We start from the raw sequence: 56,332 nt of genomic DNA on the forward strand, positions 1-56,332 counted from the left end.
CCGCTTCGCGCAGCAGCCCGGCGAGCTTGTCCAGGTCGGCGCGGTATTCGTCCGAATACTTCACGGTCTTGAACTTGCCGTCCGGGCCGGTGCGAATCACCGTGAAGAACCACTGGGCCTCGGATTTCCGGGCAGCCGGGAGTGCATTCATCCAGGTTTCCAGCGCATCCTTGGTGGCGTTCTCCGGATAGAAATTGGCGCCCGCCGGCTTCCGGGGCGGGATCTTGATGCCGGCGTACTCGGCGGGCATGAAGGACTGGTTGTCGTCGAGGCCGGACCACGGTCCCTTGTTCAGCCAGAAGGCGTTCCGGCGTGCGCGGCCCAGTTCCGTGTTGTCCTTCTGCAGGGCGGCCCACAGGGCTTCGTTGCCGGACCAGCGCTGGCGCAATTGCAGGGTGTCGATGATCTTGGCGGCCTCGATCAGCTTGACGATGGCGGCGCGGTCGCCTGTCGACAGCTTCGAGGTATCGGCACGCAGCTCGACGGGCGCAAAACGCTTGGCCATGGCCTGGAGCTGGGCGACATCGGCCGGTGCGGCCTGGGCGGCGCCGACAGCCGCGAACAGCATGAGAGGAGCGAGGATGTTCTTCATGGGTCTCTTTATTTTAGGAATGACAACGCAATATTGTAATCCTGGGCAGACCCGGTCCTGTTGTGTTTTACCTATGCATCCACTCAAGCAGGCTTCACCCCTCTCCTGCTTGTCGAACGTCTAGACTTGTTTAATCGCAGCATTCTTCGGCCAGGCTCTGTGCGTCATCGCACCGACTTGGGGCAGCGGCTTATGACAATCTGACATCCTTTACAGGAGGATGTCATGAACAATAAAACGACAGCGGCAAGCGGCCGCGAGGAGGCAGCATGAGCAAGTCATCCCGCTATGAATGGCGTGACCAGCAGGCTTCGCTGCAGGAGCGCATGAAGGGCTTCATGGAAAACCCGGGCACCGAACAGCTGGAAGCAGTCGTGGCCGAGATGCGTGCGTACGCAGCCGCAGCAAAGAATGGCTCGATCGATATTCCGGAACGGTTTATCGCGTTTACCTGACCAGACAGCTGACCAAGCAGGCCAGCCGAAATGCCGCCCCGCGCAAGCCGGGCGGCATTTTTTCTTGCCGAGGACAGAATCAGCCGGCCACTGCCGGCGCCGGCCGGCCCGCAGACTGGTTCTCGAAATCGAACAGCCGGGTCAGGCAAAACACCTTGCGCGGCGCGCGGTGGCGTTCGTGGATCTCGCGGGTCATCACCTCGACCCGCCGTGGCTGCAGCGGCACCTGGCGCGGATCGATGAACTCGGCCGTGCCTTCACTGAAGCGCGCCGCCAGTTGCTGGGAAATGGTGCCGTGCACGACCGAGGGCTCGCCATGCACCGTAGTGCGGAGCTCGAAGGCGCGGGATTCGGGGAGGACAAACACTGTCCCCACATATTCATTGCCGTGTTCGTACATAGCAGTCTCCGGTGGCATTACACGACTGGCGACAAGTGGGCTTGCCGCCGCACGCGAACATCATAGCCTGTCAATACGGCGCCAGGCGCTTGTCACGATCGATATCCCGAACGGTAATAAAACTACGGGAACACGGTTGACTTCGCTATACGGCAGGAGTAGCGTCACCCCGGTGTATGGACGAGCTACCCGCACGAGGTAGCGGAAGTACATAACAAGCCGGATCACCGGCACATAGAACAAACACCGGAGACAAGCATGAAACTGCATCAACGCATGTTGGCCGCCTGCATTGCGGGCGCCCTGCTCGGCGCGCCGGCCTGGGCCGCCATCAACCCTACCAGGCTCGGCGCCGCCTACGACGCCACCAAGGCCAACGTCAGCTTCAAGGTCTATTCCAGCAAGGCCACCCGTATCGAGCTCTACCTGTACAGCACCGCCACCGGCACCGCCGAAAAGGCGCGCTACGTGCTGGCCAACACGAGCGGCACCTGGAGCGTGACCATCCCGACGGCCACGCTCGCCAGCCAGGGCCTGGGCGGCACCCTGTACTACGGCTACCGCGCCTGGGGCCCGAACTGGCCCTACAGCGCCAGCTGGACCAAGGGCTCGGGCACCGGCTTCATCAGCGACGTCGACGCCGCCGGCAACCGCTTCAACCCCAACAAGCTGCTGTCCGATCCCTATGCGCTCGAACTGAGCCACGATCCGACCACCGCCACGATGACCAATGGCACCATCTACGCCAGTGGCGCCACTTACCGCAACATCGACAGCGGCGCGTCGGCCCCGAAAGGCATCGTGCTGGCCGGCGACACCCAGTCCTTCGGCACCAAGCCCACCCGCGCGCTGAAGGACGACGTCATCTACGAGGCCCATGTGCGCGGGCTGACGATGAACGACACCGGCATCGCCGCTGCCTACCGCGGCACCTACAAGGGCGCGGGCCTGAAGGCGGCTTGGCTGGCCAGCCTGGGCGTGACCGCCATCGAATTCCTGCCGGTGCAGGAAACCCAGAACGACACCAACGACAACGACCCCAACAGCAATAGCAGCGACAATTACTGGGGCTACATGACCCTGAACTATTTCGCCCCGGACCGCCGCTATGCCTACGACAAGACGCCAGGCGGCCCCACGCGCGAGTTCAAGGAAATGGTCAAGGCCTTCCACGACAACGGCATCAAGGTGCTGGTCGACGTGGTCTACAACCACACCGGCGAAGGCGGCGCCTGGAACCCGCTTGATAAGACCACCTACAACATCACCAGCTTCCGCGGCCTGGACAACCCGACCTATTACAGCCTGACCTCGGACCTGCAGAACTCCTGGGACAACACGGGCGTGGGCGGCAACTACAACACCCGCAACACGGTTGCCCAGAACCTGATCGTCGATTCGCTCGCCTATTGGCGCGACAAGCTGGGCGTGGACGGCTACCGCTTCGACCTCGCCTCGGTGCTGGGCAACACCTGCCAGCACGGCTGCTTCAACTTCGACAAGATGGATGCAGGCAATGCGCTGAACCGCATCGTGGCGGAACTGCCGCCCCGCCCTGCCCTCGGCGGCACAGGCGTCGACCTGATCGCGGAACCCTGGGCCATCGGCGGCAATTCCTACCAGGTCGGCGGCTTCCCGAGCGGCTGGGCCGAATGGAATGGCGGCTACCGCGACGTGGTGCGCCAGGCGCAGAACAAGCTGGGCAGCGTGGCGATCACCACCGGCCAGATGGCCAGCCGCTTCGCCGGCTCCAGCGACCTGTACGGCGACGACGGCCGCAAGCCCTGGCACTCGGTCAACTTCATCACCGCCCACGACGGCTTCACGCTCAAGGACCTGTACAGCTGCAACAGCAAGAACAACAACCAGGCATGGCCATGGGGGCCGAGCGACGGCGGCGAGGACAACAACAACAGCTGGGACCAGGGCGGCATCGCGGCGGACCAGCGCAAGGCGGCGCGCAACGGCATGGCGCTGATGATGGTATCAAGCGGCGTGCCGATGATCGTCGGCGGCGACGAAGCCCTGCGCACCATGAACTGCAACAACAATCCGTACAACCTGGATTCCTCGGCCAACTGGCTGGGCTGGACCCGCACGGTGGACCAGAACAATTTCCAGGCCTTCTCGAAAGCCATGATGGCCTTCCGCAAGGCGCATCCTGCCCTGCGTCCGGCGAACTTCTATTCCGGCGTCGACAACAACGGCAACGTGATGGAACAGCTGCGCTGGTTCAAGCCCGATGGCGGCGTGGCCGATGCGACCTACTTCAATAATTCCGCCAACCACGCGATTGCGTGGCGCATCGATGGCACGGAGCTGGGCGATACCGCGTCCGCGATCTATGTCGCGCACAACGCGTGGAGTGCGCAGGTGAACTTCACGCTGCCGTGGCCGGGGACGGGCAAGACCTGGTACCGGGTGACCGATACCTGTCCGTGGGCGGAAGGTGCGTCGCAGGTGCGCGCGCCGGGGGCGGAAGAGCTGGTGGGTGGGGAGAATACTGCCTACGGGCTGTGCGGGCGGGGGACGCTGGTGCTGATCGCGAAGTAAGCGCTTCACATCGCAAAAAAAACGGGACCCCAGTGAACTGACCCCCAAAAGTTGGACACAACTTTTGGGGGTTTTTCATGACGAAGTACGATGAGCAATTCAAGCTCGCAGTCGTTCAGGAGTATTTGTCAGGAGCTACAGGGCATAAGCGTGTAGCGCAGTTGCGTGGTGTTCCGCGTACGAGGTTGCTGACCTGGGCGGCGCTCTATCAAGCTCACGGCGCTGATGGACTGAAGAAGAAGTTTAGCCATTACACTGCGCAGTTCAAGCTCGCCGTCATCGAGCGCGTGCGTACCGATGCCCTTTCCTTTGGGCAGGCCGCTGCGTTATTCAACATTCGCGATGCAAGCTGCATTGGCCGGTGGGAGCGCTGCTATGATGAAGGCGGTCTAGAAGCCCTGGCTCCGCGTCAGCGTGGCCGTTCCAAGAAAATGCCAGAACTGCCTGATACAAAACCAGAATCGCTGCCCGATGCAGCTGGTCGCACCCATGAAGAGCTGGTCGCTGAGGTGAACCAGTTGCGCATGGAGGTGGCTTACCTAAAAAAATTGAGGGCCTTGGTTCAAGCGCAGCAACAGCAGCGAACGACAACGCGCAAAAAGCGAAAATAGTCACTGAACTGAGGCCATACTTCCCTCTTGCCGGCTTACTGAAACTGGCTGGTCTGGCTCGTAGCACCTTCTACTACCAACAGAAAACGGCTCAAGCAGGCGACAAACACGAGGCATTGAAGCGGGAGATTGGTACGCTCTTTGCTCGTCACAAAGGACGGTATGGCTACCGTCGCGTGACGGCTGCTATTCGCCAGCTTGGCACGAAGGTCAACCACAAGACGGTACAAAGCCTGATGGGAGAACTCGGCCTGAAGTCGTTCGTTCGTCCCAAGAAGTACCGCTCGTATAAAGGCGAAGTGGGCAACGCTGCACCACATGTTTTGCAGCGACGCTTTGACACGACGGGGCTCAATCAGAAATGGGTAACTGACGTTACCGAGTTCAACGTCGCTGGTGAAAAGCTGTACCTGTCGCCTGTCATGGATTTGTACAACGGCGAAATTATCGCCTTCGAGACCTCGAAACGGCCCGAGTATTCGCTAGTAGGCTTCATGCTCAAGAAGGCTCTGAGCAAGCTTAGACCGGGTGATCGACCCATCCTGCACTCAGATCAGGGATGGCAATATCGAATGTCCGCCTACCAGCGAGCTTTGAGGGAAAAGAGTGTCGTGCAGAGCATGTCACGCAAGGGAAACTGCCTGGACAACGCTGCGATGGAAAGCTTTTTTGCTGTGTTGAAATCGGAGTTCTTCTATCTGAACAAATTTAGCAGCGTCGACGAACTGCAAACCGGTCTCAAGAAGTACATCCATTACTATAATCACGACCGCATCAAGATGAAGCTAAAAGGGCTGAGTCCTGTTCAATACAGAACCCAGCCCTTGGCACTTCACTGAGACCAACCGTCCAACTTTACGGGGTCAGTTCACCAGGGTCCCGTTTCCATTACATCGCCATCAAGGCAATCACTTCTTCTTCACCGGCGGCAGATCCGTGCAGACGCCCTTATACGCCTCCGCCGCCATGCCGATCGATTCGCCCAGCGTCGGGTGCGGGTGGATCGTCTTGCCGATGTCCACGCCGTCCGCGCCCATCTCGATCGCCAGCGCCACTTCGCCGATCATGTCGCCGGCATTGGTGCCGACGATCGTGCCGCCGATGATGCGCTTGGTCTCCGCGTCGAACAGCAGCTTGGTAAAGCCTTCGTCGCGGCCGTTGGCGACCGCGCGGCCGCTGGCGTTCCACGGGAAGTGGCCCTTCTCGACCTGGATGCCCTTCTGCTTGGCTTCCTCTTCGGTCAGGCCCACCCATGCGACTTCAGGATCGGTGTAGGCCACCGACGGAATCACCTTGGCGTCGAAATAGGCCTTGGCGCCGTGCGCGGCTTCGGCCGCCACGTGGGCTTCGTGCACCGCCTTGTGCGCCAGCATCGGCTGGCCCACCAGGTCGCCGATGGCGAAGATGTGCGGCACGTTGGTGCGCATCTGGCCGTCCACGCCGATGAAGCCGCGGTCGGTGACGACGACACCCGCCTTTTCGGCGGCGATCTTCCTGCCGTTCGGGCTGCGGCCCACGGCCACCAGCACCAGGTCGTAGACCTGGGGTTCCGGCGCCTTGGCGCCGGCTTCGGCCGCTTCGAATGTGACCTTGATGCCTTCGGCGAGTGCTTCGACGCCGACGGTCTTGGTCTTCAACATGATGTTGTCGAAGCGATGGGCGTTGAACTTCTGCCAGACCTTGACGGCCTCGCGGTCGGCGCCCTGCATCAGGCCGTCCATCATCTCGACCACGTCGATGCGCGCACCCAGGGTCGAGTAGACGGTCGCCATTTCCAGGCCGATGATGCCGCCGCCGATGACCAGCATGCGCTTCGGCACCTGGCGCAGTTCCAGCGCGCCGGTCGAATCGACGATGCGCGGGTCTTCCGGGACGAAAGGCAGCTTCACCACGCTCGAGCCGGCAGCGATGATCGCTTTCGCGAACTTCACGACCTTCTTGCTGCCGTCCGCGCCAGTGACTTCGACGTGGTTCGGGCTCAGGAACTGGCCCACGCCCTGCACCACATTGACCTTGCGCGCCTTGGCCATGAAATTCAGGCCGCCGGTCATCTTCTTGATGACGCCATCCTTGTAGGCGCGCAGCTTGTCGATGTCGACATCCGGCTTGGCAAAGCTCACGCCGAGATCGGCCATGTGCGCCGTCTCGTCCATGATGTGCGCCACGTGCAGCAGCGCCTTGGACGGGATGCAGCCCACGTTCAGGCACACGCCGCCAAGCGTCGCGTACTTCTCGAGCAGCACCACGTTCATGCCGAGATCCGCCGCGCGGAAGGCAGCCGAATAGCCGCCGGGACCGGCGCCCAGCACCATCACTTCGCATTCGACGTCGACCTGGCCGCTGTAGCTGGCCGCGCCCGGCGCCGGTGCGGACGCCACGGTAGCCGCCGGCGCCGGATGGGCCGGTGCGTAGGAATCGGTCGGTGCGGTGGCCGCGGTCGGCGCCACGGCCTGCGCGCCGATCTGGGCGGCAGGCTTGTCGCCTGCCGCCGCAGGTGCCGCAGCCGGTGCCGCGGCAGATGCAGCACCCTCCTCGAGCGTCAGCAGCATCGTGCCTTCGTTGACCTTGTCGCCGACCTTGACGGTGATGTCCTTGATGACACCCGCATGCGTCGACGGGATCTCCATGCTGGCCTTGTCCGATTCGACGGTGAGCAGGGACTGGTCGACCTTGATGGTGTCGCCAGCCTTGACCAGCAGCTCGATCACTTCGACGTCCTTGAAGTCGCCGATATTCGGGACCTTTACTTCAACAGTGCTCATTCGGCGCTCCTTACAGAAGGGTCTTGCGCAGGTCGGCCAGCACCTCCGCCAGGTAGGCTGCGAAGCGCGCGGCGCCGGCGCCGTCGATCACGCGGTGGTCGTACGACAGCGACAGCGGCAGCATCAGGCGCGGCTGGAAGGCCGAGCCATCCCACACCGGCTTCATGGCCGATTTCGACAGGCCCAGGATCGCCAGCTCGGGTGCGTTGATGATCGGCGTGAAGGCCGTGCCACCGATGCCGCCCAGCGACGAGATGGTGAAGGTCGCGCCCTGCATCGCGGTCGGCGGCAGCTTGCCGTCGCGCGCCAGTGCGGACAGCTCGCCCATTTCGGTGGCGATCTGCGACACGGTCTTCTTGTCGGCTTCCTTCACGACAGGGACCACCAGGCCGTTCGGGGTGTCGGCGGCGAAGCCGATGTTGTAGTACTGCTTCAGGATCAGGTTGGCGCCGTCTTCGCTGAGCGAAGCGTTGAATTGCGGGAACTTCTTCAGCGCGGCGACGCTCGCCTTGATGACGAAGGCCAGCATGGTCAGCTTGACGGTCGACTTCTGCTTGGCCAGCATCGCGTTCGAATCGACGCGGAACTGTTCCAGGTCGGTGACGTCGGCTTCGTCGAACTGCGTCACGTGCGGGATCATGACCCAGTTGCGGTGCAGGTTCGGACCGGAGATCTTCTTGATGCGCGACAGCGGCAGCAGCTCGGTCGGACCGAACTTCGAGAAGTCGAGCGACGGCCATGGCAGCAGGTCCAGGCCCACGCCGGAGCCGCCCGCTTTCGCAGGAGCGGCCGCAGGCGCAGCCATCACGCCCTTGACGAAGTTCTGCACGTCCTGCTGGGTGATGCGGCTCTTCGGACCGGTGCCCGGCACGCGCGCCAGGTCCACGCCCAGTTCGCGGGCGAACTTGCGGATCGATGGCGAGGCGTGGGCTTTCGAACCGGTGACGCCTTGCGCTGCCGGTGCCGCCGCAGGAGCAGCAGCGGCGGGTGCAGGTGCAGGCGCGGCCGGAGCCGCAGCAGCCGGTGCCGGTGCAGCCGCAGGGGCCACAGCAGGTGCGCCACCAGTAGCAGCGCCGGCTGCCGCTTCCACCAGCAGCACCAGCGTGCCCTTGGCCACCTTGTCGCCGACCTTGACCTTCACTTCCTTGACGACGCCGGCGTGGCTGGACGGGATCTCCATGCTCGCCTTGTCCGATTCGACCGTCATCAGGGACTGGTCGACCTTGATGGTGTCGCCCGGCTTGACCATCATTTCGATGACTTCGACTTCCTTGAAGTCGCCGATGTCCGGCACGGTGACTTCGACGATGCCGCCCGAGGCTGCCGGGGCAGCGGCTGGCGCAGGTGCAGCTTCCGCAGCCGGCGCCGCGGCAGGCGCCGGGGCAGCGGCAGGCGCCGACGCAGGGGCAGCCGCGCCGCCCGCTTCTTCCAGCAGCAGCACCAGCGAACCTTCGGCAACCTTGTCGCCGACCTTGATCTTGATTTCTTTTACGACGCCGGCGTGGCTCGACGGGATTTCCATGCTCGCCTTGTCCGACTCGACCGTGACCAGCGACTGGTCGACCTTGATCGTGTCGCCCGGCTTGACCATCAGCTCGATGACTTCCACTTCCTTGAAGTCGCCGATATCCGGGACTTTGACTTCCACAATGCTCATAGTGTTAGCTCCGTTTTTATTTGAGTTAGCGCCAAGACCGGCGCCCTCGCCACAAGCGAGGGCGCCGGTATCGAGCATTTACTGGGTCACAGGATTCGGCTTGTTCTGGTCGATGCCGTACTTGGCGATCGCCTGCGACACGACCGAGCGTTCGATCTTGCCTTCGTCGGCCAGCGAGCGCAGCGCCGCCACGGTCACGTAGTAGCGGTTCACCTCGAAGAACTCGCGCAGCTTGACGCGCGAATCCGAGCGGCCGAAGCCGTCGGTGCCGAGCACCTTGTAGGTGCGGCCCTGCGGCATGAAGGCGCGGATCTGCTCGGCGAACATGCGCATGTAGTCGGTGGTCGCGATGATCGGGCCGGTCGTGTTCTGCAGCAGCGAAGTCACGTAAGGCACGCGCTGTTCGCTGTCCGGGTTGACCATGTTCCAGCGCTCGCAATCCTGGCCGTCACGCGCCAGCAGCGTGAGCGACGGCGCCGACCACACGTCCGCATCGACGCCCCAGTCGTTCTTGAGCAGTTCGGCGGCAAAGATCGACTCGCGCAGGATGGTGCCGCAGCCGACCAGCTGCACGCGCGGCGCAGCTTTCTCGGTGATGGCAGCGCCTTCCTGCAGCAGGTACATGCCCTTGAGGATGCCCGCTTCCTGGCCGGCTTTCAGGCCCGGATGCGCGTAGTTCTCGTTCATGATGGTGATGTAGTAGAACACGTCTTCCTGTTCCGTCACCATGCGGCGCAGGCCGTCCTGGATGATCACCGCCACTTCGTGCCCGAAGGTCGGGTCGTAGGGCAGGCAGTTCGGCACGGTCGCAGCGATGATGTGGCTGTGGCCATCTTCGTGCTGCAGGCCTTCGCCGTTCAGGGTCGTGCGGCCGGCGGTGCCGCCCATCAGGAAGCCGCGTGCGCGGATATCGCCCGCCAGCCACACCAGGTCGCCCACGCGCTGCATGCCGAACATCGAGTAGAAGGTGTAGAACGGGATCATCGTGCGGTTGTTCGACGAGTACGAGGTCGCCGCGGCGATCCACGAGCTCATGCCGCCCGCTTCGTTGATACCCTCTTGCAGGATCTGGCCGGCCTTGTCTTCGCGGTAGTACATGACCTGGTCGCGGTCGACCGGCTCGTAGAGCTGGCCCTGCTGGTTGAAGATGCCGATCTGGCGGAACAGGCCTTCCATGCCGAAGGTACGCGATTCGTCGACCAGGATCGGGACGATGCGCTGGCCGATGCTCGGGTCCTTCAGCAGGCTGGTGATCACGCGCACATAGGCCTGGGTCGAGGAGATCTCGCGGCCTTCCGGGGTCGGCTCGAGCACGGCCTTGAAGGTTTCCAGGGCCGGCACGACCAGCTGCTCGTCGGCCTTGGAGCGGCGCTGCGGCAGGTAGCCGCCCAGGGCCTTGCGGCGCTCGTGCAGGTACTGCATTTCAGGCGAGTCGTCGGACGGCTTGAAGAACGGGATCTCGGCCAGCTTGTCGTCCGGAATAGGGATATTGAAGCGGTCGCGCATCTCGCGGATCGCGGCGTCGTCCAGCTTCTTGGTCTGGTGCGCAGTGTTGCGCGCCTCGCCCGACTTGCCCATGCCGAAGCCCTTGACGGTCTTCACCAGCAGCACGGTCGGGGTGCCCTTGTTCTCCTGCGCGTTCTTGAACGCGGCGTAGATCTTGTGCGGGTCGTGGCCGCCGCGGGTCAGGCGCCAGATGTCGTCGTCGCTCATGTTGGCGACCATCTTGAGCAGCTCCGGGTGCTTGCCGAAGAAATGCTTGCGCACGTAGGCGCCGTCCTTGGCCTTGTAGTTCTGGTATTCGCCGTCGACCGATTCCATCATCACGCGCTGCAGGATGCCGTCCTTGTCCTTGGCCAGCAGCGGATCCCACTGCGAGCCCCAGATGACCTTGACGACGTTCCAGCCGGCGCCGCGGAAGTCCGCTTCGAGTTCCTGGATGATCTTGCCGTTGCCGCGCACCGGGCCGTCCAGGCGCTGCAGGTTGCAGTTCACGACCATCACCAGGTTGTCGAGGCGTTCGCGCGCGGCCATGCCGATCGCGCCCATCGATTCCGGCTCGTCCATCTCGCCGTCGCCGCAGAAGACCCAGACTTTACGGGCTTCGGTGTCGGCGATGCCGCGGGCGTGCAGGTATTTCAGGAAGCGCGCCTGGTAGATCGCCATCAAGGGGCCCAGGCCCATCGAGACGGTCGGGAACTGCCAGAAGTCCGGCATCAGTTTCGGGTGCGGATACGAAGACAGGCCCTTGCCGTCGACTTCGCGGCGGAAGTTCAGCAGCTGCTCTTCGGTGATGCGGCCTTCCAGGTAGGCGCGCGCATAGATGCCTGGCGAGCTGTGGCCCTGGATGTACAGCAGGTCGCCGCCATGCTCTTCGGTCGGGGCGTGCCAGAAGTGGTTGAAGCCGATGCCCAGCATGTTCGCGAGCGAGGCGAAGGACGAGATGTGGCCGCCCAGGTCGCCGTCGGCGCGGTTGGCCTTGACCACCATCGCCATCGCGTTCCAGCGCATCCACGAGCGCAGGCGCTCTTCGTATTCGAGGTTGCCCGGGCAGTTCACGTTCAGGTGCGCGGGGATGGTGTTGACGTAGGCGGTGTTGCTCGAAAACGGGATATGGGCGCCGCGGCGGCGCGCCAGGTCGACCATGCGCTCCATCAGGTAGTGGGCGCGGTCGGTGCCTTCGTGTTCGATCACCGCTTCCAGCGCGTCCAGCCATTCCTGGGTTTCGAGCGTGTCCGGGTCATTGGCGGCCTGCGCCGTCAACTGGTCGAGTTGAGCTGACATTAATGCGTCTCCTTAGAATTGCGCCCCACCCGATCAGTCGAAATGGCTGGCGGCGATTTGGTGAAATTTCACATGTCTGAAAATAAACCCTTCGATTCTACCAGCGGACCTGTTCTTTTTCAAATTGCGATATGTCATTCCACATAGTGAAAACCGATGCTGCGACCGCACATTCTCCCCTATGAGGGCGATTGCCAATCGTATAACGAAGCAGCGGGCCGGCGCATCGCAAGCCCCTCTTACCTTTGGCAGAAAGCGACCGCACCGGCTCCGCGGGCGCGAGGGACAATATGACAATGCTTGGCTGGGCGCGGCGCGCGATATGGGACCGTTCCGGCGCCCGATGCTGGTGCGGGCCTTATAATTTCGTTTTTGCCTAGCCACGAGCCCGAACATGCCTGCCCAACTGATCGACGGAGTCCTCCTTTCCCAACAACTGCGCGGCGAGATCGCCGAGCGCGCCGCCAAGCTCACCGCCAGCGGCAAGCAGCCCGGCCTGGCCGTGATCCTGGTCGGCGAAGACCCCGCCAGCCACGTCTACGTGCGCAACAAGGTGAAGGCTTGCGGCGACGTCGGTTTTCATTCGGTACTGGAGAAATACGAGGCCGACCTGACGGAAAGGGCCCTGCTCGAGCGCATCGCGGCGCTCAACGCCGACCCGTCCATCCACGGCATCCTGGTGCAGATGCCGCTGCCCAAGCACATCAACCCGAACAAGGTCATCGAAGCGATCGCCACCAGCAAGGACGTCGATGGCTACTCCGTGCTGTCGGCCGGCGAACTGGTGGCCAACCTGCCAGGCTTCCGCCCCTGCACGCCTTACGGCTGCATGAAGCTGATCGACAGCACCGGGGTGGACCTGCGCGGCAAGCATGCGGTCGTGATCGGCCGCTCCAACACCGTGGGCAAGCCGATGGCCCTGCTGCTCTTGCAAGCCAACGCCACCGTCACCATCTGCCATAGCGCGACCCCGGATCTGGCCTACCATACCCGCCAGGCCGACGTGGTGGTGGCCGCCGTCGGCCGCCGCAATACGCTCACAGCAAGCATGGTGAAACCGGGCGCGATCGTGATCGACGTCGGCATGAACCGCGACGACGCCGGCAAGCTGTGCGGCGACGTCGACTTCGCGGCAGTGCGCGAAGTCGCTTCGCACATCACCCCGGTGCCGGGCGGCGTCGGCCCGATGACGATCACCATGCTCTTGATGAATACCGTCGAGTCCGCCGAACGCGTGCACTCGAGCAGCCAGAACTGCCCCAGCCAGGCAACGGGAATGGAACCGAAGCCCGGCGTGGCCTAACACTCAAAGGAAGACCATGACCATCGCAGCCAGCAATCCCCTTCTCGATTTTTCCGGCCTCACCCGTTTCGACGCGGTCAAGCCCGCGCACGTCACGCCGGCCATCGAACAGCTGATCCAGGAAGCGTCCGAGGTCGTGACCCGATTGGAAACGCCAAGCGACACGGTCACCTGGGACAGCTTCGTGGTGCCGCTGGAAGAAGCCACCGAACGCCTGGGCCGCGCCTGGGGCGTGGTCAACCACCTGAACAACGTCATGGACACGCCCGAGCTGCGCGCGGTCTACAACGAGAACCAGCCGAAGGTCACCGAGTTCTGGACTTCGCTCGGCCAGAACGAGGCGCTGTTCGCCAAGTACAAGCAGCTGCGCGCCGCCGCCGACTACGACAGCCTGAGCCCCGCGCGCAAGAAGATCGTCGACAACGCGCTGCGCGACTTCCGCCTGGGCGGCGCCGAGCTGCCGGAAGAGCGCAAGCAGCGCTTCGCCGAGATCCAGGAACTGCAGGCCGCCACCTCGACCCGCTTCTCGGAAAACGTGCTGGACGCAACCAACGACTACAAGCTGCTGGTGGAAAGCGAAGCGGAGCTGGCCGGCGTGCCGGACGACGTCAAGGCCGCTGCCCGCGCCGCGGCCGAGAAGGACGGCAAGGCCGGCTGGCAGTTCACCCTGCACTTCCCGTCCTACTACCCGCTGCTGCAGTTCTGCGACAACCGCTCTTTACGCGAAACGATCTACCGCGCCAGCGCCACCAAGGCTTCGGACGCCGGCATCATGTTCACCGAGCTGGAAAAGTGGGACAACTCGTCCAACATCGTGAACCTGCTGCGCCTGCGTAACGAAGAAGCCAAGCTGCTCGACTACGGCAGTTTCGCCGAAGTCTCCCTGGTGCCGAAAATGGCGCAAAGCCCGCAGCACGTGATCGAATTCCTGGAAGACCTGGCCAAGCGCGCCCGTCCCTTCGCCGAAAAAGACCTGGAAGAGCTGCGCGCCTTTGCCCGCGACGAACTGGGCATTGCAGACATGCAGTCCTGGGACGTGGCCTATGCTTCGGAAAAGCTGCGCGAGAAGCGCTACGCCTTCTCCGAAAAGGAAGTGAAGGAATACTTCCCCGAGCCGAAGGTGGTGGCCGGCCTGTTCACCATCATCCAGGACCTGTTCGGCGTGGCCATCCGGCCGGACGAGGCGCCCGTGTGGCACCCGGACGTGCGCTTCTTCCGCATCGAGCGCGACGGCGACTTGATCGGCCAGTTCTACCTCGACCTGTACGCCCGCGAAGGCAAGGGCCAGGGCGCCTGGATGGACGACGCGCGCGGCCGCCGCCTGGCCACGGGCGGCATCCTGCAGACCCCGATCGCCTACCTGACCTGCAACTTCACCCCGCCGGCCACGATCGACGGCAAGCTGCAGCCTTCGCTGTTCACCCACGACGAAGTCATTACCCTGTTCCACGAATTCGGCCACGGCCTGCACCACATGCTGACCGAAGTCGAGGAACTGTCGGTGTCGGGCATCTCGGGCGTGGAATGGGATGCGGTGGAGCTACCGTCCCAGTTCATGGAAAACTTCTGCTGGGAGTGGGACAAGCTGCAGCAGATGACCGCGCACGTCAAGACCGGCGAGCCGCTGCCGCGTGCCTTGTACGACAAGATGCTGGCCGCGAAGAACTTCCAGTCCGGGATGATGACGCTGCGCCAGGTCGAGTTCTCGCTGATCGACATGCACCTGCACTACGACTTCGATCCGGAGAGCCAGCGCAGCGTGCAGGAGCTGATCAACGAGGTGCGCGAGAAGTTCTCGGTGCTGATCCCGCCTGCCTTCAACCGCTTCCAGCACTCCTTCGGCCATATCTTCTCGGGCGGCTATGCGGCCGGCTACTACAGCTACAAGTGGGCCGAGGTGCTGTCGGCCGACGCCTATGCGGCCTTCGAGGAAGCGCTCATCGGCGGAAACCTGCAGGAAACCGGCAAGCGCTTCCAGCGCGAGATCCTGGCCATGGGCGGCTCGCGCCCGGCGCTGGAATCGTTCAAGGCCTTCCGCGGGCGCGAACCTTCGATCGATGCCTTATTGCGCCACAGCGGCATGAACGGTTGAGCCTTGTTTGACTTAAACCCGGGGCGGCCATGTGCCGCCCTGTATATTTCTACCCACCATGACGCGCATCGACTTCCATACCAATATCCCCGACAAGCTGGCCTATGCCTGCCGCCTGGCGCGCAAGGCCTATGCCGCCAAGGCCAAGGTCGTCGTCCTGGTCGACAGCGCGGCCCAGGCCGAGACGCTCAATGCAGCGCTGTGGACGGTGTCGGATACCGATTTCATCCCGCACGTCTTCGCCGATGATCCACTCGCGCCCGTGACGCCCATCATCGTCACCGTCGATGAGGCGGCCGAGCTGCCGCACCACGACATGCTGATCAACCTGACGCGACGTACGCCCGCGAAGCTGGATGCCTTCGCGCGCGTGTTCGAGATCATCTCGCTCGACGAAGACGACGCCGCCGCCGGGCGCCAGCGCTATTCGGCCTACAAGAAGCAGTCCTATCCCCTGACCCACTTCGTCGCAGGACAATCATGAACGAGCATCCCGCATTCGATCCGAGCATCCCGGTGCTGACCGAAGTCGTGAACGAGCCGGCGGCGCCGGCGGCGAGCGAGCCGGAGGCCCAGCAGCTCGAACGGCGCGCCCATGAGCGCTGGACCGGCGAGGAATGGAGCGTGCTGGAACGCCGCGTGACCGAGCGCGTGCTGCAGCAGCTGCAGGGGCGGGTCGACTTCGTGCTGGAGCAGCGCGTGCGCGATGCGATGGCCGATGCGATGCAAAGGTCGCTCGAGCGCTTCAGTGCGGATTTGCGGGAAGGCTTGCACGAGGCGCTGGGGGAGATCGTGTCGCAGGCCGTGGCGCAGGAAATCACCCATCTCAAGACGCTGGGCGGTTGAACGCGTGAAAAACGGCGTTGCGTGCATATCCACTGTGAGTTGAACGCGTGGGCAGAATCTGCCCACCCTACGATGCGCGGCAAATCTGATCGAATCCGCTAAGATTGCACTCTCTGCAATCCTTTCAGCGGCTCCAGTGAACCGAAAGATCCTCATCGCGGCCCTTGCAGGCGCCGGCATCGTCCTGGCGGGCACCGCCCTCTACTACACCGACCTGGTGCAGCGCCAGCCGGGCGCCCCCATCGTGCTCACGCCCAAGGCCGCGAAAACCACGCCCTTCTGGCCGGCCCGCGTCACCCAGGTCGCCGGCGACGGCATCCCCGGCGCCGTGGACGGCCCGGCGGCAAAGAGCCGCTTCAGCGACCCCTTCGGCGTCGCCGTCGACAGCCGCGGCAGGATCTTCGTTGCCGACGGCGGCGACAGCAACCGCATCCGCAGCATCGCCCCGGACGGCACCGTGGCTACCTTCGCCGGCGGCCGCGAAGGCTACGCGGACGGCGCCGGCACGGCAGCGGCCTTCCACACCCCGTCCGCCCTCGCCTTCGATCACCAGGGCATGCTCTACGTGGCCGACACCGGCAACCACGCCATCCGCAAGATTGCACCCGACGGCGTAGTGACCACGCTGGCCGGCAACGGCGTGCGGGGCGAAGCCGACGGCATCGGGCGCGCGGCCGGCTTCAACGGCCCGGTCGGCCTCGCGGTGGACGCCGCCGGCATCGTCTACGTGGCCGATACCTATAACGACCGCATCCGCCGCATCGCCCGCGACGGCAGCGTGAGCACGGTCGCCGGCAGCGGCAAGCCCGGCCTGGCCGACGGCCCTGGCGCGGCCGCCGCTTTCGACACCCCCAGCGCGATCGCGGTGGCCCTGGACGGCACGCTGTATGTCGCCGACACCGGCAACCACGCCATCCGCAAAATCACCCCCGACGGCGTCGTGACGACGGTCGCCGTCCCGCCCGAGGGCGAGCGCCGACCGGTGCTGCGCCGCCCGGTCGGCCTGGCGCTTACGCGCGACGGCTACCTCTACATCGCCTCCGGCTCCGGCGGGCGCATCCTGCAGCTCACCCCGGAGGGCGAGTACCGCGCCCTGCTTGATGCCGACGTGCCGCCTTCCGGCGATGGATTCGGCCCCGACGGCACCGTGCAGCTCTACGGCCCGCGCGGCATCGCGGTCGAGCCGGCGGGCAGCCTGGTGGTGGCCGATGCGCAGTCGCATCGCGTGGAGCGCCTGGCGGTGCCGCGGGCCGGCGAGGCGGCCCCCGCCCGTCCGCAGCCGGTGGCGGTGCGGCGCACGGCGCCGATGCCCTGGCCGGTCGGGCCGCAGGACATGGCGCACGAAGTCGTGGGCGTGATGGGCGAGGTGCGCGGCAGCTATAACGGCGACAGCCGCGACCACTTCCACGCGGGCCTGGACGTGCGCGCCGACGTCGGCGCGCCGGTGCTGGCCGTGGTGCCCTCGAAGGTATCGGATCCGCTCGCGAACTGGGGCTTCGATTCGCTCAGCGAAGGCATCAGCCTGGGGCCGCTGTCCTATATCCACATGCGGGTCGGGCGCGATGCCCGCGGCAAGCCGCTCGATCCGCGCTTCCAGGTCCAGCTCAGGGAAGAAGGCAAAGGGCGCGGCAAGGCCGAGCGCGTGCGGGTGCCGCGCGGGACCCGCTTTGCCGTGGGCGACCCGATCGGCACCATCAATGCGATGGCCCACGTCCACCTCGACTATTACCAGGGCGGCGCGGTAGTCAATCCGCTCACCCTCCCCTTCGTCGGCTTTACGGACACGGTGCCGCCGCGGGTCAACAGCATCGCGCTGTTCGACAGCAGCGGCAAGCGCCTGCGCGCGAAAAAACGCGAACCGCTGCGGGTGCCGCGCGCGCTGGGCGAAGTCGACGTGGTGGTCGATGCCTGGGACCAGGTGAATGGCAACCTGGCCCGGCGCCGCCTGGGCCTGTACAAGCTGGGCTACCAGCTGCTGCGCGCCGACGGCTCCCCTGTGCCTGGCTACGAGCGGCCGCTCATCACGCAAGTCTACGACCGCCTGCCGCGCAACCCGGATGCGGTCAAGCTGGTCTACGCCGCCAACAGCGGCATCACGGTCTACGGCAGCAAGGCCACCCAGTTCGCCTACGCCCTCAACAACCGGCTGCACGATGGCGAAGTGAAAGCCGGCCGCTGGCAGGTGGGCGCGCTGGCGCCGGGGGACTACATCCTGCGCATCCATGCGGCCGACTACGCCGGCCAGGTCGCGGTCGAAGGCCGCGACCTGCCGCTCACGATCGAGTAAGCCCCGCGGAACATTTCGGCCAGATCGGCGTCTACCGGGGAGCGCCTCCGCACGGGAACCGGAGGGGGCCGGGGAGACCGCCATGGACCGATACGACGTACTCATCGCGGGCGCCGGGCCGACCGGCCTGGTGCTGGCGCTGGCGCTGGCAAAACAAGGGGTCAAGGTCTGCATCGTCGACAAGACCGCGGGGCCTGGCACCACCTCGCGCGCCATGGCCGTGCATGCCCGCACCCTCGAGCTCTACCGCTGCCTCGGCATCGCCGACGAGGTCGTGGCGGCCGGCAAGCCGAACACCGCCATCAACCTCTGGGTCAAGGGCAAGCGCCGCGCCCAGCTGGCCTTCCAGTCGGCCGGCACGCGCCTGACGCCTTATCCCTTCGTGCTGATCTATCCGCAGGATGCGCACGAAGCCCTGCTGGTGCGCCACCTGGAAGCGCTGGGCATCGGGGTAGAGCGCAATACCGAGCTGGCCGACTTCGAAGACCGCGGCGAGACGATCGTCGCGCGCCTGCGCCGCAACAACGGCAACGACATGCAGGTCGAGGCGCGCTACCTGGCCGGCTGCGACGGCGCGCGCTCGACTGTCCGGCGCAGCCTCGGCACCGGCTTCGCGGGCGGCACCTACGACCACCTGTTCTACGTGGCGGACGTGCAGGTGCATGGCCCGGCGGTCAACGGCGAGATCCACGCTTCGCTCGACACGGCCGACTTCTGCATCCTGCTCTCGTACAGCGACGACGGGCGCGCGCGCCTGATCGGCACCGTACGCGACGAGCGCGCCCAGCATCCCGAGAGCCTCGGCTTCGACGACGTCAGCCACCGCGCGCTCTCCAGCCTGGGCATCGGGGTCGATGCGGTGCACTGGTTCTCGACCTACCGCGTGCACCACCGCGTCACCGACCACTACCGGCGCGGCCGTGCCTTCCTGCTGGGCGACGCCGCCCACGTGCACAGCCCGGCCGGCGGCCAGGGCATGAATACCGGCATCGGCGACGCCCTTAATTTGGGCTGGAAGCTGGCGGCCGTGGTGCGCGCCGAAGCGCCCGACAGCCTGCTCGACACCTACGAGCCGGAACGGATCGCCTTCGCGCGCAAGCTGGTGGAAACCACCGACCGCATGTTCTCCTTCATTACCGCCGAGGGCAATGTTGCCGACTTCGTGCGGATGCGGATCGCGCCGATGTTCGCCAGCGCCGCCTACAGCGTAGGCCCGGCGCGCGAGCAGCTGTTCCGCCTGCTGTCCCAGACCATGATCAGCTACCACGACAGCCCCCTGAGCAGCGGCACGGCCGGGCGCGTGCGTGGCGGCGACCGGCTGCCCTGGGTGATGCGCGAAGGCCAGGACAACCATGCGGCGCCCGACACGATCGCCTGGCAGGTGCATGTGTACGGCCAGGCCTACGACGACCTGCGCGCCTGGTGCGACCGCCATTGCATGCTGCTGCGCGAGTTCGACTGGGGCAGCGAACACGAAGAGGCCGGGTTCGCGCGCAATGCAAGCTACCTGCTGCGGCCCGACGGCCATGTGGCCCTGTGCGACCCGGGCGCCTCGGCGCAGGCCCTGGAAGACTATTTCTGCGATCTCGACTACCACCGCTTCCGCGTCTGCCCGCCTAGACAGGCTGCTCTATGACCGGCGCATAAAAACGGGATTCCCGCCATTTGAATAGGTAGACAGTCATGTCTAGATAGTCTATTGTCGAGGCACCACCTCTTCGACAAGGACTTGTATGTTCAAACGTTTCGCCGCGACCCTGCTGCTGGCCGCCACCGCCCTCCCCGGCCTGGCCGCCGACCTGCCCGCTTACCCCTTCATCCACGTTGGCGCCTCCGCCAGCCTCGGCGTGCTGCCCGACACCGGCGAGATCGACTTCGAGATCGTCTCGGCCGAAGCCGATGCGACGGCCGCGTGGCAGCAGGTCACGCAGCAGCTCGAGGCCAGCCGGGCGCTGTTCGCCGGCCATGGCATCGCGGCGCAAGACGTGAGCGTGCAGGACATCCTGCGCCGTCCGCGCAAGACGGAAGTAGCGGGTGAGGCGCCGCCGCAGATGGACACCCGGGTCGCGGTCAACGTCACCGTGCGCGACCTGGCGTCCTGGTCGGCCATGATGAAGGCCTTGATGGCGATGCAGAACATCGAATCGCTGGCCGTCGCCTTCAGCCGCAGCGACCGCGACAAGATCGAAGCGGAACTGGTCACCCAGGCGCTGGCCCATGCCAGGACGAAGGCGCAGAACATGGCGCGCGGCATCAAGGCCAAGCTGGGGCCGGTCACCGGCGTGTCGCTGGGCGCCTTGAAAAACCTGTCGAATGCGATGGGGATGGCGACCGAGCCGCACGGCCGCTATGCGGACGGCGGCGGCGAGCAGCCGCGCGACCTGAGCCTGGTGGCGGCCATGACCCTGGCCCAGGGTGTGGACGTGATCTACCGGATCGGCCGCTAAGGCCGCGGCCCGGCGCACAAGTCTGCCGAGACCCCTTTGCAGGGTCAAGAAACTGTTATACCTTTTACCGTGGAATTCTCGCACCCCGCGACAGCGGCCCGGTACTCGACACCACGGAGAAACCCCATGCAGCTCGGAAACAAGCTTATTGCGCTGGCCGCCGCACTGGCAGCCGCAGGCGGCGCCCAGGCGCAGCAAGTCGTCAAGATCGGCCACGTCGGCCCGGTGTCCGGTCCGAATGCCCACCTCGGCAAGGACAACGAGAACGCGGCGCGCATGGCGATCGACGAACTCAATGCCAAGGGCTTCGCCATCAACGGCCAGAAGGTCAAGCTGCAGCTGCTGGCCGAGGACGACGGCAGCGACCCGAAGCAGGGTACCGCGGTGGCGCAGAAACTGGTCGACGCCAGGGTCAACGGCATTGTCGGCCACCTCAATTCGGGCACCACGGTACCGGCGTCGAAGATCTACCACGACGCCGGGCTGGTGCAGATCTCGCCTGCCACCACGGCGACCCAGTACACGAAGCAGAGATTCCCCGGCGCCTTCCGCGTGGTGGCCAACGACGCCAAGCTGGGCGGCACGCTGGGCAAGTACGCCGTCGAGACCCTCAAGGCGAAAAACATCGCCATCATCGACGATCGCACCACCTACGGCCAGGGCGTCGCGGCCGAATTCGCCAAGGGCGCCAAGGGCCCGGGCGTGAAGATCGTCGCCAGGGAATTCACCAGCGCCACGGCCACCGACTACACCGCCATCCTGACCTCGATCCGCGCGAAAAAGCCCGACCTGGTCTTCTTCGGCGGGATGGATTCGGTGGCCGGCCCCATGCTGCGCCAGCTGAAGGCGCTCGGCATCGAAGCCAAATTCATGGGCGGCGACGGCATCTGCACCGAGGCGCTGGGCCGGCTGGCCGGCCAAGCCATCGGCGAAGGCAAGGTGGTGTGCGCCGAAGCGGGCGGCGTCAAGGGCCCGCAGGAGCAGGTCATGCAGGATTTCCGCGCCCGCTTCAAGCAAAAGACCGGCGCCGAGGTGCAGCTCTACGCGCCTTACGTGTACGACTCGGTGATGGTGATGGCCGCCGCCATGCAGGCGGCGAAATCGGCGGAACCGGCGAAATACCTGCCCGAGCTGAAGAAGATCCGCCACCAGGGCGTGACCGGCACCATCCAGTTCGACCCCGCGGGCGACATCCTGAACGGCGCGCTGACGCTGTTCACCTACAAGGGCGGCAAGCGCACGCGGATCGACGTGATCCGTTAAGCGCGGCAAACGCCGATAAAAAAGCGCGCCATGCTCACGCAGGCGCGCTGCTCATTCGGGCAGGCAGCTTACTTCTGCACCAGCACCCATTTCACCAGGCTGCGGGCTTCGGCCTCGCTCACCTGCGGGTTGGCCGGCATCGGGACCGGGCCCCAGACACCTGCACCGCCCTTCATGACCTTCTGCACCAGCTTGTCCTCGGCGCCCTTCTGGCCGTTGTACTTGGCCGCGACGTCCTTGTAGGACGGGCCGACCAGCTTGTTGGCGACCGCGTGGCAAGCCATGCAGTTCTTGGCCTTGGCCAAGTCCGCCTGGGCGTACGCGCTGGTGGACGCGAAGGCCGACATCACCACACACAACAACAAAGACCGTTTCATTTGTTTCTCCAGGTTCATGACAATCTTATTTTACCGTGATTCGTGACAAGGTCACGCAGGGATACACTCTGTAACGAGAGCGCAACGGCTGGGCTCCGCAAACCCCCATCCCTTGACAAATTTTGCCACACGGCATCATTTTGTTTGTACTATGGATGCCTGAAGGAGTCTTCCATGCCGCTGATTGTGCTCATTGCCGCCCTCTGCGGGCTGCGTTTTTTTGAAGTATGGCGTTTTGCCGACCTGTCCTGGTGGTACATCGTCGGGCTGATGGTGTTCGCCTTCATCTGGTTCGAGTTCATCGAAAAGCTGTTCGGTCTCGACAAAAAGAAGGAACACAACGTGCAGTCGAAGCACCGCGAAGCGCGCGTCAAGCAGGCTTTCGACAAGCGCCGCTGAGCCGGCATCACGGCTCGCAGGATGTGTTGTGTGATATGTTCGGCATATCACCGGGCCCAACCCATATATCCTGCGTATCAATGACACCCGAACTGCGCCAGCTCCGCCATTTCCTCACCGTCGCCGAAGAACTGCATTTCGGCCGCGCCGCCGAGCGGCTGCACATGACGCAGCCGCCGCTGTCCCAGAGCATCGCCAACCTCGAAGAGCTGCTCGGCGCCCCGCTGTTCCTGCGCAACCGGCGCCAGGTCGCGCTCACGCCGGCAGGCAGCGCCCTGCTGCCCGAAGCACGCCGCATCCTCGACGATACCGCCCGGCTGCCGGAACTGGTGCGCCGCGTGGCCGGCGGCGAAGCCGGACGCCTGACCCTGGCCTTCGTCTCCACCGCCGACTACAGCGTGCTGCCCGCCATCCTGCAGCGCTACCGCGCCGCCTTCCCGGACGTGGCCCTGGTGCTGCGCGAAGCGACCTCCGACGTGCAGGCCGGCGAGCTGCTGCACGAGCGCATCGACGCCGGCTTCGTCATCCCGCCGCTGCCCGGCAAGATGGACGCCACCATCGACTACGTGAAGCTACTGGAAGAACCCCTGATCCTGTGCGCCCCCGCCGGCCTGGATGCCCTGAACGCCAAGGGACCGGTGCGCCTGCGCGACCTGCCGCCGCTGCCGCTGGTGATCTTCCCGCGCGCCGTGGCGCCCGCCCTGCATGACGCCATCCTGGCCTGCTTTCGCGCGGCCGGCGTCACCCCCGTCATCGGCCAGGAAGCGATCCAGATGCAGACCATCGTCAGCCTGGTTTCCGGAGGCATGGGATTGGCACTTGTGCCACAATCCGTGTCGAACCTGATGCGTGCGGGCGTAGAATACCGCGCCCTGGTCGACCCCACGCCGCTGGCCGAAACGGGCCTGGCCTGGCGCCGCGACAATCCGTCGCCGGTCTTGCGGGGCTTTTTGGATTTACTGAGGAAGAACTGATTATGCTGGTACACCCGAACCCGGACCCGGTCGCCTTTTCGATCGGGCCGGTCGACATCCATTGGTATGGCCTGATGTACGTGGTGGCCTTCGGCCTGTTCCTGGCCCTGGGCCGGCTGCGCATCCGCCAGCCGCACATCGCCGCGCAGGGCTGGAAGGCCGAAGACCTCGACGACATGCTCTTCTACGGCATGCTGGGAGTGGTGCTGGGCGGGCGCCTGGGCGAAGTGCTGTTCTACCAGCCGGCCCACTTCTTCGCCAACCCGCTCGAGATCTTCAAGGTCTGGCAGGGCGGCATGTCCTTCCATGGCGGCTTCCTGGGCGTGCTGGTGGCCATGGCGCTGTGGGCGCGCAAGGCCAAGCGCAACCTGCTCGACGTCTACGACTTCATCGCCCCGATGGTGCCGCTCGGGTATGCGGCGGGCCGCCTGGGCAACTTCATCAACCACGAACTGCCGGGCCGCATCGCCGACCCGAGCCTGCCCTGGGCCATGCTGTGGCCGGGCGTCGAAGGCCCGCGCCATCCGTCGCCGCTGTACCAGATGCTGCTGGACGGGATCGTTGTCTTCATCATCCTCTGGCCCTACGCGCGCAAGCAGCGCCCGCGCCTGGCGGTGGGCGCGATGTTCACCCTGCTGTATGGGTGCGCGCGCTTCACCACCGAATACTTCCGCGTGCCGGACTGGGAAATTACCGTGGCCGGCATTCCCGTCACCTCGGGCCAGGTGCTGTCGCTGCCGATGATCGTCGGCGCCCTGGCGATGCTGGCCTGGGCTTACCGCCAGGCGCCGGGCCGCCCGGTCCACGCATAAATCTAGGCGGGCGCCAGCGCCCGCTGCAGCTCTTCCAGCGTGGCCGGCTTGGTCAGGTGCAGGGCGAAGCCTGCGCCGGCGGCCTGCGCCACGTCGGCCTGCTGGCCATAACCGGTGAGCGCCACCAGCCGCAGCGCCGGCCACCGTTCGCGCAGGCGCGCCGCCAGCGCGTAGCCGTCCATGTCGGGCAAGCCGATGTCGAGTACGGCCACGTCGAGCGCGTGGCGGCCCGCCTCCACGATTGCCTCGGCGCCCGTTCCGGTGACTCGCACGACGTGCCCCAGGTGTTCCAGCAGCGCGCAGGTGGCAGCCGCCGCATCGGCATTGTCGTCCACCAATAGCACGCGCAGGCCGCTTCCTTGCGGCGCCTGCGCCGCATCCTCGCCGGGCGCCGCCATGGCGCCGAGCGGCAGCACCACCGTGAAGCAGCTGCCCTTGCCCTCCCCTTCGCTGGTGGCGGCCACCGTCCCGCCATGCAGCTCGACGATCCGGCGCACGATCGCCAGGCCCAGTCCCAGCCCGCCGGTATGGCGCGCCAGCGGCTGCGGGGCCTGGAAGAAGGGATCGAATACGCGCCCGAGCATCGCGCGGCTCATGCCCACGCCGCGGTCGCACACGGCCAGGTGCGCGCTGGCGCCGTCGACGGTCAGCGCCACGCGGGTGCTGTCCTTTCCGAAGCGCGCCGCATTCGACAGCAGGTTGTTGAGCACCTGCGTCAGGCGGCTGTCGTCGCCCTGCACCCAGGCGTCTTGCGGCACCGATGCCTCGATCGGCGCACCGGGGAAGCTCGCCACCACCTGGCGCACCACCTCGGCCAGGTTCACGGGCCGCAGCTCGATCCGCAGCTTGCCGCTGGTGATGCGCGAGACGTCGAGCAGGTCGTCCACCAGGCGCTTGAGGTGATTGACCTGGCGCCGCAGGATGCTGCGCTCGCGCTGGCTCGAGGCTTCGTTGCGCAGGTCCATCAGGTCGAGCGAGGCCACGATGGGGCTGAGCGGGTTGCGCAATTCGTGTCCGAGCATGGCGAGGAATTCGTCCTTGACCCGGCCGGCGTCGCGGCTGTCGAGCAGAGCCTGCTCGAGCGACGCCAATAGCCGCGAACGCTCTTGCTCGTGTGCGTCGCGCTGCGCGGCGGCGTCCTGCAGCGCGCCTCCCATCTGGTCGATCTCGGTGATGCGCGAGGGCGCCACCGCCACCGGCAGGCCCGCGCCCAGGTCGGTGCTGCCCTGCTGCAGGCTGCGGAAGGAACGCACGATACGTCCGGACAGGAAGGTGGCGATCAGGGCGCAGGCCAGCAGCGACGCCGCCAGCCCCGAGGCGTACAGCACGATGCCGGGCAGCGAGGCGCGCGCCATCGCCGAGGTGGGGATGCCGACCGCCACCGCCCATCCGTAGCGCGAGCGGGTATAGGCGGCATCGACCGGCGCGCCCTTGTGCGAGGTGGTCTGGCCCACCGCTTCCGGACCGCCATCGCGCATCAGGCGCAGCAGCGAAGGATGCGGCTGCCTGCCGACCGCCTTGTCCTGGCCGGCAGAGCGCGCGACGATGTGGCCGGCGCCGTCGAGGATGGCGATCACCGAGTTGGGCGGCACCTTCTGGCGCTCGATCACGCGCAGCATGCGGTCCGGCTGGATGACGGCGGTGAGGATGTAGCGGCGGCCCGCCTTGTCGGTGATGGGTACCCGCACCGGGAAGGCGGCGGCGCCGCGCGGACCGACGGCGATGTCCCCGGCGACCGGGGTGCGGCTGCTCAGTGCCCGCCGCAGGCTGGCCGGATCGGCGATGGCGCCGCCGGCGCTGCCGAAGGGCGCGGCGGTACGGAACAGGATGGCGCCGCCGGCGTCGGTGAGGATCACGGTCCGCCATGCCGGCTGGGCCGCCGCCTGGGTGCGGGCGATGTCGTAGAAGCCGCGCAGGTCGCCCACTTCCATCGCGGGCGTGCGCGCCATGCTGGTGAGGGTCGATGCCGCCCCGTCGAGCTCCGCGTCGACGGCGCTCGACAGCGCGCGCGCCAGGTCGAGCAGGGACCGTTGCTGTTCGCGCTGCTGGTATTCGCTGACGAGGTGCAGGCCCCAGACGCCCATCAGCGCCAGCGGCAGCAGGCCCACTGCGGTCAGCAGCACCAGCAGGCGCCGGAGCGAAACGGTGGAGCCCTGGCGCAGCAGCAGCATGGAATGCCCGTCTGTCAAAAAGACATTATAGGCATGGATGGGCCGGAACCGCCGGAATTGATGACGAAGCTGGCCGAAGAAGGCAGGGAACGGCCGCCGCCAGCTTATTCGTCGAATTCTTCCGCGAGGTTCTTCCAGCCGCGGCTCTTGGCGAAGGCCGCGAATTCTTCCGGCGCTTCCAGCACGATCACGCGGCTTTCCTGCAGGCCCGGATCGCTGTGGCCGAAGTCCGGTCCCTTGTAGCCGAGCGAGCGCAGGCGCTCGACGATGGCCTTGGTCAGCACCGTGTCTTTATAGGCGCCCGGGTCGAGCTGGACCTTGAAGTCCACGTACACGTCGATGATCCCGTAACCCTCGTCGAAGATGCGGATCGCTTTGACGTCCAGGGTACGGCCGTTGCTGTCCTTGGCCTGGAAGGCGCCGGACAGTTCAATGTCGGAATCGGTAGTCATGGGGGCAAGCATACCACCGCTGCGCCGGTGTCACGAATCGCGCACGCGTCGCCCGCTTTTTTCACACGGCCGCGCCGATCGCTTTCCGGGGCCGATATCGAGCAAACACGGCATAAATACGCGTGATGCCGTTTTGCCAGAACGCTTTCCTGCGCTCAGTAAACTCTGCGATGATTAACATGATGATGAAGGTTCCTACCAACATCGTGAAGCGGGTACGCCAGTCCGAGGGCGGCCAGGGCACGATCGCCGTCAATAACTGGGCAACCGGCAGATGCAGCAGGTAAATCGTAAATGTTGCGCCTGCAAACCATTGTATCGGCCTTTCCATGGGGGTCAGGAAGCCTCCCAGAATCTTTGAAGCCCACACGAATCCAATCAGATTCGCGGCGAATAATATTCCGACCACATAGCGTGCATAGAGCTCGTGGCCGGCATAGTCGACCGGCGACGGTAGTGCCGCAAGCCAGGTCCGGCCATAAAGATGGTAGATGCTGTACCCGCCTACCGATATCGCAAGCAGCATCAAGCCAAGCTCCGGTCGTACCACTCCCCGGGTAGCGTAACGATAGGCGGCATAACCGAGCAGCCACAGTGGAAACAGGACGAGAATTTTCGAGCCCACGATGCAGCAAACCAGCAAGGCTGTCAGCAAGCGGGTTTTACCACGCAGGAAGTAAATGACTGCAAACAGGATGTAATACCAGACTTCGAACGACAGCGACCAGTATGGAAGCATGGAGCCGATGGAGATCGGTGCAAACCAGGTCTGATTGATGAAAAGTACGCCCGATATGAATTGCCGCACAGGCTCGCTGTCCTGATAGCCCCAGCTTGCCGAATACAACTCAGGTGATACCATCTTGCCCACGGTGTCGAACAGAAAAGTCAGCAATAAGGCGGGGAGCGCGACCGAATAGATCCTTGCAGCCCGAGCGATTGCGAAGGAGGCAATATCCGATTGGCGCCTGGCCATGACATATGCAATGACGAATCCCGACAGGACAAAAAACATGATCACCGCATCGTCCATGAAGTCACTGAATTTCCAGAACAAGCCATCGGTGAAACGCTTGCCGGACAAATGACCAAGGAATACGACCATCGATGCGCTAAACCGGACGAGATCGAGGTAAAGGGATGTTTCGCGGTTCATAGTCGTAGCCGGCAAGGCTCCAAATTGTGTAAAGGTGTCTCAATACAAGGGACTGCACCCAAGGTATGCAACGTTGTTACTCCAGCCATGCGGGCAGCATCCAGTCAGCCCTCTCCACCTGCATGTCCACTCTGCACCAAGGGCAAGGCTTCTTTCTGCCTCACGCTCGGTTGGGCACATTGCTTTGCTGGCCCAGACGTGCTGGCTTGAGTCTGCGGATGCATTGCAATTAAGTCATGTTATTTTATCTATATTGAGCAGAATAGCGTGTTCGATAGAATTGAGAATGTGAAACAAGTAAAACCGCCATCGCGCGCGAAGCGATTCCGATCGGGACTTGTACTGGCAACGCTGGTGCTGCTCGTGCTCGCCTTCCTGTTCACAGGGCGCCCGGCACTGCAGCTACAGGCTGCACCCGCCCGCTTCGACACCGCCCTGGTCGAACGCGGCGCCAACCTGGCGCGGCTGGGCATGTGCGCCGCCTGCCACACCAGTGACCCCGCCAGGCCCTTCGCCGGCGGCCTGGCGATCAAGACGCCCTTCGGCACCGTTTACAGCACCAACATCACGCCGGACGCCCGCACCGGCATCCAGGGCTGGAGCGAAGAAGCGTTCACGCGCGCGATGCGCCGCGGCGTCTCGCGCGACGGCCACCTGCTCTACCCCGCCTTCCCCTACAACCATTACGCCCGGCTGGCGCAGGACGATATCCGCGCGCTCTACGCCTATACGATGACGCGGCCGGCAATCGCCGCTCCAGCGCGCGAGAACGACATGCGCTTCCCATTCGGCTTCCGGCCGCTGCTCGCTTTCTGGAACCTGCTCTACCTCGACGACGCTCCATGGCAGGCCGACCCGCGCCAGTCGCCCGAGTGGAACCGCGGCGCCTACGTCGCCGACGCGCTGGCCCACTGCGGCGCCTGCCATACGCCGCGCACGCTGCTGGGCGGTCCGGACCTGGCGCGCCGGCTCGATGGCGGAGAGTCCGGGAACTGGCACGCGCCTGCGCTGAACCGGCGCTCGCCCTCGCCCCTGCCCTGGACCCGTGAGCATTTGGTGGAGTACCTGCGCACCGGCATCGCACCGGGCCACGCGATCGCGGCCGGGCCGATGCAGGAGGTCGTCGTCAGCCTGGGCCAGGCCGATCAGCGCGACGTCGCCGCTGTCGCTACCTACCTTCACGGTTTGCTGGCGCAGGCGCCTGCGCGCACGCCCCCGGCAACGGGCAGCCTGCCCGTGCCGCCCCCCGCCGGAGAAAATGCGGCGCAGATGCGCCTCGGTTACGAAGTCTATGCGATGGCCTGCGCGCGCTGCCACGATGCCGGGCGCGGCGCCGGCTCTGGCGCCGCCTTGCCGCTGCAGCAGGCCATCGCGCTGTACAACCCGGATCCGCGCAACCTGCTCCACCTGGTCCGCGAAGGCGTCGCGCCGCCGCCGGGCGAGCCGGGCCGCTTCATGCCGGGTTTCGGCGCGATGCTCGACGACGCCCAGCTCACCGCACTGGCCGCCTACCTGCGGCGCCATGGCGCCGGAGCCGCGCCCTGGCCCGACCTCGAGGACAGCGTCCGGAAAGCCAGGCAACCATGACCACCTACCGCCTGCAGGTCAACGGCAAGCCGCACACGGTCGATGTCGACCCGGACACGCCGCTGCTCTACGTGCTGCGCAACGACCTGAAACTCAATGGCGCCAAGTTCGGCTGCGGTCTGGGGCAATGCGGTTCCTGCACCGTGATGCTCGACAAGGCGCCGGTGATGTCCTGCGTGCTGCCGGTGGCGCTGGTGGGCGCGCGCGCCGTGCGCACGGTGGAGTCGCCCGGCAGCCGCTGGGTGCCCAGCGTGGTGCTGCAGCAAGCCTTCATCGACGAGCAGGCGGCGCAATGCGGCTACTGCATCGCCGGCATGATCATGCGCGCCACGGCGCTGTTCGAGCAGGTGCCGGCGCCGAGCGACGAGCAGATCCGCGCCTGGATGCAGCCGAACCTGTGCCGCTGCGGCACCCACCTGCGCATCCTGCGCGCGGTACGGCGCGCCGCCGACGTGCTGGCGACCCAGCCGGTGCGCAAGAAGCGATGAACGGCCTTCCCCACGACAAGGCGCGGCGCCGCTTCCTGGTCGCAGGCGGCGGCCTGGTGTTCTCCTTCGCACTGCCTTGCCATGCACAAGGCGGCAAGTTGCCGGGGAGCCTGGACAAGACGCCCTGGCTCGATGCCTGGATCCGGGTCGGCGCCGACAACCGCGTCACCGTCTTCACCGGCAAGGCCGAACTGGGCCAGGGCATCCGCACCGCCCTGCTGCAGGTGGCCGCGCACGAATTGCAGATCGATCCGGGACGCCTGGAACTGGTCACCGCCGACACCGACCGCACGCCCGACGAAGGCTATACCGCCGGCAGCCATTCGATGCAGGACAGCGGCACGGCGCTGCGCCATGCAGCCAGCCAGGTGCGCGCCCTGCTGCTTGCCAGGGCAGCCACGCGCCTGGCCGTGCCGGCGGGCGCGCTGGTACAGACCAACAGCGTGTTCCGCGCGCCCGACGGGCGCCGCGTCAGCTTCGGCGAACTGGTGGCCGACGGCCAGCAGCATGTGCGCGCCACCGCCGCCCTGCATCCGCGTGCGCAGGGCGCGGCGCGCCATGCGGGCGTGTCGCTGCCGCGGGTCGACATCCCCGGCAAGCTCAAAGGCGAACTCGCCTACGTGCACGACCTGCGCCTGCCCGGCATGGTGCATGCGCGCGTGGTGCGCCCGCCCTCGCCATCGGCGCGGCTGCTCGCGGTCGATACGCGGCAGGTGATGGCCCTGCCCGGCGTGCTCGAGGTCGTGCGCGACGGCCGTTTTCTCGCGGTGGTCGCCGACGAGGAGTGGCGCGCGGTGAAGGCTGCCGCCGCCCTGGGCCGGGCGGCGCGCTGGGAGAGCCCGGCCGTGCTGCCCGCCAGCGACGACGTGGCGGCGCTGGTGCGCAGCCTTCCCGCGCAGCCGCAGCAGGTGCATGCGCGCGGCGCACCGGGCGCCGCCGGCCAGACCCTGCGCGCCACCTATACCCGCCCCTACCAGCTGCACGCTTCGCTCGGGCCTTCGTGCGCCGTCGCGCAGCTCGACAACGGCCGCTACACGGTATGGACCCACTCGCAGGGCGTGTTCCCGCTGCGCGCGGCGCTGGCCGAACTGCTCGGCGCGCCCGAGGAGGCGATCCGCTGCGTGCACATGGAAGGTTCCGGCTGCTATGGCCACAATGGCGCCGACGACGCGGCCGCCGATGCGATCCTGCTGGCGCGCGCCTTCCCCGGCAGCCCGGTGCGGGTGCAGTGGATGCGCGAGGAAGAGCATGCCTGGGAGCCCTACGGCCCGGCAATGGTGGCCCAGGTGCAGGCGACCCTGGATGGCGCCGGGCGCATCGCCGACTGGCAGTACGAGGTCTGGAGCGGCGCGCACAATACGCGCCCGGGCAAGGCCGGCAACCTGCTGGCCGCCACGCACCTGGCGCGGCCGTTCACGCCGCCGGAACCCAAACCGATCCCGCAGCCGCAAGGGGGCGGCGACCGCAATGCGATTCCCTATTACGTGCTGCCCAATGCACGCGTGATCCACCATCATCAGCCGGCAAGCCCTTTCCGCACTTCGGCCCTGCGCTCGCTCGGCGCCTATTGCAACGTATTCGCCATCGAGAGCTTCATGGACGAACTGGCGCGCGCAGCACAAGCCGACCCGGTCGCCTTCCGCCTGCGCCACCTGGCCGACCCGCGCGCGATCGAGGTGGTGAAACTGGCCGCCGCCAAGTTCGGCTGGGATGGGTACCGGAAGAGCGCGGGCCGCGGCCGCGGCTTCGCCTTTGCCCGTTATAAAAACCTGGCGGCCTATTGCGCCATCGCGCTGGAAACCGAGGTGGCCCTGGACACTGGCCTGGTGCGCATCACGCGCGCGGTGGCCGCGGTCGATTGCGGCGAGATCGTCAGCCCGGACGGGGTGCGCAACCAGATCGAGGGCGGCATCCTGCAGTCGGCCAGCTGGACCCTGCTCGAGCAGGTGCGCTTCGACGCCCGCGACGTGCTGACCAGGGACTGGGCCAGCTATCCGATCCTGCGCTTCGATGGCGTGCCCGCCCGTGTCGAGGTGCACCTGCTGGACCGTCCCGGCCAGCCCTTCCTGGGCACCGGCGAAGCCGCGCAGGGCCCGGCCGCCGCCGCGCTGGCCAATGCGGTGGCCCAGGCCTGCGGCAGGCGGGTGCGCGACCTGCCGCTCAACCGCGCACGCATGCGCGCCCTGGCGGGCAAGGCGAAGTAATCAGTTGAACGCCTTCCAGAACATGTAGGCCGCCAGCGTGTACAGGATCACCGCGAAGATCTTCTGCAGCCGTCGCACCGGCATCTTGTGCGCGGTGCGTGCGCCCAGCGGCGCCATGCTCACGCTGGCCAGCGCGATGATGGCCAGCGCCGGCAGGTAGATGAAGCCCAGCGCGTGGTCGGGCAGCCCGGGCTCGCCCCAGCCGTGGTAGATGTTCGAGACGGTGCCCGCCAGCGCGATCGGAAAGCCCAGCGCGGCGCTGGTGGCCACCGCATTGTGGATGCGCACGCCGCACCAGGTCATGAAGGGCACCGACACGAAGCCGCCGCCCGCGCCGACGATGCCCGACAGGGTGCCGATCACGCCGCCCGCCGCGAACATGCCGGGTTTGCCGGGCAGCTCGCGCGCGGCCGCCGGCTTTTTCCCGACCAGCATCTGGGTCGCGGAGAAGGCCACGAAGACGCCGAAGAACAGCGCCAGCATGGAAGCATCCATCTGCTTGCCGATCCAGGGCCCGATCCAGGAGCCGACCAGGATGCCCGGCGCCAGCAGCTTCACCACGGGCCACAGCACCGCGCCGTGCTGGTGGTGGGTGCGCACCGAGGACATCGAGGTAAACAGGATGGTGGCGAGCGAAGTGGCGATCGCCATGTGGATGACGAGTTCTGGAGCAAAGCCGCGCGCGGTGAAGATCATCGTGATGAAGGGCACCAGGACCATGCCCCCGCCGATGCCGAGCAGGCCGGCCGCGAAGCCGCCGAAGGCGCCCATGGCCAGCAGCGCCAGGATAAGCTGGAAGTCCATCAGCGCTTCCCTTTCCTGAGCCAGGCCGTGATGGTGTTCCACTGGGCCTGCGTAACCGGCGAGATCGACAGGCGGCTGCCCTTCTGCAGCAGCACCATCTCGTCCAGCGCAGGCATGGCGCGCATCTCGCTCAGGGGCAGGTAGCGCCCCGCTTCGATGGCGCGCACGTCGACCGAGATCCAGCGTGGCTGTTCCGGCGTGGCTTTCGGGTCGTGGTAATGCGAGCCGGCGTCGAACTGGGTCGCATCCGGATACGGGCTGCTGGCCACTTCGGCGATGCCGGCCACGCCGGGCACCGCGCAACTGGAGTGGTAGAACAGGATGCCGTCGCCGACGCTCATCGCGTCGCGCATGAAGTTGCGCGCCTGGTAGTTACGCACGCCGTACCAGGCCACCGTCCGCCCGGGCGCGGCCAGCACGTCGTCGAAACTGACTTCGTCCGGCTCGGATTTCATCAACCAATAGCGCACCGCGCCTCCCTCGAACAACAACGCGCGCGGGTCGTGACCGACGCACGCGCAAAAAAAAGCGGCTGCGTACCAAGGTGCGCAACCGCTCGTGTGTGTAGCCCCGCCTGTGCCGTTATTGCCGGCATCCCGAACCAAAAGGCTCAAGGTGGTCGCAGTCAGCTCAATTTCGGGTTCGTCAAACTAGTGACGATCGCGCCCACCAAGCATTGTTCCACAACCTATGCGAAAGAATGGTTCAAGGAATATATGGCAAATCTCGAACACCGCAGGGTAGGCGCCAGTTTACTACGCTGGACGCCCATGTCAAACGAATTCAGGCCTAGGACAGATTTTCCTGCGGCGACAAGGCGCCGTCGAGCACCGTGTGCATCGCTTCGAGCTTTTGCTTGACTTCGAGGATGGACATGTCCGAGAGCGGCCCTTGCGGCGACTTCACCGACAGGAATTCGGCGGCCACGCTCAGCGCCGCCATCACGGCGATGCGGTCGGTGCCCTTGACCTTGCCGGAGTCGCGCAGCGCGCACATCTTGCCATCGAGGTAGTGGACGGCTTCGCGCAGCGTACGCTCTTCGCCTTCGCGGCAGGCCAGGCGGTAGGACTGGCCCATGATGCTGCAATCGAGATGGATCATTGGGTAGCCTCGCTGTCGTGTACGGCGCCGGCGGCGCTGCCCTCTTCGGCGGCGTCGCCGTCGTCCGCATCAGGCTCGGCTTCGGGCGCCGGGAACTGCTCGAGCAGCGCTTCGACGCGGCTTTGGGCCAGCTGCAGGCGCTCCTTGAAGGCGAGGTTTTCGGCGCTCAGCAGGCTGTTGGCCTGGCGCAGCAGGTAGTTCTCGGCACGCAAGGACTGGGTCAGCTGGGCGAGCCGGTCAATTTTGTCGGAGAGGTCTTGGAATTCGGAAATCATTCGACACTATAGGTCCGGGATGGTTTTTCAGTCAACCGGAATGCATGCACCCTGCGCGAGCGTAAACAAGCCTTCCGCGAGGCGTGCGGCACCGGCACGGCATCCAGTGTACCCTGCCCGCCTGTTGTCTGCGACACCACACTCGTCATGACTTAGCCGGCTATTAAATTGCGATTTCGCAAACTAATCGGTTATCAGCTTCACATTGAGCCTTGAAATAGGGGGTTATCGTCCCTATAATTAGCTCTCGTTAGCACTCGTTACTAGAGAGTGCTAACAACCGATGTTACTCATTCCAAGCCGACGCCTGTGAGCGGCGGCGTCAAGTAGCTAGTCAAACCACTGAAAAACAAGGAGTTTTGCATGAACCTTCGTCCTTTGCACGATCGCGTAATCGTGAAGCGTCTCGACCAGGAAACCAAGACCGCATCCGGCCTGATCATCCCTGATGCGGCCGCCGAGAAGCCGGACCAGGGCGAAATCCTCGCCGTCGGCAACGGCAAGGTGCAGGACAACGGCCAGTTGCGCGCGCTCGAAGTGAAGGTCGGCGACCGCGTCCTGTTCGGCAAATACTCGGGCCAGGCCGTCAAGGTCGATGGCCAGGAACTGCTGGTCATGCGCGAAGAAGACATCATGGCCGTCGTGGCCCTGTAATCGAACCCGCATTCATTCACGAACTCATTCGGAGCACTACACATGGCAGCTAAAGAAGTAATCTTCGGCGACGCAGCGCGCGCCAAAATGGTCGAAGGCGTCAACATCCTCGCCAACGCAGTCAAAGTCACCCTGGGCCCGAAAGGCCGCAACGTCGTGCTCGAGCGCTCGTTCGGCTCGCCGACCGTGACCAAGGACGGCGTCTCGGTCGCGAAAGAGATCGAACTTAAAGACAAGCTGATGAACATGGGCGCGCAGATGGTCAAGGAAGTCGCTTCCAAGACCAGCGACAACGCCGGTGACGGCACCACCACCGCGACCGTGCTGGCCCAGGCCATCGTCCGCGAAGGCATGAAGTTCGTTGCCGCCGGCATGAACCCGATGGACCTCAAGCGCGGCATCGACAAGGCCGTCGCCGCCACCGTCGAAGAACTGAAGAAGATCGCCAAGCCGACCACCACCTCGAAAGAGATCGCCCAGGTCGGCGCCATCTCGGCCAACTCGGAAACCTCGATCGGCGAGCGCATTGCAGAAGCAATGGAAAAAGTCGGCAAGGAAGGCGTCATCACCGTCGAAGACGGCAAGTCGCTGAACGACGAGCTGGACATCGTGGAAGGCATGCAGTTCGACCGCGGCTACCTGTCGCCTTACTTCATCAACAACCCGGACAAGCAGGTCGCCGTTCACGAGAACCCGTTCATCCTGCTGTGCGACAAGAAGATCTCGAACATCCGTGACCTGCTGCCGGTACTGGAACAGGTCGCGAAAGCCGGCCGTCCGCTGGTGATCGTCGCCGAAGACATCGAAGGCGAAGCGCTGGCGACCCTGGTCGTCAACAACATCCGCGGCATCCTGAAAACCGTCGCCGTCAAGGCCCCGGGCTTCGGCGACCGCCGCAAGGCCATGCTGGAAGACATCGCTGTCCTGACCGGCGGCCAGGTCATCGCCGAAGAAGTCGGCCTGACCCTGGAAAAGGTCACGCTGAACGAACTGGGCCAGGCCAAGCGCGTCGAAGTGGGCAAGGAAAACACCATCATCATCGACGGCGCCGGCGCCGCTGAAAACATCGAGGCACGCGTCAAGATGGTGCGTATCCAGATCGAAGAAGCGACCTCGGACTACGACCGCGAAAAGCTGCAGGAACGCGTGGCCAAGCTGGCCGGCGGCGTTGCCGTGATCCGCGTCGGTGCAGCTACCGAAGTCGAGATGAAAGAGAAGAAGGCCCGCGTCGAAGACGCACTGCACGCTACCCGCGCTGCGGTCGAAGAAGGCATCGTGCCAGGCGGCGGCGTTGCCCTGCTGCGCGCACGCGCTTCGATCAACATCAAGGGCGACAACCCTGACCAGGACGCAGGCATCAAGATCGTCTTGCGCGCCATGGAAGAGCCGCTGCGCATGATCGTCCAGAACGCCGGCGACGAGCCATCGGTGGTCGTGGCCGCCGTCCTGGCAGGCACCGGCAACTACGGCTACAACGCCGCCAACGGCACCTACGGCGACATGGTCGAAATGGGCGTGCTGGATCCAGCCAAGGTCACCCGCTCGGCACTGCAGAACGCAGCGTCGATCGCCGGCCTGATGCTGACCACCGACTGCATGGTCTCGGAACTGGCGGAAGACAAGCCAGCCGGCGGCATGGGCGGCATGGGTGGCATGGGCGGCATGGGCGGCATGGACGGCATGATGTAATTGTGCGGTTCGGCGCCGGACTTGTCCGGCGCCACCCCTTCGAAAAGCCTGCAAGGTTCGCGCCTTGCAGGCTTTTTCATTGGCCGGGCGCGCGCGCCGGCGAACCGAGGATCAGCAGGATGCCTCCCAGCAGTTCGAGCAGCGCCGCCGGCCAGGCCGTCAGCAGGACCATGCCCTGCGCCGCGAGCGCCGTAGCAAACGCCGGCACGGCCAGCGCCGTCAGGGTCAGAAAGGCCAGCGCCAGCAAGAGCGATCCCAGAACCAGGCGCAGCAGCAGGAATGCGGTCAGCATGGCCGGGCGGGACGAAGCGCGATACAGCGTGGGGCGGTACGGGGAAGCGTGATGGGTGTGCATGATCTGCCTTTTGGGGTGGAGTTGAGGAGTCCCTACTCTACCTAGGCACAAACGCAAGTAAAATAGGCGACCATGCAATCATCCTATGCAAAAACGCAATCGCGGCTCGACCTGCAGGACCTGGAAACCATCCTGGCCCTGCAGCGTGGCCGCACGCTGGCCGGGGCGGCCGAGCGCCTGAAGGTCGACACCTCCACCGTATTCCGTGCGATCAAACGCATCGAGAAGGACGTGGGCGAGCTGCTCTTCGAGCGCGGCCGCGGCGGCTATACCGCCACCGAACTGGGGCGCGCGCTGGCCGGCCACGCCGAGCGCATCGAGACCCAGCTCGAAGAAGCGCGCGAAGCCGCCTTCAACCAGGCCGCCGAGCCCTCGGGCAGCTTGCGCATCACCCTCACCGATACCCTGCTGCACAGCGTGCTGCTGCCCGTCCTGGCGCGCTTTACCGCCGCCTATCCGCAGATCGACCTGGAACTGGTCACCACCAATGTGCTGGCCAACCTGAGCCAGCGCGAAGCCGATATCGCGATCCGCGTCACCAGCAGCCCGCCCGAGCACCTGGTCGGCATCCGGCTCGGCACGATGCGCTCGGCGGTGTATGCGGGCAAGGATTACCTGGCCGCGCAACCAGCGGGCCGGCACCATGGCGAAATGGATTGGGTGACGCTGGACGACAGCCTGCTGGAGCACCCGTCGCAGCGATGGCGCCGCGCGGCCTTCCCGAAACTGGTACCGCGCCACAAGGCCTGCAACCTGCTGGGCGTGGCCGGCGCCGTGGTCAACAACCTGGGCGTGGGCATCGTGCCGCTGGCGGTGCTGGGCGAGCATCCACAAGTGGTCATGCTCGACGGCCCGCTGCCGGAACTCGATATCGGCCTGTGGCTGCTGGCCCATCCCGATACCCGTACCCTCGGCCGCATGAAAGCCATGTTCGACTTCCTGCGTGCGAACATCGCGCTGCCGGCTTGAGCATTTCCCTATCTTCTTATGACACCCACCTACTTCGCCGACCCATCCGACTTCCGCCGCTGGCTCGCGGCCCATTCGGCCAGCGCCTCCGAACTGCTGGTCGGCTTCTACAAGGTCGGCTCCGGCCACCCCTGCATGACGTGGCCGGAGTCGGTCGACGAAGCCCTGTGCTTCGGCTGGATCGACGGCCGCCGCAAGCGCATCGACGACGAGCGCTACGTGATCCGCTTCACGCCGCGCAAGGCCACCTCGATCTGGAGCGCGGTGAACATCGCCAAGATGGACAAGCTGCGTGCCGAAGGCAAGATGCTGCCTGCCGGCGAAGCGGCCTTTGCGCTGCGCAGCGACGCGCGGTCCGGCATCTATGCGCACGAGCGCAGCGAACCGCCCGAACTGTCCGGCGCCGAACTGGCCCTGTTCCAGGGCGATCCCGTGGCCTGGGACTACTTCGACGCCTTGCCGCCCGGCTACCGCAGGACCGTGCTGCACTGGATCACCGGCGCGAAGCAGGACAAGACGCGCGCCGGCCGGCTGGCCAAGCTCATGGCCGCCTGCGCGGCCCGTACGCGGCTCGCCTGAGCCCACCGGGGCGTGATATTGCCGGGAGAACAGCTCACGGTGTAGACTTCCCCGTCACCCTACGAGGCCTTCCATGTTCCCACGCGCTGCATCCCGTTCTTCCCTGCTGTTACCGGCCATCTCGCTGGCCGCGGCCCTGGCGCTCGCGGGCTGCAAGCGCACCGAACCCGAGGCCCCCAAGCCCGCCCCGGCCGCGGTCAAGGAAGCGCCGGCGCGCACGAAAGAACAGGCAATGGCCGCACTGCTGGCCGTGCCGGAGCTGAAGGCCTGGTCGGAGCAGATCGAGAAGCGCTCGAAGGGCAAGGCGCACGGCGCGGTCATCGAGGACGATCCGGCGCCGCGCGTGGTCAACGGCCGCAAGTACTACCAGCTCACCTTTGTCGAGAACCGCGCCAGCGACGTGCGCCGCCGCGAAAGCTTCCTGGTGGCTCAGCAGGGCGAGGACATCCTGGTCGACGATACCGAGACCGATACCCTGCTCACGCTGCAGGAATGGCGGCGCGACATCAAGCGCGTGGACCTCAAGAGCGCCGATTGAGGCCTTCATTACAAAAGACCGGCGAATGACATCCACGGAAACCACGGCGTTTCGCCAGGCAAGCAGGCGACAACTGGCCGGCCTGTCATTCGTCTTCCTGTGGTTTTTCATCGGCGGCATGCTGCATTTTGTCGCGACCGATATCGAAGTCCGGCTCGTCCCGCCTTATATCCCGTGGCCGGTGGAGGCGGTTCTGGTCAGCGGCGTCCTCGAATTGCTGGGCGCAGCCGGCATCGTGCTGCCGTCGACACGCAAGGCAGCGGGAATCGGCCTGTTCCTGCTGACCCTGGCGGTGACGCCGGTACACGTGTATATGCTGCAGCGACCCGAGTTGTTCGGGGTGCCGGTCTGGGCACTGTGGCTGCGCCTGCCGGTACAGGTGGTCCTGTTGTGGCTGATACTGTGGAGCACCTGGCGCCGCCCTGCCGCTCCCTAGCCGGAGCAAGCCCGCGGCCCGGGTCATACGCCCGTCTCCACAAAATCATGATTTTTCAACAGGAGCGTTCGAGATGAACCACCCCGTTTCGGTCAGCGAGCGCCGCCGACACCGGTAGCGCCCGCGACGCGGGCGTCCCAGCCGAGCATGGCCAGCCTGGCCACATCGTGCAGCTCGGCGCGGCTGGCGCCGTCGCGGGCCAGGATCGACATGCCGCTCTGGACGCCTTGCACGAAACGGGCCAATGCGTGCGTGTCGACCTCGGGCGCGATCTCGCCCTCGGCCACGGCGCGCGCCAGGCGCGCCTTGAGCTTGTCGAGCGTGGCGGCGCGGGCTGCGCGCATGCGCTGCGCCAGCTGCTCGTGGCCCTCGCTGGCGACGGACGACAAGGCCACCATGCAGCCATAGGGGACCTCGATCAGCCCGCTGGTGAGGCCCACCGCGGTATCGTCCAGGAAGGCGGCGACCGACTCGCGCGCGGTGCCGGCCGCCAGGAAGCGTTCGAAGACCAGGGATTCATGCTTGTCGCGGTAATGCTGCAGGGCCTCGGTGTACAGGCCCTCCTTGGAACCGAAGGTCGCGTACAGGCTGGGCGAGCCTATCCCCATCGCCTCGGTCAGGTCGGAAATCGAGGTAGCGTCGTAGCCCTTCTGCCAGAACAGGCGGGTAGCGATGTCCAGCGCGGCGCCGCGGTCGAAGGCGCGCGGGCGGCCGCGTGCCTTGGCAGGCTTGGCCGGTCCGGCCGATGGCGTCGTCGTCTCACTCATGGATAGCCTCCGTTGTTTCATTGCCGCCGCCTTACTCCCTCACGCGGACGGAACAGGCACCCGCTGTCCGGTTGCGGCGGACTGGATGATAGCGTCAAGCAGCCGATGGCGCTTGACTGCATGTGCAAAGTCCGGGGCGGCACGGGTGCCGTTCGCGAGATCGTCCCGGATCGCAGTATACGCGTGCGCCAGCGTATGGATGGACTTGCCGGCCAGGTGCGGGTAGCGATCGTAGCCCGGCGGCGGCAGGATGTCGGCCAGCCCGGCGCGGCCGCGGGCGGCGCGCACCCTGACGGGGCTGAGATGCGGATGGCCGCCCGACGTCACTTCCAGGCTGCCTTCGGTGCCGTCGATGACCAGGGAAAAAGCCGGCCCGGTCGCGGTTGCGCCACGGTGGTGGACCGACAGGACCGCCCCGCCCGGCAGGAGGCTGGAGATGGCGATCTGGTCATGGGCGGTCATGGGGACCGTGCCGCCGGTTCCGGCCAGCGGGATCCGGGTGCGCCGGGTCGCGAGCGTCGCGGCGACATCCTGCGGTTCGCCGACGACCATCGCGACGAGGTCGATGGCATGCCCGAACGCGATGGACAGCATGGTCGCCCCCGCGTCCTTGTCCAGCGTATAGCGCATGCGTTCGGATACCGGGCTGCCCCATTCGGATGACGAAGCAACGACGGTGGCCGACAGTAGCCGGCCCACATAACCGCTCGCCACCAGGTCGGCCAGCCAGCGAAACGTCGGCGAGGACCGCCCCTGCAAGCCGATGAAGCCACGCGTTCCCGAAGCGGCCAGCGCCATTTCCTCGGCTTGGCGGGCATCCAGCCCGAACGGCCATTCGCTCAGGACGGGTATGCCGGCGCGCAGCGCGGGCAGCACCAGTTCCCGGTGCCGGGCTACCTTGACCGCGACGACGACGAGGTCGATATCGCCGGCCTGCGCCAGCCGTTCGACCGAGCCGTAACCCGGCACGCCGTAGGCCGCGCCCGCCGCTTCGGCCGACGCCTCCGTACTCGCGGCCAGGCCGCGCAGTGCCATCCCCTCGACCTGCGCCAGTGCCGGCAGGTGGGCACCGGCGGCCCAGCCGCCGGACGCGCTCAGGCCGACGATGCCCACGCCGATCGTACGGCGTGGCCCTGCCGCCCTGCCTGCGCAGGCCTCTGCTGCTTCCAATGCTGTGCCGGTATCGAGCATGGCTTTCCCCTTCAGGTATTCAGGCCGCCGTCGACCGTGACGATCGTACCGGTGATCTGGCGGGCGGCCGGGCTGGCCAGGAAGGCGACCGCCGCGGCGATGTCGCGCGGTTCGCTGTAGCGGCCCAGCGGCATCAGCGCGCGCTGGAAGTCCGCGAATTCGCCGTCGGCCGGGTTCATGTCGGTATTGGTGGAACCGGGCTGCACCAGGTTGACCGTGATGTCGCGCGGCCCCAGCTCGCGCGCCAGGCCGCGGTTGAAGGACTGGAGCGCGGATTTGGTCATGTAGTAGACGGTGCCGGTATCGCCGACGATCCGCTCCGCACCGGCCGAGCCGATGGTGATCACGCGCCCGCCCTGCTTCAGGTAAGGGATCGCCGCCTGCGCCGCCAGGATCGGCCCGCGCACGTTCACGGCCAGCAGCGCGTCGATGTCGGCCACCGCGATGTCCGCGATCGACGCATACAGGGCGATCCCGGCGTTGTTGACGAGGATATCGAGGCCGTCGAGCGCCTGCGCCGCGCCATCCACGGCGCGCTTGATCGCGGCCGGATCGGCACTGTCGGCCTGGATCGCGACCGCCTTGCGTCCCAGCGCTTGGATCGACTTGACCACCTCGGCGGCCTGCTCGGCCGAGCGTTCGTAGGTGATGGCAACGTCCGCCCCTTTTTCCGCCAGCGCCAGCGCGATGGCGGCGCGATGCCGCGCGATGCGCCGGTGACCAGCGCGCGTTTGCCGAATAATTCAGTCATGATGGCTTCCTTTTTGTGGTGATCGATACAGAATCCTAATCGGGCCTGTAAACCAAGTCAAACATTTTGTATCGATCACCTCAAAAATCATTTGCCAAACGGGGCGCGGCTTGCCTGACGGGTGGAATTGCCCGTACACTCGACCGGGCATCGCCAGGGACTGACCGGCGCCGCGCAGCACGTGCGCGCCGGGCGAGCGCTGCATCTCCCCGTTCCCACCCATCCACCCTTCGACAGGAGCGCTTTTCTTGAACCCAGCTTTTTCAGGCGGATGCGCATGCGGCGCGATCCGCTACCGCGCCGCGCAGGCGCCGATCGCCATGCTCAACTGCCATTGCAGCGACTGCCAGCTCTCGAGCGGAGCGCCGTTCGCCTCCGGCGTGGTCGTCATGACGGCCGACCTCGAGGTCGAGGGGACGCCGGTTACCTACGCGGTGAAAGCCGGCAGCGGCGGCCAGTCCACACGCGGTTTTTGCGGCGCCTGCGGCACGCCGCTGTTCACCAGCAGCGACACCAACGCGCAGTTCACCTCGATCCGCTTCCCGACGCTGGACGATGCGTCCGGATTCAAGCCCATGCTCGACATCTATGCGGCGAACGCGCAGCCGTGGGTATGCCTCGATCCGGCAATTCCGCACTTCCCCCAGTCGCCCCAGGCGCCAGGCTAGCCGCAGGTCTCGACGTAGGCCACCGCCGGCTGCAGGCCGGCCCGCACCCTGGTGACCTTGCCGCCGCTTGCCTCGACGAGGATCGCGCTGCGCCCGTCGGCGCCGGCGAAAGTCATGGTATGGCCCTGTGCATCGTATTTGTGCGGGCCGATCACCCCTTCCGGATGCGTTGCGCGCACGGCGTCCAGCGCGTCGCCCACGGCGATGCCCAGGGCATTCGAGACACCGGGTTCGGCGTCGGCGCGCGTCACTACCCCGTTTTCGACCATGAAGCGCAGCTTCGGCAAGGCCGCGAAGCGCACCATGCTGCAGGCCGCATCGAAAGGCGTGGGCAGCACGGCCTTGCCGCCCGTGGCCTGCTCCGCCTGGGCCAGGGTCATGCCGAAGCGGATGGCGCCTGCCCCGCCGGCGCTGAGCACAGCAGGAACCCGCGCAGACGCGCCGGCCTGCACCTGGCCCGTACCGGCTACTGGTGCGGTCGATTGTGAAACGGGTTTGGAACAGGCGCCCATCAGGACGATCGTGCCGAGTACGAGTAGTTGCCGCATTATTTTCCCTTATTGCCATGGCGTGCAGGATGCATCGCCGACCCGACTATAGAGTGATGGCGGGATGCCCGACGCACGGCCGGCAGCGCGCCTCTGCACGATTGAGCTAGAACAAACTGCACACGGCCACGCGCTCTAACTTGATAGAGCCGCTGGCCGCGGCCGGTTGCTCCGCAGGCCGGTAACCGGGCGCTCCCATCTCCCTGGGCCAGCGGCACCCTCCCCGCTTCAGCTGTCCAGGTGCGAAATCAGGAGCCTGCGCTCGTTCATGCCCTGGATGTCGCCATGCTGGCCATCCACCGAGATGCCCACCGCCACGATGTCGATGAGCAGCAGTTGCAGGATGCGCGAGATCATCGACAGGAAGCTGCTGCTGTCCTCGGCATGGTCGACCGCCAGGCAGACGGTCGCCTTGCGCGCCAGCGGAGACTGGCTGTTGCTGATGGCGATCACGTCGGCGCCGGCGGCGCGGGCGATGTCCACCGCCTCCAGTAGTTCGACCAGGCTGCCCGAATTCGACACCGCGATCACCACGTCGCCCGGCTGCAAGAGCTCGGCCGCGAGCTTGAACAGGTGCGCGTCGCCATAGAGCGACGTCGGGATACGGAAACGGAAGAACTTGTGCTGCCCGTCCAGCGCCACCGCGCGCGCATTGCCCATGGCGAAGAACTCGACCCGGCGCGCGCGGCTCACCAGCTCGATCGCGCGCTCCAGGGAGCGCACGTCCAGCTGGTCGCGAAAGCGCAGGATCGCCGACACCGTGTTGTCGATTACCTTGGCCGACAGGTCGTGGGTGCTGTCTGTGGTGCGCACCTGGCTGTGGCGCACGGGGATCGAGCCGGTCAGGCTGCTGGCGAATTTCAGCTTGAAGTCGGCCAGGCCCTGGAAGCCGAGCGAACGGCAGAAGCGGATCACGGTCGGCTGGCTCACGTCGGCCAGGCGCGCCAGCTCGGCGATCGGCTCGTTGAGCACCAGGCGCGGCTGCTCCAGCACCAGGGCGGCGACGCGCTGCTCGGCCGGCGTGAGCCCGTGGCGCAGCTGCTTGATGCGCTCCATCAGCGTGTTGGCGCCGCTGCGCCCGCGCAGGTGCTCGGCCAGGATGCTGGCCACGCCATGGAAGGCCGGGTTGGGCGCCGTGATCACATAGGTCGGGATAGCGGCCAGGTAGCTGGAAAAGCGTCCCTTGGCCTCGAAGCGCGCGCGGAAAGGAGAACTGGCGAACCACTCGCCCATGCGCGGCACGATGCCCCCGCCGATGAAGATGCCGCCGAACGCGCCCAGGGTCACCGCCAGGTTGGCCGCCGCCCCGCCCAGCATGCCGCAGAAGCATTCCAGGGTCTCCAGGCAGAGCGGGTCTTGCGACGCGAGCGCGCCCTGGATGATGTCGGCCGCCTTGCGCGCCGGGGCGTCGACGCCGTTCCGTTCGGCCAGCGCGCGGTGGATGAGCTCCATGCCCGGGCCCGAGATCAGGCGCTCGTTCGAGACGTGCCGCCACTCGCGCCAGGCCACCTGCAGGATGGCGAATTCGCGCTCGTCGCCGGGGGCGAAGTTGACGTGGCCGCCTTCGCTGCCCAGGGTGACGAAACCGTCCGCGGTCGGGATCAGGCCCGATACGCCCAGGCCCGTACCCGCGCCCAGCACGCCGACCACGGCATTGGGCGCGGCCACGCCCGGCCCCACCTGCATCAGGTCGGCCGGCCCGAAGCCGGGTATGGCCATGGCCAGCGCGGTGAAGTCGTTGACGATCAGGAGCGTGGCCAGGCCCAGCTCGCGCCGCACCGCATCGGTCGAGAACTGCCAGTCGCGGTTGGTCATGCGCACCAGGTCGCCGCCGACCGGGTTGGCCACGGCCAGCGCCGCATGCTGCAGCACGACGCCGGCATGGTCGGCCAGGTAGTGGCGCAGCAGCGGCACGATGCCGTCGAAGTCTTCGCAGCGCAGCACCCGCACCGCGCCGAACACGCCGGGCGCGCTCTGCAGCGCCAGGCGCGCGTGGGTAGCGCCGATGTCGGCCAGCAGGCGCGGGCCGTCGGCGAAGGCGGTGCGGGCGGACGTGTCCGTGAAGGTCGCTGCCGCCTGGCCGTCCATTATTCGGCGCGCGGTACGCTGCCGAACCAGGCGCCGTAAGGCGGCAGGGTCACGCGGCTGCCTGCGGCGCTGCCCGGCAGGCCGAAGCTGTCCAGCGCCGTGGCCTGGGCGGCCTGCGCCCAGTCGAAGCTGACCGGCTCCGGCCCCAGGTTGAAGGCCGCCAGCACGCCGTCCATGCCGGCCACGTCGCGGCGCAGGGCCAGCACCGGTTCGGGCGCGTCGAAGAAGACGATCTCGCCGCGCGTGAGTTGCGGCATGGTGCGGCGCCAGGCGATGAAGCGGCGCGCAAACTGCAAGGGCGAACCGGGATCGCCTTCCTGCCGGTCGACCGCGACCGCCGCATGCGGCGCGGCCACCGGCAGCCAGGGCTGGCCGCTGGTGAAGCCGGCCTGCGGGGCGTCGGCCTGCCAGGGCATCGGCGTGCGGCAGCCGTCGCGGCCCTTGAACTCGGGCCAGAAGGTGATGCCGTAGGGGTCCTGCAGCAGTTCGAAAGGCACGTCGGCTTCTTCCAGGCCCAGTTCTTCGCCCTGGTACAGGCAGGGCGTGCCCTTGAGGCAGAGCTGCATGGCCAGCACCAGCTTAGGCAAAGCCGGCGTCGGCTTGCCGTCGCTCCAGCGGGTCGCCACGCGGATGGCGTCGTGGTTGCTGACCGACCAGGAAGCCCAGCCGTCCTTCACGCGCTCGTTGAACTCCTCGACCTGGGTGCGGATATGCGCCGCCGTGTGCACCGGCGTGAGCAGGTTGAAGCTGTAGGCCATGTGCAGCTTGTCGCCGCCTTCGGTGTATTCGGCCATCTGCGCCAGCGCGTCGTCCGAGCTGACTTCGCCGATCGAGACCGCGCCGAACTCGTTGAGTTGCGCGCGCACGCGCTGCAGGAAGGCGATGTTCTCGGGCTGGGTCTTGTCGTAGAGGTGGGCCTGCATGCCGTAGGGGTTGACGTCGGTGACGGTCGAGGTGTCGCGCACCAGCGCCGGCGGGTTGCTGCGCAGCTGGCGGTCGTGGAAGTGGAACACGCAGGCATCCATGCGCACGCCGTCCACGCCGCGCTTGAGCCAGAAGCGCTGGGCGTCCAGGTGGGCCTGCTGCACTTCCGGATTGTGGAAGTTCAGCTGCGGCTGGCTCACCAGGAAGTTGTGCATGTAGTACTGCTTGCGGCGGGTATCCCATTGCCAGGCCGAGCCGCCGAACACCGACAACCAGTTGTTGGGCGGGCAGCCGTCCGGCAGCGGGTCGGCCCACACATACCAGTCGGACTTCGGGTTGACGCGGCTCTTGCGGCTCTCGGCGAACCAGGCATGGGTGTCGGCGGTGTGCGACATCACCTGGTCGATCATGATCTTCAGGCCCAGGCTGTGCGCCTTCGCGACCAGTTTGTCGAAGTCGGCCAGGGTCCCGAACAGCGGGTCGACGTCGCAGTAGTCGGCGATGTCGTAGCCGAAGTCCTTCATCGGCGAGGTGAAGAAAGGCGACAGCCAGACGATGTCCACGCCCAGCTGCGCGATGTAATCGAGCTTTGCGGTGATGCCCGCCAGGTCGCCCACGCCGTCGCCATTGGAGTCGAGGAAGCTGCGTGGATAGACCTGGTAGATGATGGCTTCGCGCCACCAGTTCGGGTTGTCGTTGGTCGAAGTCTGGGTCATGGCTGGTCGAGTCCGAAAGATTGGGAATTTGAGGCAATATACAGCAGGCGTTGGCACTTTACAATCGTCCGAACGAGGGCAAAATTTAATTTATTCCGAATGGATTCATGGACTTATCGATGAATCTACCTTTAGGGGGAAATGCTAAAAGTAGCTAAACTACGGAAGATTTGTAACTCCTTTGTTTCGCCGCAATATTTTTATTGCAAGTAGCCCGGGCTCGTCATAGGATCGCACCTGTTTCGATTTTCCGAGAGCGCCATGACTTCTCCAGCAACGACGCACGTCACCGACACCGGGCGCATGCCGCGGCAGATCCCTTACATCATCGCCAACGAAGGCTGCGAGCGGTTTTCGTTCTACGGGATGCGCAACATCCTGACGCCCTTCCTGATCTCGACGCTGCTGCTTTTCGTGGCCGAGTCCGAGCGCACGGGCGAGGCCAAGCACGTCTTCCACACCTTCATGATGGGCGTGTATTTCTTCCCGCTGCTGGGCGGCTGGCTGGCCGACCGCTATTACGGCAAGTACAACACCATCTTCTGGTTCAGCCTGATCTACTGCGCGGGCCACGCCTGCCTGGCCATCTTCGAGGACAGCGTCAAGGGCTTTTATTTCGGCCTGTTCCTGATCGCCTTCGGCTCGGGCGGCATCAAGCCGCTGGTCGCCAGTTTCGTCGGCGACCAGTTCGACAAGACCAATAAAAGCCGCGCCAAGGTCGTGTTCGACGCCTTCTACTGGATCATCAACTTCGGCTCCTTCTTCGCGTCGCTCCTGATGCCGATCTTCCTGCGCGACTACGGTCCCTCGGTCGCCTTCGGCATCCCGGGCATCCTGATGTTCATCGCCACCATGGTCCTGTGGAGCGGCAAGAAGAAATACGTGCACGTGCCCCCAAGCCAAAGCGACCCGCATTCCTTCCTGCGCGTGGTGAAAACCGCCGTGCTGGCGCAGCAGCCGGGCGCCGGCCGCCCCGGCCTGATCGTCGCCGTCCTCGGCGTGATCGGCGCCGTCTATTCGCTGGCGCGCACCCCGGACTGGGGCTTCGTCATCGCCGCCTGCCTGGCGCTGGTGCTGCTGATCGCCTTTGTCGGCACCGGGGCCTCGATGCAGCTCGACCGCGCGCGCAAGCTGCATCCGGACGCCGCCGTCGACGGCGTGCGCGCCGTGCTGCGCATCCTGATCGTGTTCGCGCTGGTGACCCCGTTCTGGTCGCTGTTCGACCAGAAGGCCTCGACCTGGATCGTGCAGGCCAATGCCATGTCCACCCAGGTCAACCTGCTGGGCTGGAGCTTCAACGTGATCCCGGCCCAGATGCAGGCGCTCAATCCGCTGCTGGTGATGATCCTGATCCCCTTCAACAACCTGGTGCTGTTCCCGCTGCTGGGCAAACTCGGCTTCGAGCCGACCGCGCTGCGCCGCATGACCGCCGGCATCGCCTTCTCGGCCCTGGCCTGGATCGTGGTCGGCAACCTGCAGGTGCAGCTCGATGCCGGCGACCCGGTCTCGATCGCCTGGCAGATCCTGCCCTACGCGCTGCTGACCCTGGGCGAGGTGCTGGTCTCGGCCACCGGCCTGGAGTTCGCGTACAGCCAGGCCCCGGCCGCGATGAAGGGCGTGATCATGGCGCTGTGGTACCTGGCCGTCACGGTCGGCAACCTGTGGGTGCTGATCGTGAACTCGGGCGTCAAGAATCCCGCCGTCATTGCCCAGATCGAAAGCTCGGGCGTGGGCGTGATGGCCTTCCAGATGTATTTCTTCGCCGGCTTCGCATTGCTGGCCGCGCTGGTGTTCGGCCTGTACGCCCGCCGCTACAAGATGGTCGACAACTACCGCGGCTGATCCATCCTGCTGTCCATGGGCGGGCCTGCGGGCCCGCCCCGCTTCACCCAACCCTTCGCCACCATGACCCGACTCCATTTCGCCGCCCTCGCGGCCGCCCTCCTCGCCTCCTCCGCCAGCGCCGCGGTGCCCCTCGCCGCCTGCGACAACCCGTCGTTCCAGGAGGTGCTGCATGCCTCCAGCGCCACGCTCGATGCGCGCGCCGTCTGGCTCGACCAGCGCCTCGTGAAGTGGCCGGGTGTTGACGCCGGCGGCAGCTACCGCCTGTACCACTCGGCCAAGGCATCGATCGTCGCCAGGCCGGGCGCCAAGGTGGAAGGCTTCGATGGCGTGCTGGCGCTCGACGCCTTCACCGGCCAGGTGCCTGCCGCGGCGGCCACGCGCTTCAAATGGGTCGCGGCCGGCCCGGTGCTGGCGCTGCGCGCGGCCGACCTGGCGCGCGTGCGCGACCTGCACCGCGGCCAGCTGGTGCTGGTGCAGGAAGGGCCGGACGGCACAGTGCGCGCCGCAACCCGCATCCAGGCGGCCGGGGCGCTGGACGACGTCTACGCCGCGGCCGAGGGCATCGCCGACCTGGGCGCGACGCCGAAGAAGGGACGCACGGGCTTCCGCCTGTGGGCGCCGACCGCCCGTACTGCCGCCGTCTGCACCTATGACAGCGGCAGCGGCCGCGCCACCGCCGTGCACGCGATGCGCTTCGACGCGCGCACCGGCGCCTGGGACGCGCAGGTCGCGCAAGACCTGTCCGGCCGCTATTACCGGTACGCGGTCGACGTGGCGGTCGACGGCATGGGCCTGGTGCGCAACTTCGTGACCGACCCGTATTCGGTCAGCCTCACCACCGACTCGAAGCGCAGCTATATCGCCGATTTGGGCGCGAAGAACCTCAAGCCCAAGGGCTGGGACGCCTCCCGCCCGCCGAACACGGTGAAAGCCCAGACCGACATGGTCATCTACGAGCTGCACGTGCGCGACTTCTCGCTCAACGACCCGAGCGTGCCGGCACATAAACGCGGCAAGTACGCGGCCTTCGGCGAAGCCGATTCGCACGGCATGCGCCACCTGAAGGCGCTGGCGAAAGCCGGCATGACCGACATCCACCTGCTGCCGGTCTACGACCTGGGCAGCGTGCCGGAAAAGGACTGCGCGGTGCCCCAGCCATCCGGTGCACCCGACGGCGAGACCCAGCAGGCCCTGACCCGCAAGACCGCCGATACCGACTGCTTCAACTGGGGCTACGACCCCTACCACTACAGCGCGCCGGAAGGCAGCTACGCAAGCGACCCGTCGGACGGCGCGCGCCGCATCGTCGAGCTGCGCCAGATGGTGATGAACCTGCACCGCGCAGGCCTGCGCGTGGGTGTCGATGTGGTCTACAACCACACCTTCATCGCCGGCCAGAACGAGAAATCGGTGCTCGACCGCGTGGTGCCGGGCTATTACCATCGCCTGAACGCGCTCGGAGCAATCGAGCGCTCGACCTGCTGCGACAACACGGCCACCGAAAACACCATGATGGCCAAGCTGATGATCGACTCGAGCGAACTCTGGACCCGCCACTACAAGCTCGACTCCTTCCGCTTCGACCTGATGGGCCACCAGCCGCGCGCCGCCATGGAGCGCCTGCAGCAGCGCGTGAACAAGGCGGCGGGACGCCCGGTGCAGCTGATCGGCGAAGGCTGGAACTTCGGCGAGGTGGCCGACGGCGCCCGCTTCGTGCAGGCCTCGCAGCTGTCGCTGAACGGTTCGGGCATCGGCACCTTCAGCGACCGCGCGCGCGACGCCGTGCGCGGCGGCTCGGCCGGCGACTCGGGCGCGGCGATGGTGCGCCAGCAGGGCTATATCAACGGTTTGGTGTACGACCCGAATGCATCGAATGCCGGCCACAAGCCGGCCGACCTGCTGCGCGCGGCGGACCTGATCCGCGTCGGCCTGGCCGGCTCGGTGCGCAGCTATCCGCTGCAAACGCTTGATGGCACGGTGCGCAAGCTGGAAGACATCGCCTACGGCAACCAGCCGGCCGGCTATGCCAGCCAGCCGGGCGAAACCGTGAACTACGTCGAGAACCACGACAACCAGACCCTGTACGACATCAACGTGCTGAAGCTGCCGGTGGCGACCTCCACGCCTGAACGCGCGCGCGTGCAGGCGCTGGGCATGGCGATCAATGCCTTCAGCCAGGGCGTGGCCTATTACCACGCCGGCATCGACACCCTGCGCTCGAAGTCCCTGGACCGCAACAGCTTCAATTCGGGCGACTGGTTCAACCGCATCGACTGGACCTACCAGGACAACTACTACGGCACCGGCCTGCCGCAATCGGACGACAACGGCAAGGACTGGCCGCTGTTGAAACCCTACCTGGCCAATGCCGCGCTCAAGCCCCAGCCCGCCGACATCGCCTTTGCGCGCGACGCCTTCCGCGACCTGCTGGCCATCCGCGCCAGCTCGACCCTGTTCCGGATGCGCACCACCGCCGACATCGTGCAGCGCCTGCGCTTCTTCAACACCGGCCCGCAGCAGGTCGCCACCGTGCTGGCCGCCTCGATCGATGGCAAGGGCTACCCCGGCGCAAAGTTTGCCGCCCTGAGCTACCTGGTGAATGTGGACAAGGTGGAGCAGCGCGTGAGCGACCCGGCGATGCGCGGCAAGCGCCTCACGCTCCATCCAGTGCACACGGCTGCGGGCGCGGCCGACAAGCGCGCCGCGCAGGCGGCTTTCGATAGCGCCAGCGGCACGTTCACCGTGCCGGCGCGTACCGCCGTGGTCTTCGTCGCCGACTGAAGACCGGCGAGGACGCTCAGCCTGCCGACTCGCGCAGGCGGGCGATCTCCACCGAGCCCTTCTCGTCGAAGACCGGGCATTCCTCGGCCAGGCTGACCGCTTCGTTGAAGTCGGCCGCGGCAATGATGGAATAGCCCGACAGCGAAGCGCTGCTCAGTTTCGGGCCGAGCAGGCGGCTCGGCACTTCGACGCTGTTGTGCGCCAGGCTGCCGCGGTCCACCAGGGCCGAGCCGAGCATCTCGAACCAGGCTTCCCAGCGCTGGGGGTCGTGCTGCGGGCCTTCGGCCTCGTCGACGGTCGATCCGCGGTAAACGATCAGGTAGCGTTCCATGCCGGCTCCTAGGTTGAATGTTTAGCAAAACCATAACAGAAGCCCCTGCCCGGCGACGCACAGCTCGGCATCTTCCTTTCCCCCTTGCGCAGGTGGCCAACTTCCCTTCCCGCTACTACACTGGATCGACCAGGCCTGTCGCCAGCGACGCCTGTCCGGTAGCCGCACCCCAGGCGAATTGCCTGCCCGCATGTTAAGCTGGACAACTTATATAGAGGACATGTGACATGAGCGGATTGGTGAAGACCGGGGTTGCCGGTCTCGACGAAGTGATGCGCGGCGGTATTCCACGCAATAACAACCTGCTCGTCGAAGGCCCGCCGGGCTCGGGCAAGACCACGCTGGGCCTGGGTTTCATCTACCACGGGGCGCTCGACCATGACGAGCCGGGCGCCATCGTCTCCTTCGAGCTCGATCCCGCCAAGCTGCTGCGCGACGCCGCCGGCTTCGACTGGGACCTGCAGGGCCTGATCGACCAGGGCAAGATCAAGATCATCCAGACCAGCCCGGCCGTGCTGCTGAGCGAATTCCGCAGCGAGGACGGCGCCTTTGCCGCCTCGCTGGTCGAGATGGGGGCCAGGCGCCTTCTGATCGATGGCCTCACGCCGCTGCGCCTGTATGCCGAAGCGCACGACCTGCCCTTCCGCGAAGACGTGCACCTGCTGATCGAAGGCCTGACCCGGCTGGGCGTGACCACCATGGTCACCGCCGAGAAGGACGAGTCGATCACCGGCGTGGTGGCGCACGAGCGCTTCGTGTTCGACACCATCATCTCGCTCACGCGCGAAGAAGCCCGCCGGCGCGTGCAGCGGCGCCTGACGGTGCTCAAATCGCGTGGCCAGGACTTCATCGACGGCAGCCACACGATGCGCATCGAGCCGGGCATGGGCGTGCACATCTACCGCCGCGCCCAGTCGCGGCCCCTGGGCTCTGTCCACCAGCCGACCTCGGAAGAGCGCCTGTCGACCGGCTCGCCGGCGATCGACAAGATGATGGACGGCGGCATCTACAAGGGCTCGGTCACGCTGGTGGGCGGCATTTCCGGTACCGGCAAGACGGTGCTGAGCGTGCAGTTCCTGACCAACGCCATCAGGGAAGGCCACAAGACCTTGCTCGTGAGCCTGGACGAGCACCCGGCCCAGCTGATGCGCAACGCGCGCTCGCTCGGCTTCGAGCTGCAGGAGCTGGTCGATGCGGGCGACCTGTTCATCCATTACGAGTCGCCGCTGGAACTGGACCTGGACGTGCACTTCGACCGCATCGTCAGGCTGGTCGAAACCCACGAGATCGACTGCGTGGTGTTCGATTCGATCGCCGTCTACGAGATGACCAGCCGCAGCGAAGTGGCCGACTACCTGTACGCGCTGGCCACGTATTTCAAGAACCGCCTGGCCACGACCCTGTTCAACTACGAGAGCCCGGAACTGCTGGGCGTGTCGCAGATCAGCGAAGAACTCAAGGGCTCGCACCTGGTCGACAACATCATCCTGCTCAACTACGTCGAGATTTCCACCGTGCTGCGGCGCGCGATCGCCGTGCCGAAGGTGCGCGGCAGCCGCAACCTGCAGATCACGCGCGAATACACCATCGGCGTCGGCGGCCTGCTGCTGGTCGACGAGAGCGACAGCGACACCCAGTCCAGCGCCGTGCCGCAACTGCCGTTCTCCTCGTATTACGGCCTGCTGTCGCGCTCCCCGTCGCGCCAGAGCCCGCACATCGAGGAAGCGGTCGCCCGGGGCAGTTCCCTGCCGGAGTCGGCCGACCTGCCGACCGAACAGCCATAGTGATTACGGTCAAGCTGCCCGGCAATGCCCCGGTCGACTGGGACGACTGGGATACGCCCTTGCGCCAGTTCACCGAAGCCACCGGCCTGGTGAGCTCGGCCTACGATCCGGACGGCGTGCGCCGCATCGGACCGAAGACCGGCTCGCGCCTGGCGACCCTGCTGGCGCGCTCGCGCCTATGGGCCGAGGACGGTCCCGGCACGGCGCTCGAGCGCAGCCTGGCCGAATCGGTGTGCGACAGCGGCGAGCCGCAATCGGCGCAGTTCGAGGGCCTGCGCGTGTGCTCGATGCCGCTGCTGCTGCGCGGCGAGGTGTATGGGGTGCTGGTGTTCGGCTGGCGCTTCGCCGATTTCAGCTCGCCGCTCGAATGCGAGCGCATCGCCAAACAGGTCGGCCTGCCCGGTCACCTGCTGTGGAACGAGGTGCGGCTCGAGGCGCCCGTGTCCGAGCAGCGCATGGGCACCTATGCGGCGCTGCTGGGCACGCTGGCCGCCACGCTCGACCGCCAACGCGAGACCATCGACGACCTGACCCGCGTGAACCGCACGCGCGAACTGTTCCTGGCCACCGTCTCGCACGAAATGCGCACCCCGCTGTCGGCGCTGTCGATGCGCATCGAGCTGATGCTGCGCACGGAGCCGGACCTGCCGCCGAAAGTCGCGAGCAGCCTGGAATCGATGCGCGTGCACGTGCGCCAGGAAGCGGGCATGGTCGACGACCTGATCGACGCCGCCCGCACGCTCACGGGCCAGATGTCGATCACGCGCTCGCAGGTGAAGCTGGGACAGGTGCTGCGCGACGCCATCTCGACGGTGGAGACCTTTGCCCACACCAAGCGCATCCTGATGCAGGTCACGCCCAGCGATTACGGCGACCACATCGAGCTCGAGGCCGACGGCCGCCGCCTGCAGCAGGTGATCTGGAACCTGCTGTTCAACGCCACCAAGTTCACCCCCGAGGGCGGCGTCATCCGCATCGCGGTCAAGCGCGCCGCCGACATGGTCGCGATCGACATCGCCGATTCCGGCCAGGGCATCGAACCCGGGGACCTGCCGCATGTGTTCGGCGCCTTCAACCTGCAGCAGCACGACAATGCCACCGGCCTGGGGCTGGGGCTGTACATCGCGCGGCGCATCGTCGAGCTGCACGAAGGCAGCCTGAGCGTGAGCAGCGAAGGCCGCGGCAAGGGAGCGACCTTCGCCATCCGGCTGCCGCTGGCGGCGCCGGTCCGCCCCGCACCGTAGGCGTTTCATGCCGGTTTGCCCGCCGGGCGCTGTATAGTGGCGTGGCAGGTGCACGTCCCCCACCCTAGTCCATTACCGAACGGAGCACGACATGAGTAAAAGCCAGGATGCGAAGAAAACGACCAAGAAGGAACCGGCCAAGACGATGAAGGAAAAGAAGGAAGCCAAGAAGGTCAAGAAGGAAGAGCGCGCGCGCCAGCAATAACACCGGCGCCCCGCCCTACAGCCCGAGCTGCCCCAGGATCGCGTCCTTGATCGCCTGCAGGTCGGGGTGCGAGACCTTGCGCGGATGAGGCTGTTCGATCGGGAACACCGAGGCGATGCGGGTCGGGCGCGGCGACAGCACCACCACGCGGTCGGCCAGGTAGATCGCCTCTTCCACGTCGTGGGTGATCAGGATGATCGTGTGGCGCTCTTCGCGCAGCACGCGCAGCAGCTCGATGCGCATCTTCAGGGCCGTGAGCGCATCCAGCGCCGAGAACGGCTCGTCCATGAACAGGATGTCGGGTTTCACCGCCAGTGCGCGCGCGATCTCCACCCGCTTGAGCATGCCGCCCGAGAGCTCGTGCGGATAAGCTTTTTCAAAACCCTTCAATCCCACCATCTCGGCGTAATGGTCGGC

General features: G+C 66.1%; 49 protein-coding genes, 1 other RNA gene and 1 pseudogene (2 of these 51 cut by a window edge). 28 read left to right on the forward strand and 23 right to left on the reverse strand.

Annotated features, from left to right (window positions below):
- A protein-coding gene (locus tag AC3XQU_RS00530; RefSeq protein WP_489872172.1) for a DUF8614 domain-containing protein crosses the window boundary here: on the reverse strand, nt 1-592 show its start. It extends 1,109 nt beyond the left edge of the window; the window shows 592 of its 1,701 coding nt (coding positions 1-592); the start codon lies at nt 590-592; the stop codon falls past the left edge of the window.
- Nucleotides 593-861: 269 nt separating this feature from the next.
- Here AC3XQU_RS00530 and AC3XQU_RS00535 point away from each other — a divergent pair, with 269 nt between their 5' ends.
- Entirely contained in the window at nt 862-1,047 is a 186-nt protein-coding gene (locus AC3XQU_RS00535; RefSeq protein WP_489872173.1) for a hypothetical protein, read from the forward strand.
- A 79-nt stretch (nt 1,048-1,126) separates the two neighbouring features.
- On the opposite strand, the gene AC3XQU_RS00540 is transcribed toward AC3XQU_RS00535, so the two are convergent.
- The gene (locus tag AC3XQU_RS00540) at nt 1,127-1,447 is read right to left on the reverse strand and encodes a hypothetical protein (protein WP_489872174.1); all 321 of its coding nucleotides are present in this window, start codon (nt 1,445-1,447) and stop codon (nt 1,127-1,129) included.
- 258 nt (nt 1,448-1,705) lie between these two features.
- Between AC3XQU_RS00540 and AC3XQU_RS00545 the strand changes: the two genes are divergently transcribed.
- Nucleotides 1,706-4,000 carry an alpha-amylase family glycosyl hydrolase gene (locus AC3XQU_RS00545; protein WP_489872175.1) on the forward strand — a complete coding sequence of 765 codons (2,295 nt, stop codon included), beginning with the start codon at nt 1,706-1,708 and terminating at the stop codon, nt 3,998-4,000.
- A gap of 77 nt (nt 4,001-4,077) precedes the next feature.
- A protein-coding gene (locus AC3XQU_RS00550; protein ID WP_489872176.1) for an IS3 family transposase occupies nt 4,078-5,450 on the forward strand; the annotation gives its coding sequence in 2 pieces (ribosomal slippage) (nt 4,078-4,552 and nt 4,552-5,450; 1,374 coding nt in all).
- Nucleotides 5,451-5,519: 69 nt separating this feature from the next.
- On the opposite strand, the gene lpdA is transcribed toward AC3XQU_RS00550, so the two are convergent.
- The 3 genes from lpdA to aceE all read right to left on the reverse strand — a co-directional run bounded on the left by lpdA (nt 5,520) and on the right by aceE (nt 11,814).
- Nucleotides 5,520-7,373, reverse strand: coding sequence for a dihydrolipoyl dehydrogenase (lpdA, locus tag AC3XQU_RS00555; RefSeq protein ID WP_489872177.1), 1,854 nt, complete (start codon nt 7,371-7,373; stop codon nt 5,520-5,522).
- 10 nt (nt 7,374-7,383) lie between these two features.
- Nucleotides 7,384-9,030, reverse strand: coding sequence for a dihydrolipoyllysine-residue acetyltransferase (aceF, locus tag AC3XQU_RS00560; protein WP_489872178.1), 1,647 nt, complete (start codon nt 9,028-9,030; stop codon nt 7,384-7,386).
- A 78-nt stretch (nt 9,031-9,108) separates the two neighbouring features.
- A complete protein-coding gene (gene aceE, locus AC3XQU_RS00565; RefSeq protein WP_489872179.1) occupies nt 9,109-11,814 on the reverse strand; it encodes a pyruvate dehydrogenase (acetyl-transferring), homodimeric type in 2,706 nt (901 codons plus the stop codon).
- Between the two features lie 394 nt (nt 11,815-12,208).
- Between aceE and folD the strand changes: the two genes are divergently transcribed.
- The 8 genes from folD to AC3XQU_RS00605 all read left to right on the forward strand — a co-directional run bounded on the left by folD (nt 12,209) and on the right by AC3XQU_RS00605 (nt 22,052).
- Nucleotides 12,209-13,117 (forward strand): bifunctional methylenetetrahydrofolate dehydrogenase/methenyltetrahydrofolate cyclohydrolase FolD, encoded by a 909-nt coding sequence (gene folD / locus AC3XQU_RS00570; RefSeq protein WP_489872180.1) that lies wholly within the window; start codon nt 12,209-12,211, stop codon nt 13,115-13,117.
- A gap of 16 nt (nt 13,118-13,133) precedes the next feature.
- A complete protein-coding gene (locus AC3XQU_RS00575; protein WP_489872181.1) occupies nt 13,134-15,209 on the forward strand; it encodes a M3 family metallopeptidase in 2,076 nt (691 codons plus the stop codon).
- Nucleotides 15,210-15,267: 58 nt separating this feature from the next.
- Nucleotides 15,268-15,693 (forward strand): DNA polymerase III subunit chi, encoded by a 426-nt coding sequence (locus AC3XQU_RS00580; protein ID WP_489872182.1) that lies wholly within the window; start codon nt 15,268-15,270, stop codon nt 15,691-15,693.
- Complete coding sequence (locus AC3XQU_RS00585; protein WP_489872183.1) at nt 15,690-16,055, forward strand: DUF2486 family protein; 366 nt, start codon at nt 15,690-15,692, stop codon at nt 16,053-16,055. Before AC3XQU_RS00580 ends, AC3XQU_RS00585 begins: the two co-directional genes overlap by 4 nt.
- A 136-nt stretch (nt 16,056-16,191) precedes the next feature.
- Entirely contained in the window at nt 16,192-18,342 is a 2,151-nt protein-coding gene (locus tag AC3XQU_RS00590) for an NHL repeat-containing protein (RefSeq protein ID WP_489872184.1), read from the forward strand.
- Nucleotides 18,343-18,424: 82 nt separating this feature from the next.
- Nucleotides 18,425-19,978, forward strand: a complete 1,554-nt coding sequence (locus AC3XQU_RS00595) for an FAD-dependent oxidoreductase (protein WP_489872185.1) — start codon at nt 18,425-18,427, stop codon at nt 19,976-19,978.
- 97 nt (nt 19,979-20,075) lie between these two features.
- Nucleotides 20,076-20,789 (forward strand): SIMPL domain-containing protein, encoded by a 714-nt coding sequence (locus AC3XQU_RS00600; protein WP_489872186.1) that lies wholly within the window; start codon nt 20,076-20,078, stop codon nt 20,787-20,789.
- A 126-nt stretch (nt 20,790-20,915) separates the two neighbouring features.
- Entirely contained in the window at nt 20,916-22,052 is a 1,137-nt protein-coding gene (locus AC3XQU_RS00605) for a branched-chain amino acid ABC transporter substrate-binding protein (protein WP_489872187.1), read from the forward strand.
- A gap of 68 nt (nt 22,053-22,120) precedes the next feature.
- On the opposite strand, the gene AC3XQU_RS00610 is transcribed toward AC3XQU_RS00605, so the two are convergent.
- Nucleotides 22,121-22,429, reverse strand: a complete 309-nt coding sequence (locus AC3XQU_RS00610) for a c-type cytochrome (RefSeq protein WP_489872188.1) — start codon at nt 22,427-22,429, stop codon at nt 22,121-22,123.
- 174 nt (nt 22,430-22,603) lie between these two features.
- Between AC3XQU_RS00610 and AC3XQU_RS00615 the strand changes: the two genes are divergently transcribed.
- From AC3XQU_RS00615 to lgt, 3 genes are all read left to right on the forward strand, one after another.
- Nucleotides 22,604-22,828: a TIGR04438 family Trp-rich protein gene (locus tag AC3XQU_RS00615; protein ID WP_489872189.1), complete on the forward strand. Its 225-nt coding sequence runs from the start codon at nt 22,604-22,606 to the stop codon at nt 22,826-22,828.
- Nucleotides 22,829-22,908: 80 nt separating this feature from the next.
- Nucleotides 22,909-23,802, forward strand: coding sequence for a LysR family transcriptional regulator (locus AC3XQU_RS00620; protein ID WP_489872190.1), 894 nt, complete (start codon nt 22,909-22,911; stop codon nt 23,800-23,802).
- A gap of 2 nt (nt 23,803-23,804) precedes the next feature.
- Nucleotides 23,805-24,614: a prolipoprotein diacylglyceryl transferase gene (gene lgt / locus AC3XQU_RS00625; RefSeq protein WP_489872191.1), complete on the forward strand. Its 810-nt coding sequence runs from the start codon at nt 23,805-23,807 to the stop codon at nt 24,612-24,614.
- Nucleotides 24,615-24,616: 2 nt separating this feature from the next.
- Here lgt and AC3XQU_RS00630 read toward each other — a convergent pair whose 3' ends face one another.
- From AC3XQU_RS00630 to AC3XQU_RS00640, 3 genes are all read right to left on the reverse strand, one after another.
- Nucleotides 24,617-26,785 carry a hybrid sensor histidine kinase/response regulator gene (locus AC3XQU_RS00630; protein WP_489872192.1) on the reverse strand — a complete coding sequence of 723 codons (2,169 nt, stop codon included), beginning with the start codon at nt 26,783-26,785 and terminating at the stop codon, nt 24,617-24,619.
- Between the two features lie 104 nt (nt 26,786-26,889).
- Complete coding sequence (locus AC3XQU_RS00635) at nt 26,890-27,237, reverse strand: hypothetical protein (protein WP_489872193.1); 348 nt, start codon at nt 27,235-27,237, stop codon at nt 26,890-26,892.
- Nucleotides 27,238-27,298: 61 nt separating this feature from the next.
- Nucleotides 27,299-28,393: an acyltransferase family protein gene (locus tag AC3XQU_RS00640; RefSeq protein ID WP_489872194.1), complete on the reverse strand. Its 1,095-nt coding sequence runs from the start codon at nt 28,391-28,393 to the stop codon at nt 27,299-27,301.
- A 354-nt stretch (nt 28,394-28,747) separates the two neighbouring features.
- Between AC3XQU_RS00640 and AC3XQU_RS00645 the strand changes: the two genes are divergently transcribed.
- Genes AC3XQU_RS00645 through AC3XQU_RS00655 form a run of 3 tightly spaced genes read left to right on the forward strand, consistent with a single transcriptional unit; the run spans nt 28,748 to nt 32,672 of the window.
- Nucleotides 28,748-29,980 (forward strand): c-type cytochrome, encoded by a 1,233-nt coding sequence (locus AC3XQU_RS00645; protein ID WP_489872195.1) that lies wholly within the window; start codon nt 28,748-28,750, stop codon nt 29,978-29,980.
- Nucleotides 29,977-30,468 (forward strand): (2Fe-2S)-binding protein, encoded by a 492-nt coding sequence (locus AC3XQU_RS00650; RefSeq protein ID WP_489872196.1) that lies wholly within the window; start codon nt 29,977-29,979, stop codon nt 30,466-30,468. Before AC3XQU_RS00645 ends, AC3XQU_RS00650 begins: the two co-directional genes overlap by 4 nt.
- Entirely contained in the window at nt 30,465-32,672 is a 2,208-nt protein-coding gene (locus AC3XQU_RS00655) for a xanthine dehydrogenase family protein molybdopterin-binding subunit (RefSeq protein WP_489872197.1), read from the forward strand. Before AC3XQU_RS00650 ends, AC3XQU_RS00655 begins: the two co-directional genes overlap by 4 nt.
- Here the strand turns inward: AC3XQU_RS00655 and AC3XQU_RS00660 are convergent, their stop codons facing one another.
- The 5 genes from AC3XQU_RS00660 to AC3XQU_RS00680 form a co-directional block, all read right to left on the reverse strand.
- Nucleotides 32,673-33,476, reverse strand: a complete 804-nt coding sequence (locus tag AC3XQU_RS00660) for a sulfite exporter TauE/SafE family protein (protein ID WP_489872198.1) — start codon at nt 33,474-33,476, stop codon at nt 32,673-32,675.
- On the reverse strand, nt 33,476-33,946 hold the full coding sequence (locus AC3XQU_RS00665; RefSeq protein WP_489872199.1) for an EVE domain-containing protein: 471 nt from the start codon (nt 33,944-33,946) through the stop codon (nt 33,476-33,478). Before AC3XQU_RS00665 ends, AC3XQU_RS00660 begins: the two co-directional genes overlap by 1 nt.
- A 93-nt stretch (nt 33,947-34,039) precedes the next feature.
- Nucleotides 34,040-34,221: non-coding RNA, 6S RNA (ssrS, locus tag AC3XQU_RS00670), on the reverse strand.
- A 44-nt stretch (nt 34,222-34,265) separates the two neighbouring features.
- Nucleotides 34,266-34,577, reverse strand: a complete 312-nt coding sequence (locus tag AC3XQU_RS00675) for a cell division protein ZapA (RefSeq protein ID WP_489872200.1) — start codon at nt 34,575-34,577, stop codon at nt 34,266-34,268.
- On the reverse strand, nt 34,574-34,852 hold the full coding sequence (locus tag AC3XQU_RS00680; RefSeq protein ID WP_489872201.1) for a hypothetical protein: 279 nt from the start codon (nt 34,850-34,852) through the stop codon (nt 34,574-34,576). The genes AC3XQU_RS00675 and AC3XQU_RS00680 overlap by 4 nt, the downstream gene beginning before the upstream one ends.
- Nucleotides 34,853-35,215: 363 nt before the next feature.
- Here AC3XQU_RS00680 and groES point away from each other — a divergent pair, with 363 nt between their 5' ends.
- Nucleotides 35,216-35,506: a co-chaperone GroES gene (gene groES, locus AC3XQU_RS00685; protein WP_091872698.1), complete on the forward strand. Its 291-nt coding sequence runs from the start codon at nt 35,216-35,218 to the stop codon at nt 35,504-35,506.
- A 42-nt stretch (nt 35,507-35,548) separates the two neighbouring features.
- The gene (groL, locus tag AC3XQU_RS00690) at nt 35,549-37,195 is read left to right on the forward strand and encodes a chaperonin GroEL (protein ID WP_489872202.1); all 1,647 of its coding nucleotides are present in this window, start codon (nt 35,549-35,551) and stop codon (nt 37,193-37,195) included.
- Nucleotides 37,196-37,271: 76 nt separating this feature from the next.
- On the opposite strand, the gene AC3XQU_RS00695 is transcribed toward groL, so the two are convergent.
- Entirely contained in the window at nt 37,272-37,487 is a 216-nt protein-coding gene (locus tag AC3XQU_RS00695; protein WP_489872203.1) for a DoxX family membrane protein, read from the reverse strand.
- Nucleotides 37,488-37,622: 135 nt separating this feature from the next.
- Between AC3XQU_RS00695 and AC3XQU_RS00700 the strand changes: the two genes are divergently transcribed.
- The 4 genes from AC3XQU_RS00700 (at nt 37,623) to AC3XQU_RS00715 (ending at nt 40,072) form a co-directional block, all read left to right on the forward strand.
- The gene (locus AC3XQU_RS00700; RefSeq protein WP_489872204.1) at nt 37,623-38,519 is read left to right on the forward strand and encodes a LysR family transcriptional regulator; all 897 of its coding nucleotides are present in this window, start codon (nt 37,623-37,625) and stop codon (nt 38,517-38,519) included.
- A gap of 18 nt (nt 38,520-38,537) precedes the next feature.
- Nucleotides 38,538-39,098 (forward strand): YdeI/OmpD-associated family protein, encoded by a 561-nt coding sequence (locus AC3XQU_RS00705; protein ID WP_489872205.1) that lies wholly within the window; start codon nt 38,538-38,540, stop codon nt 39,096-39,098.
- Between the two features lie 73 nt (nt 39,099-39,171).
- On the forward strand, nt 39,172-39,636 hold the full coding sequence (locus AC3XQU_RS00710; RefSeq protein WP_489872206.1) for a hypothetical protein: 465 nt from the start codon (nt 39,172-39,174) through the stop codon (nt 39,634-39,636).
- Nucleotides 39,637-39,661: 25 nt separating this feature from the next.
- On the forward strand, nt 39,662-40,072 hold the full coding sequence (locus AC3XQU_RS00715) for a DoxX family protein (protein ID WP_489872207.1): 411 nt from the start codon (nt 39,662-39,664) through the stop codon (nt 40,070-40,072).
- Between the two features lie 92 nt (nt 40,073-40,164).
- On the opposite strand, the gene AC3XQU_RS00720 is transcribed toward AC3XQU_RS00715, so the two are convergent.
- From AC3XQU_RS00720 to AC3XQU_RS00730, 3 genes and pseudogenes are all read right to left on the reverse strand, one after another.
- Nucleotides 40,165-40,839, reverse strand: a complete 675-nt coding sequence (locus AC3XQU_RS00720) for a TetR/AcrR family transcriptional regulator (RefSeq protein ID WP_489872208.1) — start codon at nt 40,837-40,839, stop codon at nt 40,165-40,167.
- A 39-nt stretch (nt 40,840-40,878) separates the two neighbouring features.
- On the reverse strand, nt 40,879-42,030 hold the full coding sequence (locus AC3XQU_RS00725; RefSeq protein ID WP_489872209.1) for a Gfo/Idh/MocA family protein: 1,152 nt from the start codon (nt 42,028-42,030) through the stop codon (nt 40,879-40,881).
- A gap of 11 nt (nt 42,031-42,041) precedes the next feature.
- Nucleotides 42,042-42,781: pseudogene (locus AC3XQU_RS00730) on the reverse strand (SDR family NAD(P)-dependent oxidoreductase).
- A gap of 248 nt (nt 42,782-43,029) precedes the next feature.
- Here AC3XQU_RS00730 and AC3XQU_RS00735 point away from each other — a divergent pair.
- Complete coding sequence (locus AC3XQU_RS00735; protein WP_489872210.1) at nt 43,030-43,449, forward strand: GFA family protein; 420 nt, start codon at nt 43,030-43,032, stop codon at nt 43,447-43,449.
- Here the strand turns inward: AC3XQU_RS00735 and AC3XQU_RS00740 are convergent.
- The 3 genes from AC3XQU_RS00740 to AC3XQU_RS00750 all read right to left on the reverse strand — a co-directional run bounded on the left by AC3XQU_RS00740 (nt 43,446) and on the right by AC3XQU_RS00750 (nt 47,725).
- Nucleotides 43,446-43,997, reverse strand: coding sequence for a hypothetical protein (locus tag AC3XQU_RS00740; RefSeq protein ID WP_489872211.1), 552 nt, complete (start codon nt 43,995-43,997; stop codon nt 43,446-43,448). The two genes, AC3XQU_RS00735 and AC3XQU_RS00740, sit on opposite strands and share 4 nt — an antisense overlap.
- 228 nt (nt 43,998-44,225) lie before the next feature.
- Complete coding sequence (locus AC3XQU_RS00745) at nt 44,226-46,085, reverse strand: glucokinase (RefSeq protein WP_489872212.1); 1,860 nt, start codon at nt 46,083-46,085, stop codon at nt 44,226-44,228.
- Nucleotides 46,085-47,725 carry an alpha-glucosidase gene (locus AC3XQU_RS00750; protein WP_489872213.1) on the reverse strand — a complete coding sequence of 547 codons (1,641 nt, stop codon included), beginning with the start codon at nt 47,723-47,725 and terminating at the stop codon, nt 46,085-46,087. Before AC3XQU_RS00750 ends, AC3XQU_RS00745 begins: the two co-directional genes overlap by 1 nt.
- Before the next feature lie 261 nt (nt 47,726-47,986).
- On the opposite strand from AC3XQU_RS00750, the gene AC3XQU_RS00755 reads away from it, so the two are divergent.
- A complete protein-coding gene (locus AC3XQU_RS00755) occupies nt 47,987-49,567 on the forward strand; it encodes a POT-type proton-dependent oligopeptide transporter (RefSeq protein ID WP_489872214.1) in 1,581 nt (526 codons plus the stop codon).
- A gap of 63 nt (nt 49,568-49,630) precedes the next feature.
- Nucleotides 49,631-52,351, forward strand: coding sequence for an alpha-1,6-glucosidase domain-containing protein (locus AC3XQU_RS00760; protein ID WP_489872215.1), 2,721 nt, complete (start codon nt 49,631-49,633; stop codon nt 52,349-52,351).
- Nucleotides 52,352-52,367: 16 nt separating this feature from the next.
- Here the strand turns inward: AC3XQU_RS00760 and AC3XQU_RS00765 are convergent, their stop codons facing one another.
- Nucleotides 52,368-52,682 carry a hypothetical protein gene (locus AC3XQU_RS00765; protein WP_489872216.1) on the reverse strand — a complete coding sequence of 105 codons (315 nt, stop codon included), beginning with the start codon at nt 52,680-52,682 and terminating at the stop codon, nt 52,368-52,370.
- A gap of 227 nt (nt 52,683-52,909) precedes the next feature.
- Between AC3XQU_RS00765 and AC3XQU_RS00770 the strand changes: the two genes are divergently transcribed.
- Both AC3XQU_RS00770 and AC3XQU_RS00775 read left to right on the forward strand, forming a co-directional pair.
- Entirely contained in the window at nt 52,910-54,466 is a 1,557-nt protein-coding gene (locus AC3XQU_RS00770; RefSeq protein ID WP_489872217.1) for an ATPase domain-containing protein, read from the forward strand.
- Nucleotides 54,466-55,710 carry a sensor histidine kinase gene (locus AC3XQU_RS00775; protein ID WP_489872218.1) on the forward strand — a complete coding sequence of 415 codons (1,245 nt, stop codon included), beginning with the start codon at nt 54,466-54,468 and terminating at the stop codon, nt 55,708-55,710. The genes AC3XQU_RS00770 and AC3XQU_RS00775 overlap by 1 nt, the downstream gene beginning before the upstream one ends.
- A gap of 220 nt (nt 55,711-55,930) precedes the next feature.
- Here AC3XQU_RS00775 and AC3XQU_RS00780 read toward each other — a convergent pair whose 3' ends face one another.
- Nucleotides 55,931-56,332, reverse strand: the 3' portion of a protein-coding gene (locus AC3XQU_RS00780) for an ABC transporter ATP-binding protein (protein WP_489872219.1). The gene runs 354 nt beyond the window's last position; only the last 402 of its 756 coding nucleotides appear in the window; its start codon lies off the right edge, out of view; its stop codon occupies nt 55,931-55,933.

Source organism: Telluria sp. AZSoR62 (assembly GCF_058111565.1).

What these genes read in the sequence shown, in the direction of transcription:
- AC3XQU_RS00700 (WP_489872204.1), top strand. Translation starts at nt 37,623, where the DNA reads ATGCAATCATCCTATGCAAAAACGCAATCGCGGCTCGACCTGCAGGAC.
- groL (WP_489872202.1), top strand. Translation starts at nt 35,549, where the DNA reads ATGGCAGCTAAAGAAGTAATCTTCGGCGACGCAGCGCGCGCCAAAATG.
- AC3XQU_RS00620 (WP_489872190.1), top strand. Translation starts at nt 22,909, where the DNA reads ATGACACCCGAACTGCGCCAGCTCCGCCATTTCCTCACCGTCGCCGAA.
- AC3XQU_RS00635 (WP_489872193.1), bottom strand. Translation starts at nt 27,237, where the DNA reads ATGACTACCGATTCCGACATTGAACTGTCCGGCGCCTTCCAGGCCAAG.
- AC3XQU_RS00760 (WP_489872215.1), top strand. Translation starts at nt 49,631, where the DNA reads ATGACCCGACTCCATTTCGCCGCCCTCGCGGCCGCCCTCCTCGCCTCC.
- AC3XQU_RS00650 (WP_489872196.1), top strand. Translation starts at nt 29,977, where the DNA reads ATGACCACCTACCGCCTGCAGGTCAACGGCAAGCCGCACACGGTCGAT.
- AC3XQU_RS00575 (WP_489872181.1), top strand. Translation starts at nt 13,134, where the DNA reads ATGACCATCGCAGCCAGCAATCCCCTTCTCGATTTTTCCGGCCTCACC.
- AC3XQU_RS00740 (WP_489872211.1), bottom strand. Translation starts at nt 43,997, where the DNA reads ATGCGGCAACTACTCGTACTCGGCACGATCGTCCTGATGGGCGCCTGT.
- lgt (WP_489872191.1), top strand. Translation starts at nt 23,805, where the DNA reads ATGCTGGTACACCCGAACCCGGACCCGGTCGCCTTTTCGATCGGGCCG.
- aceF (WP_489872178.1), bottom strand. Translation starts at nt 9,030, where the DNA reads ATGAGCATTGTGGAAGTCAAAGTCCCGGATATCGGCGACTTCAAGGAA.
- folD (WP_489872180.1), top strand. Translation starts at nt 12,209, where the DNA reads ATGCCTGCCCAACTGATCGACGGAGTCCTCCTTTCCCAACAACTGCGC.
- AC3XQU_RS00595 (WP_489872185.1), top strand. Translation starts at nt 18,425, where the DNA reads ATGGACCGATACGACGTACTCATCGCGGGCGCCGGGCCGACCGGCCTG.
- AC3XQU_RS00615 (WP_489872189.1), top strand. Translation starts at nt 22,604, where the DNA reads ATGCCGCTGATTGTGCTCATTGCCGCCCTCTGCGGGCTGCGTTTTTTT.
- AC3XQU_RS00660 (WP_489872198.1), bottom strand. Translation starts at nt 33,476, where the DNA reads ATGGACTTCCAGCTTATCCTGGCGCTGCTGGCCATGGGCGCCTTCGGC.
- AC3XQU_RS00610 (WP_489872188.1), bottom strand. Translation starts at nt 22,429, where the DNA reads ATGAAACGGTCTTTGTTGTTGTGTGTGGTGATGTCGGCCTTCGCGTCC.
- AC3XQU_RS00535 (WP_489872173.1), top strand. Translation starts at nt 862, where the DNA reads ATGAGCAAGTCATCCCGCTATGAATGGCGTGACCAGCAGGCTTCGCTG.
- AC3XQU_RS00545 (WP_489872175.1), top strand. Translation starts at nt 1,706, where the DNA reads ATGAAACTGCATCAACGCATGTTGGCCGCCTGCATTGCGGGCGCCCTG.
- AC3XQU_RS00725 (WP_489872209.1), bottom strand. Translation starts at nt 42,030, where the DNA reads ATGCTCGATACCGGCACAGCATTGGAAGCAGCAGAGGCCTGCGCAGGC.
- AC3XQU_RS00710 (WP_489872206.1), top strand. Translation starts at nt 39,172, where the DNA reads ATGTTCCCACGCGCTGCATCCCGTTCTTCCCTGCTGTTACCGGCCATC.
- AC3XQU_RS00675 (WP_489872200.1), bottom strand. Translation starts at nt 34,577, where the DNA reads ATGATCCATCTCGATTGCAGCATCATGGGCCAGTCCTACCGCCTGGCC.
- AC3XQU_RS00755 (WP_489872214.1), top strand. Translation starts at nt 47,987, where the DNA reads ATGACTTCTCCAGCAACGACGCACGTCACCGACACCGGGCGCATGCCG.
- AC3XQU_RS00720 (WP_489872208.1), bottom strand. Translation starts at nt 40,839, where the DNA reads ATGAGTGAGACGACGACGCCATCGGCCGGACCGGCCAAGCCTGCCAAG.
- AC3XQU_RS00600 (WP_489872186.1), top strand. Translation starts at nt 20,076, where the DNA reads ATGTTCAAACGTTTCGCCGCGACCCTGCTGCTGGCCGCCACCGCCCTC.
- AC3XQU_RS00695 (WP_489872203.1), bottom strand. Translation starts at nt 37,487, where the DNA reads ATGCTGACCGCATTCCTGCTGCTGCGCCTGGTTCTGGGATCGCTCTTG.
- AC3XQU_RS00640 (WP_489872194.1), bottom strand. Translation starts at nt 28,393, where the DNA reads ATGAACCGCGAAACATCCCTTTACCTCGATCTCGTCCGGTTTAGCGCA.
- AC3XQU_RS00580 (WP_489872182.1), top strand. Translation starts at nt 15,268, where the DNA reads ATGACGCGCATCGACTTCCATACCAATATCCCCGACAAGCTGGCCTAT.
- AC3XQU_RS00540 (WP_489872174.1), bottom strand. Translation starts at nt 1,447, where the DNA reads ATGTACGAACACGGCAATGAATATGTGGGGACAGTGTTTGTCCTCCCC.
- AC3XQU_RS00770 (WP_489872217.1), top strand. Translation starts at nt 52,910, where the DNA reads ATGAGCGGATTGGTGAAGACCGGGGTTGCCGGTCTCGACGAAGTGATG.
- AC3XQU_RS00750 (WP_489872213.1), bottom strand. Translation starts at nt 47,725, where the DNA reads ATGACCCAGACTTCGACCAACGACAACCCGAACTGGTGGCGCGAAGCC.
- AC3XQU_RS00605 (WP_489872187.1), top strand. Translation starts at nt 20,916, where the DNA reads ATGCAGCTCGGAAACAAGCTTATTGCGCTGGCCGCCGCACTGGCAGCC.
- AC3XQU_RS00715 (WP_489872207.1), top strand. Translation starts at nt 39,662, where the DNA reads ATGACATCCACGGAAACCACGGCGTTTCGCCAGGCAAGCAGGCGACAA.
- aceE (WP_489872179.1), bottom strand. Translation starts at nt 11,814, where the DNA reads ATGTCAGCTCAACTCGACCAGTTGACGGCGCAGGCCGCCAATGACCCG.
- AC3XQU_RS00705 (WP_489872205.1), top strand. Translation starts at nt 38,538, where the DNA reads ATGACACCCACCTACTTCGCCGACCCATCCGACTTCCGCCGCTGGCTC.
- AC3XQU_RS00655 (WP_489872197.1), top strand. Translation starts at nt 30,465, where the DNA reads ATGAACGGCCTTCCCCACGACAAGGCGCGGCGCCGCTTCCTGGTCGCA.
- lpdA (WP_489872177.1), bottom strand. Translation starts at nt 7,373, where the DNA reads ATGAGCACTGTTGAAGTAAAGGTCCCGAATATCGGCGACTTCAAGGAC.
- AC3XQU_RS00680 (WP_489872201.1), bottom strand. Translation starts at nt 34,852, where the DNA reads ATGATTTCCGAATTCCAAGACCTCTCCGACAAAATTGACCGGCTCGCC.
- AC3XQU_RS00745 (WP_489872212.1), bottom strand. Translation starts at nt 46,085, where the DNA reads ATGGACGGCCAGGCGGCAGCGACCTTCACGGACACGTCCGCCCGCACC.
- AC3XQU_RS00585 (WP_489872183.1), top strand. Translation starts at nt 15,690, where the DNA reads ATGAACGAGCATCCCGCATTCGATCCGAGCATCCCGGTGCTGACCGAA.
- groES (WP_091872698.1), top strand. Translation starts at nt 35,216, where the DNA reads ATGAACCTTCGTCCTTTGCACGATCGCGTAATCGTGAAGCGTCTCGAC.
- AC3XQU_RS00765 (WP_489872216.1), bottom strand. Translation starts at nt 52,682, where the DNA reads ATGGAACGCTACCTGATCGTTTACCGCGGATCGACCGTCGACGAGGCC.
- AC3XQU_RS00630 (WP_489872192.1), bottom strand. Translation starts at nt 26,785, where the DNA reads ATGCTGCTGCTGCGCCAGGGCTCCACCGTTTCGCTCCGGCGCCTGCTG.